53 protein-coding genes and 4 tRNA genes (1 of these 57 only partly in view) are annotated in these 57,671 nt (G+C 40.9%); 12 read left to right on the top strand and 45 right to left on the bottom strand.

Features of this window, described 5'->3' with window-relative positions; genetic code table 11:
• From glyA to HMPREF1551_RS04705, 3 genes are all read left to right on the top strand, one after another.
• On the top strand, window positions 1–666 hold the 3' portion of the coding sequence (gene glyA, locus HMPREF1551_RS04715; protein WP_021627907.1) for a serine hydroxymethyltransferase. It extends 609 nt beyond the left edge of the window; only the last 666 of its 1,275 coding nucleotides appear in the window; its start codon lies beyond the left edge, outside the window; it ends in the stop codon at window positions 664–666.
• Window positions 667–813: 147 nt separating this feature from the next.
• Window positions 814–886, top strand: a tRNA-Pro gene (locus tag HMPREF1551_RS04710).
• A gap of 28 nt (window positions 887–914) precedes the next feature.
• Complete coding sequence (locus HMPREF1551_RS04705) at window positions 915–1,430, top strand: hypothetical protein (RefSeq protein ID WP_021627906.1); 516 nt, start codon at window positions 915–917, stop codon at window positions 1,428–1,430.
• Between the two features lie 29 nt (window positions 1,431–1,459).
• Here HMPREF1551_RS04705 and HMPREF1551_RS04700 read toward each other — a convergent pair whose 3' ends face one another.
• The 5 genes from HMPREF1551_RS04700 to HMPREF1551_RS04680 all read right to left on the bottom strand — a co-directional run bounded on the left by HMPREF1551_RS04700 (window position 1,460) and on the right by HMPREF1551_RS04680 (window position 6,403).
• Window positions 1,460–2,104 carry a rhodanese-like domain-containing protein gene (locus HMPREF1551_RS04700; RefSeq protein ID WP_021627905.1) on the bottom strand — a complete coding sequence of 215 codons (645 nt, stop codon included), beginning with the start codon at window positions 2,102–2,104 and terminating at the stop codon, window positions 1,460–1,462.
• An 18-nt stretch (window positions 2,105–2,122) separates the two neighbouring features.
• Complete coding sequence (galE, locus tag HMPREF1551_RS04695; protein ID WP_021627904.1) at window positions 2,123–3,145, bottom strand: UDP-glucose 4-epimerase GalE; 1,023 nt, start codon at window positions 3,143–3,145, stop codon at window positions 2,123–2,125.
• 19 nt (window positions 3,146–3,164) lie between these two features.
• Window positions 3,165–4,010 carry a mechanosensitive ion channel family protein gene (locus tag HMPREF1551_RS04690; RefSeq protein WP_021627903.1) on the bottom strand — a complete coding sequence of 282 codons (846 nt, stop codon included), beginning with the start codon at window positions 4,008–4,010 and terminating at the stop codon, window positions 3,165–3,167.
• Window positions 4,011–4,156: 146 nt separating this feature from the next.
• Entirely contained in the window at window positions 4,157–5,578 is a 1,422-nt protein-coding gene (ftsA, locus tag HMPREF1551_RS04685) for a cell division protein FtsA (protein ID WP_021627902.1), read from the bottom strand.
• Between the two features lie 66 nt (window positions 5,579–5,644).
• Window positions 5,645–6,403 carry a cell division protein FtsQ/DivIB gene (locus HMPREF1551_RS04680; protein WP_021627901.1) on the bottom strand — a complete coding sequence of 253 codons (759 nt, stop codon included), beginning with the start codon at window positions 6,401–6,403 and terminating at the stop codon, window positions 5,645–5,647.
• Window positions 6,404–6,573: 170 nt separating this feature from the next.
• On the opposite strand from HMPREF1551_RS04680, the gene HMPREF1551_RS04675 reads away from it, so the two are divergent.
• Both HMPREF1551_RS04675 and HMPREF1551_RS04670 read left to right on the top strand, forming a co-directional pair.
• The gene (locus HMPREF1551_RS04675; RefSeq protein WP_021627900.1) at window positions 6,574–7,491 is read left to right on the top strand and encodes a UDP-3-O-(3-hydroxymyristoyl)glucosamine N-acyltransferase; all 918 of its coding nucleotides are present in this window, start codon (window positions 6,574–6,576) and stop codon (window positions 7,489–7,491) included.
• A gap of 22 nt (window positions 7,492–7,513) precedes the next feature.
• Complete coding sequence (locus HMPREF1551_RS04670; RefSeq protein WP_021627899.1) at window positions 7,514–8,800, top strand: glycosyltransferase; 1,287 nt, start codon at window positions 7,514–7,516, stop codon at window positions 8,798–8,800.
• Window positions 8,801–8,802: 2 nt separating this feature from the next.
• On the opposite strand, the gene HMPREF1551_RS04665 is transcribed toward HMPREF1551_RS04670, so the two are convergent.
• From HMPREF1551_RS04665 to HMPREF1551_RS04590, 16 genes are all read right to left on the bottom strand, one after another.
• Window positions 8,803–9,270, bottom strand: coding sequence for a DUF805 domain-containing protein (locus HMPREF1551_RS04665; protein WP_021627898.1), 468 nt, complete (start codon window positions 9,268–9,270; stop codon window positions 8,803–8,805).
• 155 nt (window positions 9,271–9,425) lie between these two features.
• Window positions 9,426–13,898 carry a DNA polymerase III subunit alpha gene (dnaE, locus tag HMPREF1551_RS04660; protein WP_021627896.1) on the bottom strand — a complete coding sequence of 1,491 codons (4,473 nt, stop codon included), beginning with the start codon at window positions 13,896–13,898 and terminating at the stop codon, window positions 9,426–9,428.
• Between the two features lie 146 nt (window positions 13,899–14,044).
• A complete protein-coding gene (gene groL / locus HMPREF1551_RS04655; protein ID WP_021627895.1) occupies window positions 14,045–15,676 on the bottom strand; it encodes a chaperonin GroEL in 1,632 nt (543 codons plus the stop codon).
• A 33-nt stretch (window positions 15,677–15,709) separates the two neighbouring features.
• Complete coding sequence (locus tag HMPREF1551_RS04650; RefSeq protein WP_021627894.1) at window positions 15,710–16,249, bottom strand: hypothetical protein; 540 nt, start codon at window positions 16,247–16,249, stop codon at window positions 15,710–15,712.
• Window positions 16,250–16,266: 17 nt separating this feature from the next.
• Window positions 16,267–16,545, bottom strand: coding sequence for a co-chaperone GroES (gene groES / locus HMPREF1551_RS04645; protein WP_034544309.1), 279 nt, complete (start codon window positions 16,543–16,545; stop codon window positions 16,267–16,269).
• An 82-nt stretch (window positions 16,546–16,627) separates the two neighbouring features.
• Window positions 16,628–17,107: a CYTH domain-containing protein gene (locus tag HMPREF1551_RS04640; protein ID WP_021627892.1), complete on the bottom strand. Its 480-nt coding sequence runs from the start codon at window positions 17,105–17,107 to the stop codon at window positions 16,628–16,630.
• A 99-nt stretch (window positions 17,108–17,206) separates the two neighbouring features.
• Window positions 17,207–20,251: an AAA family ATPase gene (locus tag HMPREF1551_RS04635; RefSeq protein WP_021627891.1), complete on the bottom strand. Its 3,045-nt coding sequence runs from the start codon at window positions 20,249–20,251 to the stop codon at window positions 17,207–17,209.
• Window positions 20,251–21,468 carry an exonuclease SbcCD subunit D gene (locus HMPREF1551_RS04630; RefSeq protein ID WP_021627890.1) on the bottom strand — a complete coding sequence of 406 codons (1,218 nt, stop codon included), beginning with the start codon at window positions 21,466–21,468 and terminating at the stop codon, window positions 20,251–20,253. The genes HMPREF1551_RS04635 and HMPREF1551_RS04630 overlap by 1 nt, the downstream gene beginning before the upstream one ends.
• Window positions 21,469–21,583: 115 nt before the next feature.
• Window positions 21,584–22,066: an ExbD/TolR family protein gene (locus HMPREF1551_RS04625; protein WP_021627889.1), complete on the bottom strand. Its 483-nt coding sequence runs from the start codon at window positions 22,064–22,066 to the stop codon at window positions 21,584–21,586.
• An 8-nt stretch (window positions 22,067–22,074) separates the two neighbouring features.
• Window positions 22,075–22,701, bottom strand: coding sequence for an ExbD/TolR family protein (locus tag HMPREF1551_RS04620; RefSeq protein ID WP_021627888.1), 627 nt, complete (start codon window positions 22,699–22,701; stop codon window positions 22,075–22,077).
• Window positions 22,702–22,704: 3 nt separating this feature from the next.
• Complete coding sequence (locus HMPREF1551_RS04615) at window positions 22,705–23,103, bottom strand: hypothetical protein (RefSeq protein ID WP_021627887.1); 399 nt, start codon at window positions 23,101–23,103, stop codon at window positions 22,705–22,707.
• 25 nt (window positions 23,104–23,128) lie between these two features.
• Window positions 23,129–23,842 (bottom strand): MotA/TolQ/ExbB proton channel family protein, encoded by a 714-nt coding sequence (locus HMPREF1551_RS04610; RefSeq protein ID WP_021627886.1) that lies wholly within the window; start codon window positions 23,840–23,842, stop codon window positions 23,129–23,131.
• 35 nt (window positions 23,843–23,877) lie between these two features.
• Window positions 23,878–23,965: transfer RNA gene (locus HMPREF1551_RS04605), tRNA-Ser, on the bottom strand.
• 71 nt (window positions 23,966–24,036) lie between these two features.
• On the bottom strand, window positions 24,037–25,065 hold the full coding sequence (locus HMPREF1551_RS04600; protein WP_021627885.1) for an asparaginase: 1,029 nt from the start codon (window positions 25,063–25,065) through the stop codon (window positions 24,037–24,039).
• On the bottom strand, window positions 25,062–26,189 hold the full coding sequence (locus tag HMPREF1551_RS04595) for a 1-acyl-sn-glycerol-3-phosphate acyltransferase (protein ID WP_021627884.1): 1,128 nt from the start codon (window positions 26,187–26,189) through the stop codon (window positions 25,062–25,064). The genes HMPREF1551_RS04600 and HMPREF1551_RS04595 overlap by 4 nt, the downstream gene beginning before the upstream one ends.
• Before the next feature lie 59 nt (window positions 26,190–26,248).
• The gene (locus HMPREF1551_RS04590; RefSeq protein ID WP_021627883.1) at window positions 26,249–27,019 is read right to left on the bottom strand and encodes a TatD family hydrolase; all 771 of its coding nucleotides are present in this window, start codon (window positions 27,017–27,019) and stop codon (window positions 26,249–26,251) included.
• A gap of 142 nt (window positions 27,020–27,161) precedes the next feature.
• On the opposite strand from HMPREF1551_RS04590, the gene fbp reads away from it, so the two are divergent.
• The gene (gene fbp, locus HMPREF1551_RS04585; protein ID WP_021627882.1) at window positions 27,162–28,175 is read left to right on the top strand and encodes a class 1 fructose-bisphosphatase; all 1,014 of its coding nucleotides are present in this window, start codon (window positions 27,162–27,164) and stop codon (window positions 28,173–28,175) included.
• 38 nt (window positions 28,176–28,213) lie between these two features.
• Here the strand turns inward: fbp and rsmI are convergent, their stop codons facing one another.
• The 3 genes from rsmI to HMPREF1551_RS04570 all read right to left on the bottom strand — a co-directional run bounded on the left by rsmI (window position 28,214) and on the right by HMPREF1551_RS04570 (window position 30,095).
• Window positions 28,214–28,909 (bottom strand): 16S rRNA (cytidine(1402)-2'-O)-methyltransferase, encoded by a 696-nt coding sequence (gene rsmI, locus HMPREF1551_RS04580; protein ID WP_021627881.1) that lies wholly within the window; start codon window positions 28,907–28,909, stop codon window positions 28,214–28,216.
• The gene (locus HMPREF1551_RS04575; protein ID WP_021627880.1) at window positions 28,909–29,487 is read right to left on the bottom strand and encodes a hypothetical protein; all 579 of its coding nucleotides are present in this window, start codon (window positions 29,485–29,487) and stop codon (window positions 28,909–28,911) included. Before HMPREF1551_RS04575 ends, rsmI begins: the two co-directional genes overlap by 1 nt.
• A 206-nt stretch (window positions 29,488–29,693) precedes the next feature.
• Entirely contained in the window at window positions 29,694–30,095 is a 402-nt protein-coding gene (locus HMPREF1551_RS04570) for an acyl-CoA thioesterase (RefSeq protein ID WP_021627879.1), read from the bottom strand.
• A gap of 155 nt (window positions 30,096–30,250) precedes the next feature.
• Here HMPREF1551_RS04570 and dnaA point away from each other — a divergent pair, with 155 nt between their 5' ends.
• Window positions 30,251–31,687 carry a chromosomal replication initiator protein DnaA gene (gene dnaA, locus HMPREF1551_RS04565; protein ID WP_021627878.1) on the top strand — a complete coding sequence of 479 codons (1,437 nt, stop codon included), beginning with the start codon at window positions 30,251–30,253 and terminating at the stop codon, window positions 31,685–31,687.
• A 78-nt stretch (window positions 31,688–31,765) separates the two neighbouring features.
• On the opposite strand, the gene HMPREF1551_RS04560 is transcribed toward dnaA, so the two are convergent.
• From HMPREF1551_RS04560 to HMPREF1551_RS04540, 5 genes are all read right to left on the bottom strand, one after another.
• Complete coding sequence (locus HMPREF1551_RS04560; RefSeq protein ID WP_021627877.1) at window positions 31,766–32,959, bottom strand: SPOR domain-containing protein; 1,194 nt, start codon at window positions 32,957–32,959, stop codon at window positions 31,766–31,768.
• Window positions 32,960–33,090: 131 nt separating this feature from the next.
• A complete protein-coding gene (gene pdxH / locus HMPREF1551_RS04555) occupies window positions 33,091–33,738 on the bottom strand; it encodes a pyridoxamine 5'-phosphate oxidase (protein WP_021627876.1) in 648 nt (215 codons plus the stop codon).
• 6 nt (window positions 33,739–33,744) lie between these two features.
• Window positions 33,745–34,521 (bottom strand): DUF3108 domain-containing protein, encoded by a 777-nt coding sequence (locus HMPREF1551_RS04550; RefSeq protein ID WP_021627875.1) that lies wholly within the window; start codon window positions 34,519–34,521, stop codon window positions 33,745–33,747.
• Window positions 34,522–34,629: 108 nt separating this feature from the next.
• Window positions 34,630–35,985 carry a magnesium transporter gene (mgtE, locus tag HMPREF1551_RS04545; RefSeq protein WP_021627874.1) on the bottom strand — a complete coding sequence of 452 codons (1,356 nt, stop codon included), beginning with the start codon at window positions 35,983–35,985 and terminating at the stop codon, window positions 34,630–34,632.
• A gap of 170 nt (window positions 35,986–36,155) precedes the next feature.
• A complete protein-coding gene (locus HMPREF1551_RS04540; RefSeq protein WP_021627873.1) occupies window positions 36,156–36,563 on the bottom strand; it encodes a hypothetical protein in 408 nt (135 codons plus the stop codon).
• Between the two features lie 191 nt (window positions 36,564–36,754).
• Between HMPREF1551_RS04540 and HMPREF1551_RS04535 the strand changes: the two genes are divergently transcribed.
• A complete protein-coding gene (locus tag HMPREF1551_RS04535) occupies window positions 36,755–37,114 on the top strand; it encodes a copper resistance protein NlpE (RefSeq protein WP_021627872.1) in 360 nt (119 codons plus the stop codon).
• Window positions 37,115–37,192: 78 nt separating this feature from the next.
• On the opposite strand, the gene odhB is transcribed toward HMPREF1551_RS04535, so the two are convergent.
• From odhB to bioD, 9 genes are all read right to left on the bottom strand, one after another.
• Entirely contained in the window at window positions 37,193–38,410 is a 1,218-nt protein-coding gene (gene odhB / locus HMPREF1551_RS04530) for a 2-oxoglutarate dehydrogenase complex dihydrolipoyllysine-residue succinyltransferase (protein ID WP_021627871.1), read from the bottom strand.
• Between the two features lie 140 nt (window positions 38,411–38,550).
• Complete coding sequence (locus HMPREF1551_RS04525) at window positions 38,551–39,261, bottom strand: RluA family pseudouridine synthase (RefSeq protein ID WP_021627870.1); 711 nt, start codon at window positions 39,259–39,261, stop codon at window positions 38,551–38,553.
• Window positions 39,262–39,264: 3 nt separating this feature from the next.
• The gene (panB, locus tag HMPREF1551_RS04520; protein ID WP_021627869.1) at window positions 39,265–40,083 is read right to left on the bottom strand and encodes a 3-methyl-2-oxobutanoate hydroxymethyltransferase; all 819 of its coding nucleotides are present in this window, start codon (window positions 40,081–40,083) and stop codon (window positions 39,265–39,267) included.
• Between the two features lie 205 nt (window positions 40,084–40,288).
• Entirely contained in the window at window positions 40,289–40,546 is a 258-nt protein-coding gene (gene rpsT / locus HMPREF1551_RS04515) for a 30S ribosomal protein S20 (protein ID WP_021627867.1), read from the bottom strand.
• Window positions 40,547–40,594: 48 nt separating this feature from the next.
• Window positions 40,595–40,666 (bottom strand) — tRNA-Glu (locus HMPREF1551_RS04510).
• A gap of 24 nt (window positions 40,667–40,690) precedes the next feature.
• Window positions 40,691–40,762: transfer RNA gene (locus tag HMPREF1551_RS04505), tRNA-Glu, on the bottom strand.
• A 170-nt stretch (window positions 40,763–40,932) separates the two neighbouring features.
• The gene (locus HMPREF1551_RS04500; protein ID WP_021627866.1) at window positions 40,933–42,597 is read right to left on the bottom strand and encodes an MBOAT family O-acyltransferase; all 1,665 of its coding nucleotides are present in this window, start codon (window positions 42,595–42,597) and stop codon (window positions 40,933–40,935) included.
• A gap of 26 nt (window positions 42,598–42,623) precedes the next feature.
• Window positions 42,624–44,099 (bottom strand): LysM peptidoglycan-binding domain-containing protein, encoded by a 1,476-nt coding sequence (locus HMPREF1551_RS04495; protein ID WP_021627865.1) that lies wholly within the window; start codon window positions 44,097–44,099, stop codon window positions 42,624–42,626.
• Window positions 44,100–44,227: 128 nt separating this feature from the next.
• Entirely contained in the window at window positions 44,228–44,842 is a 615-nt protein-coding gene (gene bioD / locus HMPREF1551_RS04490; protein WP_021627864.1) for a dethiobiotin synthase, read from the bottom strand.
• A gap of 414 nt (window positions 44,843–45,256) precedes the next feature.
• On the opposite strand from bioD, the gene uvrC reads away from it, so the two are divergent.
• Window positions 45,257–47,035, top strand: a complete 1,779-nt coding sequence (gene uvrC / locus HMPREF1551_RS04480) for an excinuclease ABC subunit UvrC (protein WP_021627862.1) — start codon at window positions 45,257–45,259, stop codon at window positions 47,033–47,035.
• On the opposite strand, the gene HMPREF1551_RS04475 is transcribed toward uvrC, so the two are convergent.
• The 4 genes from HMPREF1551_RS04475 to lpdA all read right to left on the bottom strand — a co-directional run bounded on the left by HMPREF1551_RS04475 (window position 47,036) and on the right by lpdA (window position 50,665).
• Window positions 47,036–47,797 (bottom strand): type III pantothenate kinase, encoded by a 762-nt coding sequence (locus HMPREF1551_RS04475; protein ID WP_021627861.1) that lies wholly within the window; start codon window positions 47,795–47,797, stop codon window positions 47,036–47,038. It abuts the gene before it with no gap.
• Between the two features lie 15 nt (window positions 47,798–47,812).
• The gene (locus HMPREF1551_RS04470; protein WP_021627860.1) at window positions 47,813–48,265 is read right to left on the bottom strand and encodes a 6-pyruvoyl trahydropterin synthase family protein; all 453 of its coding nucleotides are present in this window, start codon (window positions 48,263–48,265) and stop codon (window positions 47,813–47,815) included.
• Window positions 48,266–48,268: 3 nt separating this feature from the next.
• Window positions 48,269–49,147: a bifunctional methylenetetrahydrofolate dehydrogenase/methenyltetrahydrofolate cyclohydrolase FolD gene (gene folD / locus HMPREF1551_RS04465; RefSeq protein ID WP_021627859.1), complete on the bottom strand. Its 879-nt coding sequence runs from the start codon at window positions 49,145–49,147 to the stop codon at window positions 48,269–48,271.
• A 120-nt stretch (window positions 49,148–49,267) separates the two neighbouring features.
• Complete coding sequence (gene lpdA, locus HMPREF1551_RS04460) at window positions 49,268–50,665, bottom strand: dihydrolipoyl dehydrogenase (RefSeq protein ID WP_021627858.1); 1,398 nt, start codon at window positions 50,663–50,665, stop codon at window positions 49,268–49,270.
• Window positions 50,666–50,867: 202 nt separating this feature from the next.
• Here lpdA and HMPREF1551_RS04455 point away from each other — a divergent pair, with 202 nt between their 5' ends.
• Window positions 50,868–52,028, top strand: coding sequence for a glycosyltransferase family 4 protein (locus tag HMPREF1551_RS04455; RefSeq protein ID WP_021627857.1), 1,161 nt, complete (start codon window positions 50,868–50,870; stop codon window positions 52,026–52,028).
• Window positions 52,029–52,081: 53 nt separating this feature from the next.
• Here the strand turns inward: HMPREF1551_RS04455 and HMPREF1551_RS04450 are convergent, their stop codons facing one another.
• The 3 genes from HMPREF1551_RS04450 to HMPREF1551_RS04440 are packed head-to-tail and all read right to left on the bottom strand — an operon-like array spanning window position 52,082 to window position 55,217.
• A complete protein-coding gene (locus HMPREF1551_RS04450) occupies window positions 52,082–53,038 on the bottom strand; it encodes a D-2-hydroxyacid dehydrogenase (protein WP_021627856.1) in 957 nt (318 codons plus the stop codon).
• Window positions 53,039–53,055: 17 nt separating this feature from the next.
• Window positions 53,056–54,120 carry a 3-phosphoserine/phosphohydroxythreonine transaminase gene (serC, locus tag HMPREF1551_RS04445; RefSeq protein WP_021627855.1) on the bottom strand — a complete coding sequence of 355 codons (1,065 nt, stop codon included), beginning with the start codon at window positions 54,118–54,120 and terminating at the stop codon, window positions 53,056–53,058.
• 56 nt (window positions 54,121–54,176) lie between these two features.
• Entirely contained in the window at window positions 54,177–55,217 is a 1,041-nt protein-coding gene (locus HMPREF1551_RS04440) for an acyl-CoA reductase (RefSeq protein ID WP_034544304.1), read from the bottom strand.
• A gap of 176 nt (window positions 55,218–55,393) precedes the next feature.
• Here HMPREF1551_RS04440 and HMPREF1551_RS04435 point away from each other — a divergent pair, with 176 nt between their 5' ends.
• Window positions 55,394–55,726 carry a PadR family transcriptional regulator gene (locus tag HMPREF1551_RS04435; protein WP_034544303.1) on the top strand — a complete coding sequence of 111 codons (333 nt, stop codon included), beginning with the start codon at window positions 55,394–55,396 and terminating at the stop codon, window positions 55,724–55,726.
• Window positions 55,727–55,728: 2 nt separating this feature from the next.
• Window positions 55,729–57,198 (top strand): PspC domain-containing protein, encoded by a 1,470-nt coding sequence (locus HMPREF1551_RS04430; protein ID WP_021627852.1) that lies wholly within the window; start codon window positions 55,729–55,731, stop codon window positions 57,196–57,198.
• The last annotated feature ends 473 nt before the right edge of the window (window positions 57,199–57,671 follow it).

Genomic DNA, 57,671 nt, shown 5'->3' with positions numbered 1-57,671 from the left:
GGATTGCTCAATGATCCTATTCCTCATTGCCATTTTGTAACTACCACCACACATAAGACCCTTCGTGGGCCAAGAGGGGGGATGATTATGATGGGGAAGGATTTCGAAAATCCTTTCGGTCTGAAGACTCCTAAGGGGGAAATTCGCTCCATGTCTTCCCTTATCGACCTTTCTGTATTCCCAGGAAACCAAGGAGGGCCTTTGGAACATGTGATAGCAGCCAAAGCCGTATCTTTTGGAGAAGCCCTCTCTGATGAGTTCTTGCACTATGCTATTCAGGTACAGAAGAATGCTAAGAAGTTAGCACAACTCTTAGTAGAAAAAGGCTACAACATTGTTTCAGGTGGTACCGATAATCACTTGATGCTTATTGACCTTAGAAACAAAAACATCAGCGGTAAGGAAGCCGAAACCGCTCTTGTGAAAGCCGATATTACAGCCAATAAAAATATGGTACCTTTCGATGACAAGAGTCCATTTGTAACCAGCGGTATCCGCTTGGGTACAGCGGCTGTTACCACACGAGGCCTTAAAGAAGCTGATATGGAAGTGGTAGCCGGCTATATAGATGAAGTTATTAATAATGCCAAAGACGAAAAACTCTTGGAAGCGGTTGCCCAAAAAGTAAACCAATTCATGAAAGAGCGACCACTCTTTAATTACTAATGACAAGAGATAAATGACAAGTGCTTTATAATCAAGCACTTGTCATTTTTCATTAGTTACTAATATAAGTCATTAGTTATTATAAAAAAAGTTTGTTTGTTTTAAAAAAAAGATGTATCTTTGCACTCGCAAAAATGAAATTTTGTTCGGGATGTAGCGCAGTTGGTAGCGTTCACGTATGGGGTGCGTGAGGTCGCTGGTTCGAGTCCAGTCATCCCGACTATTTTTTTAATCTACTTTATAAAAGAATGTTTCACAGATACATAAAAATAGCGTTAGCAGTGCTGATCTTCGGCTATGCTATTTATCAATTTACCTTGGGAAATATAGGTAATGGAATATTTCTCATACTACTTGCGGGCGTTCCTGTATTATTTTTCTTTAGAAATGAATTTTTGCTTTTAGCTTTCTTGAGGCTGCGTAAGCAGGATATGGCAGGGACAAAAAAATGGCTTGATCGTATCAAAAATCCTGAAACAGCTCTTATTCCTAGGCAAAGAGGCTATTACAATTACTTATATGGAATTATCTCTTCTCAGACCAATCTTACTCAGGCAGAGAAATACTTCAAGACAGCACTCAAATATGGATTGAATATGAGCTATGATGAGGCTATGGCCAGATTGAGTTTAGCAGGAATAGCCCTACAAAAAAGACGTAAACGAGAAGCCCAAGAGTACCTCACCCAAGCTAAAAAGTTAGATAAACAGAATATGCTCAAGGATCAAATCAGAATGATGCAAGAACAACTCAAAAGAATATAAAAAAAGCTGCCCACGGGCAGCTTTTTTGTTTACTCTTGAAAATACTTTGATTTGGTGAGTATAAAAAGGTTTTCATCCTCCACTCCTATAAGCTCATGCTCTACATTGGCAGGGATATTATAGGTGTCCAAGGCCTTTAGTAGTACTTCTTCTCCATTGATTAAAAAGCGTACTTCTCCTTTGACCATCACAAGGAAAGCAGGAACATCGGTAGTATGCTTTCTAAGGACAGCACCCTTGCCTAAAGCGACGGCTACTTGCTTGATACCGTCACCACTTTTGATTACTAAGGCATCATGCTTATCAGTGCGATAGGTAAGCCTATCCATGAGGTTTTCCTTTTGTAAGGTCTTGAGGAAAGCAACTCCTTTTCCATTGACAGCCTGAATGTTGTACTTTGCAAGGAGTTTCCTAGCCGCTTCAGAGCGTTTGCCACTCCTACAGAAGAGGATGATATTCTTCTTTCCTTGGAATTGAGCCAGTTCCTTCTCTATTTTTTCCAAAGGAATATTTACGGCATGTGCGGCACTTCCTTCGTCAAATTCTTTTTCAGAACGTACATCGACCAAGAAGGCATCCTTCTCATTGACAAGGGTGGAGAGGGATTTCTCTTGCGCTAAGGCGAGTCCAGAGAAGGAGAGCGCCATTAGCGAGAGGAGTTTATTTATTTTCATAGGATAAAAAAATTAAGATTATTTCGCTCTTAGTTTCTGCTCCCAATTCCAAGCCGAAAGCAATGCATCCTCAAGAGAATGCTTAGCCTTCCAGCCCAATACTTCATTGACCTTATGCGTATCGGCATAGGCAGCGATGACATCTCCGGCACGGCGGCCTACAATCTTATAAGGAAGGGACTGCCCTCTTACCTTTTCAAAGGCCTTAATAACTTCCAAAACGGAACTTCCCTTACCGGTACCTACATTGAACACTTCATAGTTGCCTTGTATCTTCCCTTCGAGGATGTACTCAAGGGCAGCCAAGTGTGCTTCGGCCAAATCTACCACATGGATATAGTCGCGGATGCAAGTTCCATCCGGGGTAGGGTAGTCGTCTCCATATACAGAGAGGGATTCTCTTAGGCCGATAGCCGTTTGGGTGATATAAGGAATCAGGTTTTGGGGTACTCCATTGGGCAACTCTCCAATAAGGGCAGAGGCATGGGCTCCAATAGGATTGAAGTAACGCAAGGAAATGGCTTTGATGCCAGGCACAACGGCACAGGTATCACGGATAATCTCCTCGTTGACTTGCTTGGTATTGCCATAAGGGCATTCGGCCTGCTTGAAAGGAGCATCTTCAGTTACGGGGAGCTTATCGGCCTGCCCATATACAGTGCAAGAAGAACTGAAGATAAAGGCAGTATTCTCTCTTTTCTGAAGCTCCTGAAGGATATAGATCAGGGAAGCAATGTTATTTTCGTAGTATAAAAGGGGTTTTTCCACGCTTTCTCCTACCGCCTTAGAGGCAGCAAAGTGGATCACCCCATCAATTTTAGGATAACGAGCAAAGAAATCTTGCACTTTATCCTTTTCTCTAAGGTCTAATTGCTCGAAAATAGGCGCTTTTCCGGTGATTTGAGCAATTCTATCCTTAACTTCGATAGACGCATTGGAGAGGTTGTCTATGATGATTACTTCATGACCCGCTTGTAGGAGTACAACGGCGGTGTGAGAGCCAATAAAGCCCAGTCCACCGGTTACTAAAATGGTTGCCATATTCTTGTTTGTTTAGTATTTAAACGTTCTTTTGTGAAATGATATGTACATCTCGCTGAGGGAAAGGAATTTCGATACCTTCCTTGTCGAAGGTTAATTTTATTTGTTCTAATAGATAGAAGTGTGTGTCCCAGTAGTGTTCTGTTTTAGACCATACCCTTAGGGTGAAGTTTACAGAATTATCCGCTAATTCATTTACATAAACCACCGGAGCAGGGTCATCAAGGGCAGTGGGGCAACTTTTGATTAGTGAATAGAGAATATCCTTCGCTTTTTTGAGATCCGAACCATAGCTGATCCCAACAATAATATTGTCACGACGGGTAGGGGTTTGAGAATAGTTGATTACATTGTCCGAAAACAAAGGGCCATTGGGGATAATCACCCGTTCGTTACCGAACTTGATAAGGGTGGTATAGAACATCCCGATGCGCTCTACCGTACCTATATGTCCTTTGGCCTCGATAGAATCGCCTATACGAAAGGGCTTGAGAATGAGGAGCATAATGCCACCAGCAAAGTTGGATAGTGATCCTTGTAAGGCCAAGCCAATCGCTACACCCGCCGCAGCTAAGGCTCCTAAGAAGGAAGAAACAGGCACCCCAACTTTTTGGATAACAGTTAGAAAGAGTATAATATAGAGTATCCAGCGCAGCAGATCATTGACGAAGTTCTGAATGGTCACATCCACCGAACGGGCTACCATAAGGCGTTTGACGAACTTTCGGATGAAGCGACTTACCCATACTCCGATGAATAAAACAATGATAGCCCCTATTAGGCTGGGGACAAAAGAGATAATTTTGTCGATAAACTTCTCTAAAATAGACTGAAAATCAGTCAAATGAAAATCTTTTTGTTCCATAAGGATAGAAAAATAAATTTGTTCGAACTGCCCCCAAGAATAAAAAATGGGGCGATTAAATAAGCTACAAAAATAAGGATTATATTTGTACATAACAAATATAATCCCTCTTTTTTACGTTAATGTAATATAAAAATCAAGATGGCTTATTCCATGGTTTTGAAAAAGTCTGTGAACTTATCGGAGATCGTCCTTATGATGTTCTTTTTTTCAGGCTTCTGCTCTTCCTCTTTTTCAGTTTCTTGAGGTTGTTCTACCACAGGAGGAACAGGTTCAGAAGCAACAGGCTCAATGATCTCGTGCACAGGTTCTTCTACTGTGGGTTCCTCAGGTATGGAAGGCACAGCTCCGGACTGAGGAAAATCCATATGTTGTCCTCCGTTGCGTTCCCTCTCTATCCCATCTATAAGTAAGCCGATAGCGGTGGCAAACTTAGGAGAGGAAAGGTCAGCAGGAGTGTTGCTGGCCAAGTGTTCGTTGGGGTGACCGATGCGGGTAGGTAGGCCGGTGAGGTATTCCACCAATTGGGGAAGGTCTTTCAGCTCACTACCTCCACCGGTGAGTACGATACCTGCGATAAGCTTCTTACGAGGTTGGTCATAGCCATAGTTCTTAATCTCATTGAAGACAGCCTCAATGATCTCCTCCATACGACAGCGAATGATACGCGCCAAATTGGTCACCTGAATCTCTTGTGGCTCACGTCCTTTGAACATTTGGATATTGATAACCTCATTTTCTTTGGTATATTCAGGCCATGCGGAGCCGAAGCGGATTTTGAGTTGTTCGGCCTGTTTGTCGAACACGCCACAGCCTTCCTTAATATCCTTATCAATAATATTTCCACCGAAAGGCACCACTGCGGTATAGCGGATATACCCTTCCTTGAAGATGGCCAAATCGGTAGTACCCCCTCCTATATCCACTAAGGCGACTCCGGCATCCTTCTCTTCCTCACTTAATACAGAGGCAGAGGAGGCTATCGGTTCCAAGGTAAGTCCTTTGAGCAGAAGACCGGCCTTGCTTATACAGCGCTGGATATTTCTGATAGGAGCTACTTGCCCGGTGATAATAAGGAAAGTACCCTCTAGGCGAGAGCCTACCATTCCGATAGGGTCATGTATATCTTCTTGATTGTCAACCTTATATTCTTGAGGAAGTATGTGAATTACCTCTTCGCCAGGGTAGCGATTCTTGCTACTGAGCACACATTGGCAGAGCGTTTCTAAGTCCTTTTCCTCAATAATTTCATCGAGATTCTCACGGGTAATATAGTCAGAGGCTTCATTACTCTTGATATGTTGTCCTGCAATACCTACATAGGCTTCTGAAATGATAACACCAGCCTTGGCCTGTGCCTGAGCTACAGCCTGCTCTATAGAATCAATAGTTTTGCCTATATTTCCTACTATACCACGGAAAATACCTTGACTTTTAGCCATACCATAGCCTAAAATCTCTAACTTACCATATTGGTTTTCGCAACCAATAATGGCAACAATCTTAGTGGTACCTATGTCAATCCCAGCAAAGTACTTTCTTTGGTTGATCTTATTCTCTGTTTTCATTCCTAAATAATATCTGATATGTTATTTTGTGCGTTTTTTTATTCCTTTATGAATATATTTAAATATTTATTCTTGAGTAGGAGCTGTAGGCTCTGGGGTTCTATGACAGACGACCTGATTATTGTATTGCAAATCGACCTTAGTGTATTTGTCCAAGAAATGATCTTTGGATGCTTTCTTGTAAAAAGCTTTCAAGTTGTTGAATTTCAGTGAAATATCCTCTGAATTGCCTATACAAACCAAAAAATCGGCACCTCGGAGTCTTGCATAGAAATTCTTTTTATTATTGATAACTTCTACTATGTTTTCTTTTAGAAATGGATCCGTATAAATATGTTTTAGAATCAGATAGGCATCTTCCCACAACGCCTCATTCAGCCCTCGGACAATAGGTACACGCGCAGAGGTGGCCTTGGAAAGGGGCATATGCACTCCTTGTATATCCATATAGTAGAACTGATTGTGGTCAATGATCCTTGCTATGGGTTCTCGTTGCTTGATAATAACCTTCAGTACTCCATCAATAGTGAGATAAATATCCGCATTCTCGACCATGGGATCTGCATCTAATTTTTTCTCCAACAAATTCATCTTCAACTCCTTAAGAGCGTATTCTTCGGCATTTTTTACAGAAAACAATAGGGTCTCAATAGCATCGTTGGTAATATACTGTATACTATCCAGGGGAGCCTGGCGGGTGATGATGAGTTTCTGTACTTTACGATTATTATTTCGATGATTAGCAAAGGATAAAAAAAGTATTGGCAAGAGAACAATACAGCTGATTTTGAGGATAATAAATAATGGTTTATTTTTATTATTCATCAATGAAATAATATATAATCTGTAGGGCAAAGATAGTAATAAATGCACGCAAATGGTGATTGAAAAAGCGATTTTTATTAACAAATAAGCGCTGATTTTTTTTTAGAAAAAATTCACTATTGAGGTATTTATATTTTTTTTATCTTTGCGACGACTTATTTTTAATCAAGATGAAGTTTCCTCAACCTTATACTTTAGAGCAAATAGCCACCCTTATTAACTGTCCTTTTGTAGGAGATAAGGACTTTCCTGTACTGGGAATGAATGAAATTCATGTGGTAGAAGCGGGCGATATTGTCTTTGTAGACCACCCCAAATACTATGATAAGGCCTTACAGTCCAAAGCTACTATAGTGCTGATTAACAAAGAAGTAGACTGCCCTGAAGGCAAAGCACTTCTCATTTCTGATGATCCTTTTAGGGATTTCAATAAGCTCACTCAGTTCTTCAAACCTTTTGAAAGGGCGACAGCCTTAATAGCTCCTACGGCTAAAATAGGAGTGCATACCATCATACAACCTGGAGCTTTTGTAGGAAATCATGTGGAGATAGGAGCCCATTGTCTTATCCATGCCAATGTAACAATATACGATGGTTGCAAGATAGGGGATCATGTGACCATACATGCAGGCACCACCCTTGGAGCCGATGCTTTTTATTATAAAAAACGTCCTGAAGGCTTCGACAAACTCCTTTCCGGAGGACGTGTAGTGATAGAAGACCATGTGGACTTAGGGGCGCTCTGTACCATAGACCGCGGAGTCACCGGCGATACGACCATAGGGCGTGGCACTAAGATAGACAACCATGTACACATAGGCCACGATACGGTAGTAGGGCAGGAGTGCCTGATTGCCTCCCAAGTGGGAATCGCTGGCTGTGTGGTGATCCAGGATAGGGTAACCCTATGGGGGCAAGTGGGCATCACCAGTGGAGTGACCATAGGCGAAAAGGCCGTAATTCTTGCCCAAAGTGGAGTAACTAAGTCCCTCGAAGGCAACCAAACTTATTTTGGTTCCCCAGCCGAAGAAGCTCGCAAGAAATATAAGGAATTGGCTTCTGTAAGAGGGCTTACTGAAAAGCATTAGTACCCAATTTGTAATAGAGGATATGAAAAAGGTACTCATTATCACCTACTATTGGCCACCGGCAGGAGGGCCGGGGGTACAGCGCTGGGTCAAGTTTGTCAAATACCTACGCGATTTTGGGGTAGAACCGATTATATATACCCCCCAGAATCCCACTTATCCTATGCTTGACCCTCATATGGTAGCTGAAGTACCTGAAGACTTAACCGTACTGAAGACTAAAATTTTTGAACCCTATGCCTTGGCCTCCCTCTTCTCCAAAGAGAAGACCCAAAAGATAAGTGCCGGTATTATTCCTACTAAAAAACCTTCCTTATTAGACAAGTTCCTACTTTGGATACGCGGCAACCTCTTTTTACCCGATGCGAGGGTGCTATGGGTACGCCCTTCTGTCAAGTATTTGTCAAAGTATCTTTCCGAAAATCAGATAGATACCATTATTACTACCGCTCCTCCCCATAGCCTACATTTGATTGGCCTACACCTGAAGGAGCAGTTTCCTGCCCTACGCTGGATCGCTGATTTCAGAGATCCCTGGACGACTATTGGCTATCACTCTCAGCTGAGACTCACTCAGCGTTCGGCTCGCAAGCACTTGGCCTTAGAGCGTGCTGTCCTCCAAGCTGCCGATACCCTGATTGTCACCAGCCCCAGCACTCAAAAGGAGTTCCAAACCAAAACTTCTCGACCTATAGTGTTGATTACCAATGGTTATGATGATGACCTCCCAGCGGAAACACCTTCGCTTTCCCCTTATTTTCTGCTTTCTCATATAGGCTCGCTGCTCTCCGAACGCAATCCTGAACCTCTTTGGCAGGTCTTGAGCGAGATGACTCAGGAGCAGGCCGACTTCAGGCGAGACCTACGCCTCTGCTTGGCAGGAAAGGTAAGTGACGAGGTACTCAACAGCCTCCAAAAGTGGCAGCTTACCGAATTTTTAGATTTAAAGGGTTACATCTCCCACGCTGAGGCACTTGCCCTACAACGGCAGTCCCAATTGTTGCTCCTCTTGGAAATCAACCATCCCAAGACGGAAGGCATTATCCCAGGTAAGCTCTTTGAATACATGGCCTCTCAGCGACCCATCCTTGCCTTAGGCTACCAAAATTGGGATGTGAAGGACATTATCACTCAAACCCACACGGGCCTTACTTTTTCCCTGACCGATACCCAAGGCATTAAGCAAGCCCTTACCCATTACTATACCTTTTACAAGGCGCAACAGCTCCAGACCCAACCTGTTTCCCTCGAAGCTTATCATAGGAAAACACTCACCCAAAGACTTAGTGAAGTGATCTTGGAGAAATAAAATTAGTATTTTCTACTGTAATTTTTTCTATAATCCTTATTGTATTTACTGTGAGAAGACGCTGTTTTCTGATGTTGAGAAGCCTCAGTACCCGAATCAGATGTATTGTCGTAGGAAGGATCCCTTTCAGTGTGCTTATCTTTAGGAGATACCCCGTAGTGATTAAGCTCTTTTGTACCCTCCTTCAAGAGCATAATGAGATAGTAAAAAGGAATCCACTGGAACCAGCCACTATTACCCAAGTCATGACAACGCTTAGCCCCTTGTGCCAAAACCAACCCTATGATAGGGATATATAGAAAGGCTAAAAAGGCCGTATTTCCTTTCGTTTGGAGGATACTTACAAGGATAAGGATACTTAAGAAGACACATACCATCAGGCTTAGGCCGTATGCTTTCCTACCTATACGTCCAGAGAAAGAAAAAAAGCTGCGAAACCAAAGTAGGGAATTCTCTAATTTAGTCCTCATAACCACATAGTTTTCTTCCTATCTCTTTAGCCTCTCTTAGAGTTAATTTTTCCAGTTCGGTAGTGCACTGCTTTAGCCCCCTACAATGAGGATTGTAATGGTAGGCACGACTATAGGTATATAGGCGTGTAAAGGAGTTAAATTTCCAATGGCTGTTAATCAATCTCAATCTCTTCCAATACATCTATCATTTCTTCGGACTCGGTACCAGAGACGGAGGTTTCCTCTGTGTCAAGGTTTAGCCAGCGGGTTTCATTGTTCAGCCGGTAGGTGAAGGAGCTATGGGAAAGACTGTCGAATAGCTCCTTACAGATCTTGACCTTAGATCCGTGATTGTTCATAGGGAGTTCTATCTCTCTTCTTTGGTCTTTCCCTTTTCCTATGATTAGGAAGTTAAGAGGGGTGTTTCCCTTGAACTTATGGGAGAGATCTTTAAAAAAAATTAGGTTTTCGGAGTTTATTTGGGGAAGTTCTACAGCCATTTGTAGCTTATCGATATTCTCTTGTAGGGCATCTTCTAAGAAGCCGATATGGTTAAAGATAATTTTGGGGCCAAAGGTACGTCCATCTGGGGTGGTATAGCCACCCTTGATATGGGCTTTGATGAATACAAACTGTTTTTCAGAGAGGAATGGACGGAATTTTAGGTATTCTTCTCCAAAAATACGAAATTCGGCCGTACCGCTATAGTCTTCTATGGTGAAAGATCCCCAGCCCTTACCATTTTTGCTGGTGAGGTGTTCCATCTTGACGATCATGCCTCCAAAACGTATATCTTGGTTCTCCATACCTTCGAAGTCTTTGGTGAATTCGGCTGCTTTTCGGTTGCACAAATAGTCCAATTGGTACTTGAACATATCTAAAGGGTGTCGGGAGATATAGATCCCGACGACATCCTTTTCCCGACGGAGTTCCTCTAAGGAGTTCCAGGGTTCGGCATCGGGCATTTTGGGCTCAGGGATTTGTACTTCGGGACTATCACCAAAGAGGCTTAGCTGTATGGAGTGGGTACTCTCCTGTGACTTAGCACCATAGCGAATGATCTTCTCTAAGAAGTTCATATTCTCTGAGGGGCTTTGATGGAAGAATTGGGCACGATGCACCCCTGGGAAGGAGTCAAATCCTCCCGCTAAGGCGAGACTCTCGAAGGCTTTCTTATTGGCAGACTTGAGGTCTATACGCTTGGCCATATCGAAAACGGACTTGTAAGGCCCTTTCTCTCGGGTCTTTACGATGGTATCCACTGCCGCCTTGCCCAGTCCCTTGATGGCTCCCATACCAAAGCGAATTGCTCCCTCTTTATTAACGGTAAACTTATACTCGGATTCGTTCACATCGGGGCTGAGTACCTTGATACCCATACGGTTACACTCAGATAGGAAGAAACTGATGGACTTGATGTCGTTCATATTGTTCGAGAGTACCGCAGCCATGTATTCGGCAGGGTAGTTGGCCTTGAGGTAGGCAGTTTGGTAGGCAACCCAGGCGTAGCAGGTGGAGTGTGATTTGTTAAAAGCATAGCTGGCAAAGGCCTCCCAGTCTTTCCAAATCTTCTCCAAGGTATCGGCAGGGTGTCCCTTTTTACCTCCTCCTTCGATAAACTTAGGTTTCATCTCGGCCAAGACATCTTTGAGTTTTTTTCCCATGGCTTTTCTCAGCTTATCGGCTTCACCCTTGGTGAATCCTGCCAATTTCTGGGAAAGGAGCATAACCTGCTCTTGGTATACGGTAATCCCATAGGTATCCTTGAGATATTCCTCCATATCGGGAAGATCGTAGGTAATGGGCTCTATGCCATGCTTGCGATGGATAAAGCTGGGGATATAGTCCATTGGCCCTGGTCGGTAAAGGGCATTCATGGCGATAAGGTCAGCAAAAACGGTAGGCTTGAGATTACGCATATGTTTTTGCATCCCAAGGGACTCGTATTGGAAGACTCCGATAGTCTCTCCTCGCTGGAAAAGGGCATAAGTAGGCTCGTCATCCAAGGGGATATGCTCGATATCCAATTCAAAACCATGTCGTTTTTGGATAAGTGCTACCGTATCCTTGAGGATGGTAAGGGTCTTCAGTCCTAAGAAGTCCATCTTCAACAGGCCAGCACTTTCCACCACAGAGTTGTCGAACTGGGTGATAAAGAGATCGGAGTCCTTGGCCAAGGCCACAGGAACAAAGTTGGTAATATCGTCGGGGGTGATGATAACCCCGCAGGCATGTACCCCTGTGTTGCGCACCGACCCCTCCAGAATACGGGCCTGCTGGACGGTCTTGGCCGAGAGGTCATTGCCTTGGGCTATCTCCTTAAGTTGCTGTACTTTAGGTAAGTCACTACCTACTTTTTCTTTCAGATCGTCATCGCTGAGGCTAAAAATCTTTTTAAGGGAAATATTAGGAATGAGTTTAGCAATTTGGTCGGCTTCCTTCAGAGGCAAGTCCAATACACGAGCTGTATCGCGTACGGAGGACTTAGCGGCCATAGTACCATAGGTGATGATCTGTGCCACTTGGTTTGCCCCATATTTCTCAATCACATAGTCCAAGACACGGCCACGGCCATCATCCTCGAAATCAATATCAATATCGGGCATGCTCACACGATCAGGGTTAAGGAAACGCTCAAAAAGCAAATCGTATTTGATAGGATCTATATTGGTAATTCCCAAGCAATAAGCCACAGCCGAGCCGGCAGCGGAACCACGTCCGGGGCCTACTGATACGTCCATATTGCGTGCGGCAGTAATGAAGTCCTCCACGATAAGAAAGTAGCCAGGGTAGCCGGTTTTCTCAATGATAGAAAGCTCAAAATCAAGACGTTCGCGTACCTCTTCGGTGAGCTCCTCATAGCGCTTTTCGGCTCCTAAATAAGTGAGGTGGCGGAGGTATTTGTTCTCTCCCTTTTTTCCAGTAGGATCATCTTCCACTTGGAACTCCTTGGGAATGTCGAACTTAGGCAAAAGGATATCGCGTGCCAACTCGTAGGGTTCTATTTTGTTTATAATCTCCTCAATAGAGAGAATGGCCTGGGGAATGTCCTGAAACAATTCCTTCATCTGTTGAGCAGACTTGAAGTAATATTGCTCATTGGGCAGTCCATAGCGGAAGCCGCGCCCATGGCCGATAGGGGTGGCTTGCTTTTCTCCGTCTTTTACACAGAGCAAAATATCATGTGCGTTGGCATCTTGAGGACTGATGTAGTAGGTATTGTTGGTTGCGACCAGTTTGACTCCGTGTTTTTGTGCCAATTGGATAAGTATCATATTGGCACGGTCTTCATCTTCTTGGCCATGCCTGTTGAGTTCTATATAAAGATCCTCTTTGAAGCGTTCCTTCCACCATAGGAGTGCCTCTTCAGCTTGTTTTTCACCTTGGTTGAGTACCTTAGAAGGGATTTCACCATATAGGTTTCCTGAAAGAACAATGATATTTTCCTTATACTGCTCGACTACTTTTTTATCAATACGAGGTACGTAGTAGAAGCCCTCTGTATAGGCAATAGAAGCCATTTTGATAAGGTTCTGATAGCCTTTCTTGTCCTTGGCGAGCATGACTACTTGATAGCCATTGTCCTTTTTGCTTCTGTCCAAGTGGTTTTCACAGATATAGAACTCACAACCTATAATAGGTTTGATAATGGGTAGGGGAGTGGGCAAGCCTTCTTCTTGGGCTTTGGCGTTTTTAGCTTTAGCATCTTTGTTATACTTAGACACCTCTTTGACAAATTGGAAAGCTCCCATCATATTACCATGGTCTGTTAGTGCCACAGCGGGCATTTGTCCCTTGGCAGTGGCCTGGATCAAATCAGTAATAGAGGCCGTGGATTGCAAGACTGAAAATTGGGTATGGTTGTGCAGATGAGCAAAAGGAGCTGTCTCGAGTAAGGCAAGGTTTTCTGCCAATTGGGTATCGGTAAGGGCTGCTGTTTGTTCTTTGCTTTTGAGCTTTTCAGAGGCGGCCTTCAGGTTGATATGCTGTAATCCCCAAAGAGCTACGGGAGCGGTATATTTCTCTTGGATAAGTGCCATAGCCTCAGCAGAGAGCTGCGCTGAGGAGAAGCCTTCCCCTCGGCGAATGAGCTCAAAGAAGCAGCGAGCGGTAGCCTCTACGTCGGCCGTAGCATTGTGGGCTTCGGCAAAGGGTACGCCAAAGAGGAAGAGGTGGAGCTCGGTTAGGCTGGGGTATTTGAACTTACCTCCCTTGCCGCCTTCTATACGGCAAAGCTCGGCGGTGATTTCGGTACAAGTGTCCAAGACGGGTAGTTCTCCCAGGCGGGTAGCTACTCCATAGCGGTAGTACTCCGCCCCCATGATGTTGATATCAAAGCCGATATTCTGCCCTACTATATATTGGGTTTTGCTTAGTGCTTTTTCAAATTCTTCGAATACTTTTTGGATACTAACCCCTTGGCTTATAGCTAGTTCAGTAGAAATACCATGGATACGCTCCGCATCGTAGGGGATGGTAAAATCATCCGGAGTGATTAGGAAGTCCTTATGCTCTACTAAAGTACCTTGGGCATCGTGTAGTTGCCAAGCGATTTGTACCGCTCGCGGCCAGTTGGCACTGTCGGAAAGGGGCGCATTATAGTTGCGGGGAAGTCCAGTTGTTTCAGTATCAAAGATTAAATACATAGGAAAAGGGAATAAGATTCAAAAACAAAAGTAGTTTATTTTTTTTGAATCATAGCGTTTGTAATGGCTAATAAATTGTTAAACATACAAGGCAAAAAGACCCGCCTTCTCAGGCGAGTCTTTTTCAAATATTTATGAAATACAGATTACATCATTCCTGGCATACCACCACCCATAGGAGGCATAGCGGCAGGGGTATCTTCTTTGATATCCACTAAAGCACATTCGGTAGTGAGGATCATACCCGCTACAGAAGCAGCATTTTCCAAAGCTACACGAGTTACTTTCTTAGGGTCGATGATACCAGCACGGAACATATCTACATATTGCTCAGTTTTAGCATTGTATCCTGTGGAGTTTCTTCCGTCCAATACCTTGGCGATAACTACAGACCCTTCTCCACCAGCATTTTCTACGATGGTACGCAAAGGAGCTTCTACAGCCTTGAAGACGATTTGGATACCAGTGGCTTCATCTGCATTGACAGGTTTGATCTTAGCCAATACATTTCGAGCGCGCAATAGGGCAACACCTCCACCAGCTACGATACCTTCTTCTACAGCGGCACGAGTAGCATGAAGGGCGTCATCTACACGGTCTTTCTTTTCTTTCATTTCCACTTCAGAAGGAGCTCCTACATAGAGGACAGCCACTCCACCTGCCAATTTGGCCAAGCGTTCTTGGAGTTTTTCTTTGTCATAGTCGGAGGTAGTAACTTCGATTTGGGCTTTGATTTGTCCTACACGAGCTTGGATATCTTCGCTCTTACCAGCTCCATTTACGATAGTGGTATTGTCCTTGTCAATAGCTACACGTTCGGCACGACCAAGCATGTCAATAGTAGCATTTTCAAGGGTAAATCCTCTTTCTTCAGCGATGACAGTACCACCGGTAAGGATAGCGATGTCCTCAAGCATGGCTTTGCGACGATCTCCAAAACCAGGAGCTTTTACCGCAGCAATACGGAGGGCACCACGCAACTTGTTTACAACTAAGGTAGCCAAAGCCTCTCCGTCGATATCTTCGGCAATGATAAGGAGTGATTTACCAGATTGTGCCACAGGCTCCAATATAGGAAGCAGATCCTTCATGGTAGAGATCTTCTTATCGTATAGAAGGATAAAAGGATTATCCAACTCGGCAGTCATTTTCTCAGAGTTGGTTACAAAGTAAGGAGAAAGGTAACCGCGGTCGAACTGCATACCTTCTACGATGTCTACGTAAGTATCAGTACCTTTGGCTTCTTCTACAGTGATAACACCTTCTTTGCCTACTTTGGAGAAGGCATCAGCGATGAGTTCCCCTACAGTCTCGTCATTGTTGGCAGAGATAGCGGCTACTTGGCGGATTTTATCAATAGAATCACCTACCTTTTGGCTTTGTTTGGCCAATTCATTTACGATAGACTTCACAGCTTTGTCAATACCGCGTTTCAAATCCATAGGGTTAGCACCTGCTGCTACGTTTTTAAGGCCTTCGCGTACGATAGCTTGGGCTAATACAGTGGCGGTAGTGGTACCATCACCCGCGAGGTCATTGGTTTTGGAAGCTACTTCCTTAACCATTTGAGCACCCATATTTTCGTGTGCATCAGCAAGTTCTACTTCTTTGGCTACTGTAACCCCGTCTTTGGTAACGGTAGGAGCTCCGAAGGATTTGCTAATAATCACATTGCGACCCTTAGGGCCAAGGGTTACTTTTACAGCATTAGCAAGGGCATCAACTCCTCTTTTGAGGCCGTCACGTGCATCAATATCAAATTTTATATCTTTTGCCATTTTTTTATTTTTTAAATTATTAAGTTTAATTATTTAAGCGATTTGAACAATTCTACACTTTTCACATAAGGGATAGGTTGTTATAAAATCCTTGATTTGTTCTTTGGCTTCTGCAAAATTTCCTTTTATATAGAAATATAAAGCTGTATCTTTACTACCTTCATGATATGAGGTTAGTACCAAAATATCTTTTAAAATTTCACAGACAGTGTCAAAAACTACATTGATATCAGAAGTCTCATATACTTCTTTAGGTAAATCAGTACCATTTACATAAAGTCCTAAACCTTCTAAAGAGCCTATCTCTTGGGAGAAATTCTCATTATATAGCTTAGAGCCTTTTGGAATACCAATATCTTCCAACTTTTGTAGTAATTTCTCCACTGCATTAGCAGTATCATTAAGAGAGATTTCTATATCGCAGTACTCTATTTCTCCCTCTTTGGACATGAGAGTACCACCACCAGAGGTTTCTCCTAGATCTTCTTTGGAGAGAAACTCATCTATGATGTCCTCTAGATCATGTCTGTCAAAAGGTTGCAACTTTGCATTTAGTTGTAAAGTGTAGAACATAATTTGTTATATTTAGATTATCCCAAGATACCTAACAAATCGTTCTCTCTCATGATAAGGTAAGTCTTACCTTCCAATTTTAGTTCTGTACCTGCATATTTCCCATAAAGAACAGTATCACCTACTTTTACAGTAATAGGATTTTCTTTGGTACCTGCTCCTACAGCTACGATTTTTCCTTTTTGAGGTTTTTCTTGAGCAGTATCAGGAATGATAATACCAGAAGCGGTAGTAGTTTCAGCCGGTGCTGGTTCTACAAGCACTCTATCAGCTAACGGTTTTAATTTTACACTCATATTCATTTATTTTTGTAAATCTGTAATTCTCTAAGCATAAAGTGTGCCAATTGGCAAAATATGTCAAATTGTCAGTATTGGACTATTTGTTCCAATGTTTATAAGGGTGTTGGCTCAAAGCACTGTTGTAGTAGCGGACATCAGAGGTAACTTCCGCTCCCAACCAGGTGGGTTTTTCAAAGTCCTGTGTCACATCGGTAAGTTCTATTTCAGCGACGATAAGTCCTTCATTTTCACCGTGGAAGACATCTACTTCGTAGAGCGACTCACCCACCCATACCTCATAGCGAGTTTTCTCAATAGGGGAGGGTTCGCATAGGGGCAATAGGGCATGTACATCAGCAGGGGTTATTTCTTTCTCCCATTCGAATCGGCTGACACCATTCTCTTCACTCTTTCCCTTGACAGTGAGGTAACCTTTTTCTCCTTTAAGGCGTACACGTACGGTTCTTAAAGGGTCTGTATTCAGAAAAGCTTGTACAATAGGGGTACTTCTGTGTGATTGTGCTATAAAATCGGTATTTTTGACTAAGAATTTGCGTTCAATTTCTTTAAAAGCCATGGTTTTTTAATTTTTTGTAAAGATATAACTGACAAAAAGACACTATTTAATTGTCAATGGTTAATTATTAATTGTCAAAAAGGGACTAATAACTAGAAACTAACAACTAATAATACTTCCCTTTTCAGGATCGTTGGTAATAGTCAGGGAGATGGGGATACGTTCCTTGAGTTCTTCTACATGGGAGATGATACCCACGATGCGGTTGTCCTTGAGCAGGTTGGCCATGGTTTCGAATACAATATTTACAGATTCCGTATCTTGGGTACCAAAACCTTCATCAATAAAGAAGAAATTCTTATCAGCACTTGCTTCACTCTGTACACTTTCTGCCAAGGCTAAGGCCAGACTTAGTGATACCTGAAAGGCTTGTCCTCCGGAAAGGGTCTTTACACTTCTGCTTTTTCCTTCATTGAGGTAATCTATAATTTCAAATTCGTTATTCTCTCCTACTTGCAAACATAATTGTCCTCTTGTCATTCTTTGAAACCGTTCGTTGGCATGCTGGCAGAGCTGTTGTAGGTAAATGGAAGAGATATATTCTACGAAACCTTTCCCCTTGAATAGGTTTTCCAAGAGTTTTATATTCTCATTGCGCTTTCTAAGATAGGCTACGGATTTCATCAGCTCCTTTTTGGCTATCAAAGCCTGACTGATACGCTCTAATTCGCTCGAAATTCTAATACAATTTTCATGATTAGCCTTTACTTCCTGCTCTTTAAGGATGTATTGTGTTTCTATCTCGGCGAAGGCTTTAGGATCAAAGGATACATTGGCAAATTTAGCTTCCAATTCCTTGATTTGTTCACAGAGTACTTTGTAGCGAATCCTGAAATCTTGTATTTTTACTCTATTTTCTTCTATAGATAAGGGAGCACCTAATATTTTTGTTACTTCCTCAAGAGTTATCTTTTCTTGAATCAAAGCATTTGTTAGCGTTTTTTCAATAGTTTGGTATTCTGTTTCCCATTTTTCAAGTAATTCACAAGTATTTTTCAGTTGAGTCTCGTATTGTGATTGTAGAGGAACCAAGCGGTTACGCTCCTGGGTAAGGTCAGTATAGGTTTGCTCGATATATTTATTAGTCTTTGCTATAAATTGATATTCTTTTTCAATGAGAGCGAAATCCTTATTTTCATAATCAGAAAAGCTATATTTCTTTAAACTTTCTTTTCGACTAGCTATATTTCCTTCAAGGGTAGCGATTTCTTTATAGATGTTTTCTAATCCCTTCTTATATTTTTCTATTTTTATCTGAAGTTCTTCTATCTCCTTAGTGATTTTTTTTCGTAAGGATTCCTTAGCTTCTATCTGTTGTGCTAAGGTAGTAGCAAATTGGCGTTTCTCATCAAAGACAGTACGATCCTCTTTGGGAAATTCACTCCAAATGAATTTCTCATGATGTGCCAAGCGTTCTTTTTCTATTTGCTGAGCTGTTTCCTTTTCTGATTGTAATTGGTTTTCAAAAAATTGTTTCTTATCTACTGTTTTTTCAATTTGAAAGAGACTTTGTTGTAATTGCTCTTGTTTTGTATCAAGCGCCTTTATTGCTTTTTGAGTAGTGGTGAGTTCAGTGCTGACATCTTCAAAATGGGTGATACTCGGATGCTCAGTGGAACCACAGAGAGGGCAAGGACTTCCCTCGTGGAGTTCTTTCGTATAGTGGGATAATTGTCGCTGTAGCTCAAGTTGGTTGAGCTTTTGTTGGAGTGTGTCTTTTTCTTTTTCGATAGTTTCCTTTTCAATAGTTATTTTTTCTTTGTAATCGGGAACAAATCCATCTTTGAAGATCGCGAAATAACTAAGCTCTTTTACAATCTCTTGTAATTGTGCTGTGGTATCTTTAATTTTTTGCTGTTGTTTATTTTGGTTTTCAGAAATGGAATAGTTCTTCTCATACCAATTACCAACTTCCAAGAGTAATTGACTATCTATACGTTGCTTTTTGAGACTTTCGATTTCACTTTCGATAGTGTTATTATAGTCTTTTTTATCTTTTAGATTCTTTTCTTCTTCTGCTATTTTCTTAGTACCTTCTATAGTTCTACTTTTTTCTTTGGTTAATCTTTCTTGTAAAGGGAATATTACTAATAGCTGTTGTAGATCTTCTTCCATCTGCTTTATATCAGGAAGTTTTTCATAAGATTCTTGTAACGCGTCTATATTATCAGAGATATGAGTTAGCTTATTCTGTACCTGATTGAGTGCTTCAACTTCTGTAACTCTTTTATTTGTATAGAATTGTAATTCCTTTGTTAGGCGTGTTCTGTTATCTAACAAATTCTTAAATAGCTTTTCTATCTTTTCATACCTATTTACCTTTTCCTCTAATTCATCAAAAGAATACTTTTGAGAATGGAGTAGAGAAAACTCTTTTCTCTTACGTTCTAAAAGTTCAAAGTCTGATTTCAAGCTCTTGAGATGTTCGTAATGTGTCTTTAGTTGATCAAGTATTACTTCTAAAGATTTTTGTTTGTCTGTCTCTTCCTTGAGTTTGTCCTTTTGTATTTGTATGGCCTCCTCATGGATTTCTTCATACCCTTTGAGTTCGCCCTCTTTGAAACTAAGTTTTTCGCTATTTTCCTTTTTAAGTTTGGAGATGTTATCGGAAAGGTCAAACTTTCGTAAGTTGAAGATTTCCTTCATCATCTCATTACGATCCTTAGCACCGAGTTCTAAAAACTCTTTGAATTGCCCCTGTGGGATGATAATGGTACGCTTGAAGTTATGATAGCTCAGCCCGATAAGCTCCTGGGGATTGGCCTGCTCCAAAGGAATCCATTGGGTATCTTTTTTCTCATAGAATTGTACGGTAGGTGTTCTTACATCCTCAAATTTTTTGGAGTTTCGCTTGAATTCCCTTACGACTCGCAGCTGTCTATTTTCGAAGTTTAGAAACTCAAATTCGATATAGATACGGTTGGACTTGAGGTTCATCATGTTATACCCTCTTTTATCAGCCTTATTCAGGCGTTCAGTCTCTCCATAGAGGGCAAAGGTAATAGCTTCTAAGATAGATGATTTACCAGAGCCTACCGATCCGAAGATGCCAAATAAGCCAGCATTGGTAAGGTGAGAAAAATCAATATGTTGTCGCTGTTGATAGGAATAAATTCCTTCGATAGTAAGGTATAGTGGTAGCATTATTCTATATTTATAGCTTCGTGGAACAAATCTAAAATTTCCTTATTGGGGGCTATGCCTCCATTTCTGTATTTGAAATAGCTTTCAAATAGGGGAGTGATATTCTCAAAGTTGATATCTTGCAGGGATAACTCTGCGGTAAGAGTATGTTCGGTGGAGAATAGCAGCTTAGGAATAAGGAAAACAATCCCTTGGTGGGTATTATACAGAAGTTTTCTATCTTCTGCCCGAAGGTATTCCTTAAGTTCGAGGGTTAGTTCTACCCAAACATGGGGATTTTCCTCAAGCCAGGCAGTGGCCTCTTCTATGGAGGTAAAGTGTTTTCTTACTAAAGGCTTTCCCTGAGTAAGAGGGATTTTGCGAAGGCTTACAGCCTTGTTGGGTTCTGCTTCTATGATGGCTACATACTTTTGTTGTCCAGCCTCACTGAAGCTATAGCATAGGGGAGAAGAGGCGTATACAATCGGTTTTTCTTCACTACCGATGTTCTTGAAGCCATGTAGGTGCCCTAAGGCGGTATATTGTATTTGTGAGGGGACAATATCTGTATAGATCATATCTGCATTACCGATTCGGATAGGACGCTCTCCATCGGGTTCTTCTAAGGGGGCTCCCTGTTTGGGATTCATGAAGAGATGGGTCATAAGGATATTGACTCCCTTTGGATCACAATAAGTGTTGGCTAAGTGTTGCCACCTATCCGATAGGAATTGGTTGATAGAAAGCTGTTTGTCTCCTTCGAGCTCCTGTTTTAGGCGTGGTTCATTGGCATAGGCCGTATGGATAATTCTAAGAGGATAAGGGTATTGGGCGAACGAGAGTTCTATAAAGCCTTCAGAGGAATGAGAGATACTAAAATTTTCAGTTTCGATGGGAGTTACTTGGGCGAAGGGTTGTCCTATGAGAAAGATACCACATTCGCGAGCCAAGGGGTCGGGGGCATCGATGAGCTTAGGAGCATCGTGATTGCCGGAGATGGCTATCACGGGTCGTTTCCCTTGGAGGGAAAGTCGCTTTAGAGTCTTATAGAATAGCTCTATAGCATCGGTATTAGGGGTAAAATTGTCAAAAAGGTCTCCAGCAATAACAACGACATCTATCTTTTGAGTATCGGCTATTTGGACAATTTCTTCCATTACAGCACGTTGCTCTTCTATACGGGAGAAGCGATCTAATTTTTTTCCTAAGTGCCAGTCGGCAGTGTGGAGGATTTTCATGGTCAGTGAAATAGGGTTTTACAGAGTAGTGGTTATAAAAAAATCCGTAAAATGGATATTTCACGGATTTCTTATAAAATAATATAAACTATAAAAACTACAATTTTATTTGGGATTAATCACCTAACACAGCAGGTTTTCCTTCTTTGGTTATGTAATTAATTTTCAAAGCATTGATTTCTCTCAATTGTTCTTTCAAGTCACCAATAATTCCCATTTTGGTATGTTTATCAATCTTTAAGGAGGTAATAAATACTTCCTTATATCTTTCTTGTAGTCCTTCTTTGTACTTAAGGATAGGGGTTCCTACCTGATCTACATCTACAAAAACATCATTAATCTGAAGTTTTGCATTTTTTCCAAATTTATCTTGGTATCTTTGCAGAGGTTCACCAGCATATACATATATAACTGGGTCTTTTTTGTCTAATTTTTGTACTTGATTGGCCGATGGAATATCATTGGCTACTTTTATTTCCCCATCCTTCGTTTGGGTCACAGTCATAAAAAAGAACAAAAGCATGAAGATAATATCAGGCAGAGATGCAGTTGAGATAGGAGGTACCTCGTCACTTTTTTTCTTGTTGAACTTTGCCATAATTTAATTTATTTATCTTTTTTTACACTTGCTTCAACCAACTTTTTAGGAAATAGTTCTTGCAATTTCTCTATTTTTGGTTTTAGTTCACTTTTTCTTTTTTCAGAAGTTTTAGCAGCGTTGAACTCTGCATCCATTTCCAAATAAGTAACTTCACTAGGGTACAATCTTTGGCGCTCTCTCTCTCGTAACTCATTATAAGCAGCGACTAACTCATTTTGCACGGCTATATAAGTTTCGTAATTGGTTTCTCGATCGTTTTGTAAAGAGATAACCGCTTTATTAGGATTGTCTGATGAAGTGGGGTCATGTTTTCCTTGGCAATAGCTACAAGCATCTTCTGCTTTTCCTCCTCCATTGTCCAAAAACTTAACAGCTTCTTTTCTTAAGTCCTTTATATCCAATATTTGGTCTTCTACCAAAAGTTGATTATTCTTATTGACTAATACCACGAACAAGTTACGTTGGTTGATAGGAGGTTCTTGCTGTTCTTGTTTGGGAACTTTAGGAGGCAATTTTGCAGCTATTCCCGCATTAGAGGTGATGTCGGTCGTTACAAGGAAGAATATAAGCAAAAGAAACGCTATATCTGCCATGGATCCGGCATTTACTTCGGGTACTGAACGTCTTGCCATTTTTTAAGTTCTTTTGATAACTGAGAAAATTACAGAAACTAATGAAATTAGTATGAGCAGATAAGTAGCCATGATACCAGCGCTTATCCATTGGAATTGACTATCTGAACCAAACAATGCGTAGGAGAGGGGATAGGATACAATAAGAATACCTAAGAAAGCTCCAGCATAGACCAGTGTCTTTTTAATTGATTTGGGTGAAGATAGTATATTCTTTGTAGCGGATGAAATAACTACCACTAATCCAATTAGCAATAGTAGATAAGCCACAAAAAACATTCCTGTCATCGGGAAATTATTGATACTATTCTTGGTCTCATCAGAACTGACCATAAGCCAACCACAGAGAGCAAGCCCCAATACGCCGAAAATGAGCGCTATGATTCTTGTTATTTTGTGCATGAATATAGATTTTAGGGGTTAGTAATTATTTTTTGTAAGCTACCAATAGGTCAACAAGTGAAATAGAGGCATCCTCCATATCATTGACAATACTATCTACTTTAGCTACGATATAGTTATAGAATACTTGAAGAATCATCGCAACGATAAGCCCAAATACAGTAGTAAGCAACGCTACTTGGATATCACCAGCAATCAGTGAAGCGTCTAGACCTCCTGCTAAGCTAATCTTTTCAAACGCCTGAATCATACCAATTACGGTTCCCATGAATCCTAACATAGGAGCAATAGAGATAAATAGAGAGATCCAAGAGACATTCTTCTCCAAAAGTCCCATCTGTACACCTCCGTAAGATACTACAGATTTCTCTACGATATCAATACCTTCATCTGCACGATCAAGTCCTTGGTAGAAAATAGAAGCCACAGGCCCCGCTGTATTTCTACATACCTCTTTGGCCGCTTCTGTACCTCCATTTTTAAGGGCATCTTCTACATTCTCTAATAGTTTTTTTGTATTAGTAGTGGACATAGTTAGGTAGATAATACGTTCAATAGCTACCGCAAGACCAATGATAAGGCATAAAAGAATAGGAGCCATATAAGCTGGCCCTCCTTTGATAAAATATTCTTTAAAACTTTCATTTACACTTTTCTCTGTTGCTTCTTGAGCTAAAGCAGTACTAACATTTATAAAAAGCAATGCAAATAACGCTAATTTTGAATACATTTTTTTCATTTTTTTTCAATTTTTATTAAGTGGATATTAAAAAGCAGAGAGGAAGGGATTCGAACCCTCGATACGCTTTTGGCGTATACACACTTTCCAGGCGTGCTCCTTCGACCACTCGGACACCTCTCTAAATAAGTATCACCTTACAAGCCGCTAAATTACGATAAAAAAATGATACAGCAATCTTTATTAGTAAAAAATTATGATATATCTCCTTGTATTTCTTTTTCGTATTTGATTTTCAGTGTTTTACTATCAAGATTTTTTCCTAGCAAATACATTAGTTTAGTAATAGCTGCCTCACTGGTGAGGTCTTTTCCATTGATGACACCTATATTTTCAAAGTGAGATCCTGCCTCATATTTGTTAGGAAGCACAAATCCACGCATACATTGGGTAATATTGACTACAGCTACCCCTCTTTGGATGGCCTTTTCTATAGAGTGTAAGAACCAATCAGCTGTAGGGGCATTTCCAGATCCAAAACTTTCCATTACCACCCCCCTGAGTGAAGGAATGCTAAAAATTCCTTCTAATATAGATTGGGTGATATTAGGAAAAATCTTTAAAAAAACCACATTAGGATCAAATTCAGTAAAGAGCTGTAGCTTTTCTTGTGTTTCTCTTGGGTATAGATATTCGTGATGTATCTTTAGATGTACGCCACTTTCGGCTAATATATGATAGTTGGGCGAGTCAAATGCTTGGAAATTTTCGGCATCAATCTTGGTAGTCCTGTTACCACGATAGAGCTTATATTCAAAATACAAACATACTTCTTCAATAACAGGTTTATCATTTTCCTTTAGGCTAGCTAGGCGGATAGAGGTGATGAGGTTCTCTCTTGCATCGGTACGAAGGTCTCCTATTGGTAGCTGGGAACCTGTGAATATGACTGGCTTGCTTAGGTTTTCCAACATGAAGCTTAGGGCGGAGGCCGAATAGCTCATGGTATCACTTCCATGCAGTACCACGAATCCATCATAGGAATCGTAGTTTTCCTCAATACTTTGTGCAATTCTCCTCCAGTGGGCTATATTCATATCGGAGGAATCAATAGGAGGGTCGAAAGAGACGTGACTTATATCACTGTCCAGCTGAGAGAGTTCAGGTAACCGTTCTTTGATCTTCTCAAATCGAAAAGGACGTAATACTCCTGTTTCATAATCCTTTATCATTCCGATGGTTCCTCCTGTATAGATAAGGAGAATTTTTGTTCTACTAGTCATAATTTTAATTTATTAATGACAGGGTTGGCATACATTTCTAAGAATTTTTTGCGTGAAATGTTTCCTTCCGAAGTACTTCTATTCTCTAATCGTCTCTCAAATTGTCTTAGTTCTTTCTCGGTATATTTGTCGGAAAATCTTTGAATATCATTAAGTATATCATAAGCAATATAGTTACTTGCAAATAGCTTATATTGAGAATGGATTTTGGTGTCCATCAATTCCACTAATGCTTGAATTTGCCGATTGACATGTTCTTCTTGTGCGGCAATTTGGTCTAATTCCTCATCTAAGGAGCGTCCTACCGATATATGTACACAGCCTTTCTGTCCTACTAAGCCTTGTACAATATTATGATAGTCTTCATTTTCTTTCTTGATATATTCTACTCCATGATGTTGAGCCAAAAGAGCGGGTATTTTTAGGATATCAGTAGGGTCAAACTCATAGGAAATAGCCATCGGGACTATATGCAATTGCTTAAAATATTCCATCAGCGGAACCTCTTTAGGGCAATTCATTGAGAGCATTTTGAAAACACCCTGCTGCGTACGGTCATCACCATCTTTAGTGCGTCCTTCTCGCTGTGCGATCCATACAGAACGATTTTTCTCAATCACACAGCGTGCAATGAATTTCGATACCAATTGGGATTTTTGTAAAGTCTCTCTTGGTGAAAGCCCTCTGTGGATGATAAAATTGCGATTGAGCTTGGCAAAGGCTAATAAAAATGGAGTATTTACCAAATTACTTCCTATGGCGGAGGCTGTCATTTTAAAACCTTTTTCATGTAAGGCTACATTGAGAAAGGATGTATCTAAAATAATATCTCGATGATTGGAAATAAACAAATAAGACTGAGAAGGGTTGAGGTACTCAAAGCCCTCGTCAGAGAGTTGTGTCACACTTTTATTAATAGCACTCTTAATAATGGGATACATAATCCTTGACTGAAAATCTCTTATTTTCTTACACGAGAGAAGTAGCTTCATCTGCTCGGCCTCATCAAGTTTTGGAAAACCAAATTGTAGAAGCTGACCAATAGTGGGGTTATCTTTGATATAGCCTAATATCTCGGAAACCTCACTGTCGTGAAAGGGGCGTATTTGAGAAAAATCTGTCAAAATATTAAGGGTTGAATTAACCGTGCAAAGTTACACAAAAATTATCAAAAAAAGAAGGATTAAGCTTTGAAAATTTCAAGAGCATTTTGGGTTGTCTTTGTAATAATTTCATTTTCAGATACTTTGTATAATTCAGCAAGTTTTTTTATGATATAAGTAAGATAACTACTTTCATTGCGTTTGCCTCGGAAGGGAACAGGAGCTAAGTAAGGGGAGTCTGTTTCTAACACTATGTTTTCCAAAGCAATAGAGGAAAGAAAAGTGTCTATTTTTCCATTCTTGAAGGTGACCACACCTCCGATGCCTAATTTTAATCCATATGAGATAGCTCTTTGGGCTTGTGCTTGATTTCCTGAAAAGCAATGAAATATACCGAATAATTGTTCATCTTTTTCACTTTCCAATACTTCAAAGACCTCATCGAAGGCTTCTCTACAATGGATAACAATAGGAAGGTGATAGGCTTTTGCTAAGCGAATTTGCTGGCTAAAGGCTTCTCTCTGCGCCTCTAAGAAGGTACGGTCCCAATAAAGGTCAATCCCAATTTCTCCAATAGCATAGAAGGTATTGGGATGTGTTTGCATAAGAGCGATTACATGAGCGAGTTCTCTCTCCCAATCGGCTTTCACACTACAGGGGTGCAAACCATTCATGAGAAACACCTCTTTGGGATAGGCTTTTTGTAGGCGAAACATCCGCTCGGTATAGGTAGAGTCAATGGCAGGAAGGAGGAATTTACCAACCCCGACTTCCTTTGCTCTCTGTATAACTTCCTTATAATCTGTATCAAACTCCTCCACATATAAGTGGGTATGGGTGTCTATAATCATGAGTAAAAACTGTTTTTAGCTCTTGCAAAGATAGGTGTTTTATAGGTATGAAAACGTTAAATTTATTACAATCTAATTAAAAGGGATGGTTATATGGAAAAAAAATTGTAAATTCGCAGTACCAATATAAAGAGATATTAACATGAAAGAAGAAAAAAGTCTGCCCACTTTAGGGGAGTTTATCATCGAGAAACAGCGTGATTTCAAATACTCAACCGGAGAATTATCACGACTTATTAGTTGTTTGCAAATTGCTTCAAAAATGGTCAATAGGGCTATTAACAAAGCTGGAATTGCCAATGTATTGGGTGCCGCAGGGAACCAAAATGTACAGGGAGAGGAACAACAGAAATTAGATGTTATTGCCAATGAAACCTTCATCAAGTCCCTCTCTCAAAGAGAGGTTGTCTGTGGAATAGCTTCAGAGGAAAATGATACTTTTATTGAAATTAAGAACGGAGAAAATTCAGAACTAAGCAAATATGTAGTACTGATAGACCCACTTGATGGTTCTTCTAATATTGATGTAAATGTTTCTGTAGGTACTATTTTCTCCATTTACAGACGAATAACTCCAGAAGGAACTCCCGTACAAATAGAAGATTTTTTACAGAAGGGGGTTAATCAAGTTGCTGCAGGATATATTGTATATGGTTCCTCTACAATGCTAGTATATACTACAGGTAAAGGAGTCAATGGCTTTACTTTGGATCCTTCCTTGGGCAGCTATTATCTTTCTCATCCGGATATGAAATTCCCAGAAAAAGGGAAAATATATTCTATCAACGAAGGGAATTATATAAAATTCCCTCAGGGAGTGAAGGATTATATAAAGTATTGTCAGGAGGAAAAAGACGATCGTCCTTATACTTCTCGTTATATAGGTTCTTTGGTATCGGATTTCCATAGGAATATGATCAAAGGAGGTATCTATATGTATCCTTCTACTTCCCAATCTCCTAATGGAAAATTACGCTTGCTCTATGAGTGCAATCCTATGGCATTCCTTACTGAACAGGCAGGTGGAAAAGCATCGAATGGTTTCCAACGTATATTGGAAATAGAACCTACGGAGCTACACCAGCGTACTCCCTTCTTCTGTGGAAGCAGTTCCATGGTCGATACTATAGAGGAGTTCATGCGCATGGCAAAATAATTAACGCACAATAGAAACACATTTGCTTGAGGGGGAGGCTATAAGCCTTCCCCTTTTTGTTTGCTCTCTTTGCCAGCGAGAATCAGTACAAATTCTCCTTTGGGTTGTTGCTTTTGAAAATGAGCTAAAAGCTCAGCTAAGCTCCCTCGAAGGGTCTCCTCGTGTATTTTGCTAAGCTCTCGGCTGATACTTACCCTTCTGTCTGCTCCAAAAAAAGATATAAAATCCTCCAAGGTCTTTACTATTTTATGAGGAGAGACATAGAAAATCATGGTTTTGGTTTCTTCTACTAGGTTTTGCAGTCGTGTCTGTCGTCCCTTTTTATCGGGAAGGAATCCCTCGAATACAAAGCGATCGTTAGGCAGCCCACTATTGACCAAGGCAGGAACAAAGGCCGTCGCTCCAGGGAGGGTCTCCACAGCTATGTCAGCCGCAACACAAGCCCTTACCAAAAGGAAACCAGGATCTGCAATAGCAGGAGTACCCGCATCACTGATAAGCGCCAGTTGCTTGCCTTCTTTGAGCTTTAGGATAAGGCCTTCTATACTTTGGTGTTCATTGAACTTATGATGTGCTAGCATAGGGGTGCTTATACTAAAGTGCTGAAGAAGTTTGTGGCTGGTACGAGTGTCCTCAGCCAAAATAAGATCTACCTCCTTAAGTACTTGTAAGGCTCTTAAGGTGATATCCTGCAGATTGCCAATAGGGGTAGGCACTAAGTATAACTTTCCCATTATCCAAAATGTTTAGTGATAATATGAAAAAAACGTTCCTCGTAGGCTTCTTTTCCTTGCCAATTATTATAGGAGGGCTTTATCTTTTGGAAGATAAATTCCCAACACTCGTCAGGGGAGTGAAGATTATTGATCATAGCAATAGCTTTGTTATAGGCTTGGGTATCTCCATCGAAAAGATGGGTTACAAAGGCAATACGATCATTGAGACCTATTTGTAATTCTTTGGAGCTTATGCGATCATTTAAGGTCTTGGAAGCCTCAGTGTGAATTTTTGTATGAGAATTTTTCTCCTCGAAGACAACCTCATTCTCTGGAGCATGAGATCGGATATTCTCCCAATCATTTTGCCTTGTAGGAGAGGGTTCTTGGTAGGAGGGGGCAGGTTCTTGGTGTATAGAAGTGGGTGTTTTTCTAAGTAATTCGGGGTGGTTTTTTTCTAAAAAATGGAATAATAAGGCCTTCTCATACAGCTTTCTTAACTCATTTACCAAAAGAGTCGAGTTGTCCAAAAAGGTGGGATTGGTGAGGAGCTTTTGGGCAATTTGCACCATATCCATCTGAATCTCTTCTTTCATAAAATAATAGTTTTTCTTGTGTGATGTTCAAATATTTTTTGTATCTTTGTTCCTAATTATGGGTAATAGTTCGTCCTCTTATAAGAGGAAGATACCCAAAGGTTTACCCCAATCATAGCTATAAGTGTAGGGTTATAGGTTCAATAATAGCTCGCAAAGATACGAATTTTGATACAAAATATAGCCTTGAAGATAAAAGAAAGTAGCTAAGCATTGATTTTCTCTAAAATAAATGAGGGGCATTTGATAGGCTTAAAAGTACTTTTATCTACAAAAACAAGTGTGGTATGAGCCTTAGAGAGCAATTCTTGTTTCTCATTGAATAGCTCATACTCAAAAATTATTTTTGAAGTAGGAGGCTCCTTTAGGGTAAGGACAATAGAGAGGACTTCATCGTACAAAGCGGGTTTCTTATAATCAATGTGTAGAGAAACAACTGGAAGCATGACTCCCATATCTTCCAATTCTTTGTAAGAAATACCTAAGCTACGAAGCCATTCTACCCTGGCTATTTCCAAATATTGTGGGTATATACCATAATATATAACTCCCATTTGGTCAGTCTCTCCATAGCGAGTACGCACCTGATAAGTGAATGTATGATTCATGTTTTTATTATTTAATTATTTGATAATTAATGAGATGATAATATTTACAGGAAAAGAGCAAAAAAATTTTTTTTATTCAAAAAAAAGTTGCATTTTTGCCCAATGAATTGATACCCTATTTTTGAAACGCAAATATATAAAATTTCTGATAACTAATGAATACCGATGTACGGAATATTTGGGAAAATTGTTTGTCCTTCATAAAGGATAATGTAACCAAGCAAGCATTTGATGTTTGGTTCAAGCCCATACAACCTGTAGAGCTGACCGCTGATAATACCTTGGTGATTATGGTGCCTAGCATGTTCTTCATGGAATGGCTGGAAGACCATTACATCAATCTGATATGGAGTGCCTTGACTAAGGAGTTGGGTACACGCCCTAAGCTCATCTATAATATTAAGATGGAGAACAATCCTAATAAGACTGAGCAGGCAACAGAACAACTACCAAGTTCCAATCGTAAGGCTACCCATACGGATGCATTGGGATACAAACAAAAACCTCAACAAACCTATAACCCATATATCGCACCAGGATTGATAGAACTGGAGGAAGTAAAGGTCGATTCACAACTAAACCCTAACAAAAACTTTGATACCTTCATTGAGGGTGAAAGCAATCGCTTGGCGCGTTCGGCTGGTAAGGCTATCACCGAAAGGCCAGGGGGAACTTCCTTCAACCCGCTATTTATATTCGGTGGGGTAGGACTCGGGAAAACGCACTTAGCCCATGCCATCGGCAATGAAATACAGGAAAAATATCCTAAAAAGAAAATTTTATATATTGAAGCTGAAGATTTTACAAAGCAATATGCCGTAGCTGCAAAAAATAATAACCGTACAGATTTTATTCATTTCTACCAACAAATAGATGTCCTTATTATAGATAACGTACAATTCTTTGCTTCCAAGCAAGGAACTCAGGATGTTTTCTTTCAGATTTTTAATCATTTGCACCAAAATGGGAAGCAGCTCATCCTTACCTCTGATAAGGCGCCTGTGGATATACAGGATGTAGAACAACGATTGCTCTCCCGATTCAAGTGGGGACTCTCTGCCGAGTTGCAGGCTCCTGATTATCAAATGAGAAAAAATATCCTCAAGGCGATTCTCTATCGTGATGGACTTGAAATGACTGACGATATTATAGACTATATTGCCCAAAACGTAAAAACCAATATCCGTGAATTGGAAGGGGTGAATACTTCTTTGGTAGCCGAAGCACTCTTTAATAAAAAGGAAATTACCCTTGATTTGGCTAAAAAAGCAGTCGATAAGATCGTAAAAAATATCAAAAAAGAGGTTACTATAGAATATATTCAAGAAATAGTTTCTGAATATTTCCAACTTTCTCTAGAGGAACTACAATCTAAGACTAGAAAGCGACATGTGGTACAGGCACGTCAATTAGCTATGTTCTTTGCTAAGAAATATACCAAACTTTCTTTGGCAAGTATCGGAAAACTAATAGGGAAAAGGGATCATGCGACTGTACTGCATGCTTGTAAAACGGTGGATAATCTTAATGAGACAGATAAGCAGTTCCGCAAATTCCTTACAGACCTTACTACCAAAATAAATAACCGATAATAGGTAAATAAGCCTAAATAAAAAAGCTATCCTATAGGGGGATAGCTTTTTTACTTTATAAATAAATACAACAAATTTCTATTTTGCGGGAGGATAAACCCAAGTGCTTAGTCCTTTGCTTTTTATCTCAGGCATATAGCTTTCTGCTTGGGAACGAGAGCTGAATCCTTTGTAAGCAACTAGGTAATATCCTTTCTCGTTTTGACCTACGACTCCAGCACTACTATAACCACTATTTTTAAGCTGTTTTACTCGATTGCGAGCATTAGCTTCGGAGCTAAAGGCTCCTGCAATAAGGAAGAAACTTCCAGAAGCCTTCGCACTGGAGCTGCTTCCACTAGAAGTATTAGTGGAGGTAGCGGTACTGGCTGTACTTTGTTTTGCAGCTTCTTTAGCTGCTTTTTCGGCTTCCTTAGCAGCAAGGGCTGCTTGCTTTTCTGCTTCTTTGGCTGCCTGGGCTGCTTCTTTTTCTGCTCGTTTTTGCTCTTCCTTTCGCTTTTTCACCAAGGCAGGATCCTTGGTAACTTCTATAGTGGTGGCACTTAGTTGAATATCTGGTACATAAGTGGCTTTGGCTACTTCTTCATTGACAAGTTCTTCTACCTTGGCAGGATCGGTCTGGACTTCTACCACTGTAGGATTTTGCTCCACTGTCAGAAAAGAATAGATAGCGTAACCAAGGGCAGAAAGCCCTACAATACCTACCGCTGCAAATTTTATAGCATTGGACATCTTAGGCTTAGGTTTTCCTGCAGCGGCCTCCTCAGGAGTGACACTGGGATTTTCTACTAAGCCTGGTTTGTTATTTTGATTGTTATTCGAAGTATTGGCAAGTTCTATCCCTGTTTCATTCTTATTGATTTCCTTGGCAGCTACATTGGACATGCCAAAAGAGTCTGTAAGATAGTTTTCTTTAGACAAGGAGGTGAAAATGATATTGTTATCCGTTCCTTTGGTGAACTTCCCTATATTCTCAAGTCTTACTTCTTTTCCGGTACCCAAATCCTGTTTCCAGCGAACTACAGTGGATTTGATATAGCTTTGTGCCTCTTCATATGAGGAACGTTCTACCTCGGAGATATGTTTGGCCAGTAGACCATCATTATAAGTAAGTCGAGCATTGAAAGTCAATTCTTTTTGTGGAGGAGAGAAGGTCTTGTCAGCAGCCAATTCGGCAGCTTTCCTGTTGGAAACAAAAGCTCCAAACTCAGGAATGATAACACATTGGTGCTTAAATAACAAATCCTCTATATAGGCATCTAAATTCTTCATATGTCAAAGTTATAAATCATAGATTTTTTCGGTACAAAATTACACATTTTTCATTATACGAAAAAGAAAAAATGGATGTTTGTTAATAAAAAAATATTTTTCGCCCATTTTTAGCGTTAGTTAATATTTATTTAAGGGCTTAAGCGTTCTATTTTCCAGTCATAATCTTCTTGTAGGGTGTAGCGGATCCGATCATGAAGTCGGTTGGGACGTCCCTGCCAAAACTCAATAGAGTACGGACGTACCAAAAAACCACCCCAATTTTCAGGACGCTCCAAGGGCTTTCCTTCCATTTCTTTTTCCAAAGAAGAGAGCTTTTCTTCTAGATATTCTCTGGAAGGGATCACTTGGCTTTGATCGGAGACTATAGCTCCTAATTGGCTGCCGCGTGGTCGTGACTGGAAATATCCATCGGAGAGATTGGCTAAAAGTTTCTCTGCCGTTCCTTTGATAATGATTTGCCGCTCTAAGGCTGGCCAAAAGAAAGACAAGCAAATCTTAGGATGTGCCAGGATAGCTTTTCCTTTCTCACTGTCATAATTGGTGTAGAAGATGAATCCCTCATCGGTGAATTTTTTCAGAAGCACCACCCGTGTCTTAGGGAAACCATCCAGCCCAATGGTGGCTACCGACATTGCATTGGCTTCTTCTACAGTGTCGGATTGTTGAGCTTGTAAGAACCATTGTTGGAATTGTTCCATAGGATTCTCCCTGAGGTCTTTCTCTAAGAGAGCACCTAAGGAATATACAAGTCTCCAATCACTTAGATCTTTTTCCATAGCGGATTATTTTTTTAGAGTTGTAGGGTGTTTAAGTCCATTGAAGTTGATAAGTTCCCCAACTAAGGAACCTACCCGAAGGCTGGCCTTTATCTTTACAGGAATCTTGTTGCGGTCATCACTAATCCATAAGGTAAGGCTTTCTTGTTCCTTGAAAACACGTCCATCCTGTACTAAGGGTCTAAAAATAAGGGTGTTGATCTCTCCTAAAGGAGTAGTTATCTTTTCTTTTCCTAAGAATCTTAGTCGGAATTGGTATATCTCATCATCGTCGAAAATCATATCCATGCTTACTTCATCATTCTTTTTAAGTGTTTCCATCTTAGGATTGTTACGCAGATAGTATAGGGTGGTGACCACATCTTTTACAGTAGGCTGTATAGAGATATTTTTCTCTTCGTTGTTCTCCAAATTCTTGATACGGAGTTTGTTGGTATTGAAATTGAAGAAAAAATTGAGTTTCTTAGTGTAGCCTCCTTCGTAGATATCTCGGTTAAAAAAATAAGGTTTGCCGGTGGTCTTATCAAAGTAGCTTTCGTAAGTATCATCCACCTTGAAGAATAATTTGGCCAAACCAGTAGTCTCTCCTTTTCCTAAGGCATGATATACAGTTTTACCTTCATATACCTTATTTTTTAATAGGAGAGAAGCATAGCTGGCATTAAAAATCCCATAACGCACACGGAACTTTAGATATTCACCTTCCTGAAAAGCACTATTATCCTGAGAAAAACAAGGATATAAGCTTAAGAAACTTAAAAAGAGTAAAATATTCTTCAACATATAAAATCTATTTAAAGTGCGGCAAAAATACTATATTTTTTTATATTATATCCGATAAAATAATATTTTCAGCACTATTTAATTTGTAAAGTACTTATTTACAATAGTTTAAAATCCTAAAATAATTTTACCTATCATAAAATAAATAAGAATACCCAAGATATCATTGCTGGTAGTGATAAAGGGGCCGGTGGCCACCGCTGGGTCTATTCCTCTTCTATGTAAGAAGATAGGGATAAAGGTACCTATCACAGCGGCATTGATAATCACTGTTACTAGGGCGATGCATACAGTGGCTGATTCTAAATAGGAGCTACCAAAGATAAAATGGCTCATCATCAGTACCAGGGTAGCCAACGCCAGTCCGTTGATAAGGCCTAAGAGAAATTCCTTAAGCAATCGTCCTAAGAGGGCGCCGTCTATACTATTGTTAGCCAAGCCTTGTACCACGATAGCCGAGGACTGCACCCCTACATTCCCCGCGGTGGATTGGATCAAAGGAATAAAAAGCATTAGGGTGGGGAAGGACTGAAGCCCTTCCTGAAAACCATTGATGATACTGGCTGCACTTATACCTCCTACCATTCCGATAAGTAACCAGGGCAAGCGTGCACGAGTGAGTTTCCAGATGGTATCGTCGGCTTCCACATCCTCGGTAATACCCGCCGCCATTTGGTAGTCATGTTCGGCTTCTTCTTTGATTACATCTACGATATCATCAATGGTAATACGTCCCACAAGGCGATGCATCTTATCTACTACGGGAATAGCTTCCAAGTTATATTTTTGCATTACGCGAGCCACTTCCTCTGGGGTATCGTGAACAAAGACAAAATCCACTTTTGGAATATAGATATCTCTGATATGGGCATTAACAGGAGCTGTGAGCAGATCTTTCAGGGAGAGTCGCCCTTTGAGCACCTCGTTGTCATCCACTACATAGATCGAGTGTACTCGTGTGACATGCTGGCCTTGCTCGCGTATCTCTTTTACACAAGTATCTACTCCCCAGTTTTCATTGACTTTGACCAACTCCTTGGCCATAAGACCTCCCGCTGTATCATCATCATAACGGAGCAAATCCACGATGTCCTGTGCGTGTTCTTTGTCTTCTATATGAGAGAGAATCTGCGTTTGTCGCTCTTCGGGTAGCTCTGCAATCAGGTAAGCGGCATCATCGGTATCCAGCTCCTGCAAGTCGCGAGCGATTTCCTCATTCGAGAGATTTTCCAAGATGTGTTCCAATACCTCTTCATCCACTTCGGTAAGGGTTTCGGAGGCTTTTTCACGGTTGAGAAGGCTAACCAAGTAAGCGGCTTCCTCCAGTTCTAGTTCGCTGGTAATTTCTGCAATATCGGCGAAGTGCAGGCTCTCAAGATAGTCCTTGAGTTCTTGTTTTTGATCGGAGGCAATTAGCTCTCGAATATGTTCGATTATCTCATCGGTGAGTTTGAATACTTGCATCTTTTTTTAGTGAATAGTGAATAGTACATAGTGAAGAACTTTTCACTCTTCACTTTTCGTTATTCATTTATTAGGGGCGCAAAGATACAACATTTGAAGAGGAAAGTCAAGAAAAATAAGAGGGAGAAGTAATAAAAAAACTGCTCGGAGAGGAGCAGTTTTTTAAGGGGTTATTTTTTCTTGGTAAAGGTATATTCTATTTCTCCTGCTAAATCAAGTTTAGCTATTTGATTAGCTGATATTCTTTTAAATGAAACAGGAGTTTTTATAGAACCTTCTACTTCTATTGAAAGGGTATAAATATCTCCCTTTATCTCTTGCTCCACTTTTGTAACAGCTTGTTTCATAGAACCACTTAGATAACAAAGTGTTGGACCTGCTGTAATACAATAATCTTTTTTTGTAAATGAATATCCTGTATTTCCTCCTATATCATTAATCCAAGTCCCAATAATCCAATCAGGAGGATTGTATCCGGCTACACTTCCGCCTCCTCCATTATCAGAGCTTCCACTATCACTTTTACTACAAGCAACAATGCCTACAAGGGCAATCAAAAATAAAAAAATTTTTTTCATATCAGTAATTTTAATTATTAGGGCAAAGGTAGTCTATTTTCGTAAAACAATTTTCTTTTTAAAAATAATTTAACTATAAAAATAAAGCTAAGTAAGAAAAGAGCAATTAGGTTTATAAATTTTCAAAGGTTCCAATAGTTTTGGCATAAAAATTGTAGCACTCACTAAACATAAATAAAATACATTATACGATGAAAAAAATTCTATTGGCCAGCGTGGCCTTAGTGTTGGCTTCTTGTGGTGGCAAGACAGCTTATGAGGGTACTTACGAGGGTACTTTCCCTTGTGCAGACTGTAGCGGTATCAATGTAAGTCTTTCCATTGGAAAAGATACTTATACCTCACAGGAAGTGATGAATGATCTCAAAGAAGAGGACAACGGAAAGGTGAGCTATGATGCCCAAAACAAGGTACTTACTCTTGTCAGCGAGAAAGAAAGCGGAAAGACACAACAATACCGAGTAAAAGAAGATGGTTCTATTGCTTTCTTGGAAGAGGGTAAGGAAGTTACAGGTGAACTTGCTTCCTACTATATCCTTAAAAAGAAATAGGCTCGTAGGTTATTCTGAAAAAATAAAGAGGCTGTCCCTTATTGGCAGCCTCTTTTTGATTATGGTAGAAAACAATTATTAAAGTTCGAGTGCGTTCTTTAAGTCATTGTTCATCAAGAGTTCTACTGGGTTTTCGAGCGCTTTTTTCACTTCTACAAGGAAGCCTACGGACTCACGACCGTCAATGAGACGATGGTCATAAGAAAGGGCAATATACATCACAGGGGCAACCACGATTTGACCATTGCGGACAATGGCACGATCCACTACGTTGTGCATACCCAAGATAGCAGACTGTGGTGGGTTGATGATAGGGGTAGAAAGCATACTTCCGAATACACCACCGTTGGTAATGGTGAAGGTACCACCTGTCATCTCATCTACTGTGATTTGTCCTTCACGGGCACGGATAGCAAGGCGTTTTACTTCAGCTTCTACACCACGGAAAGAAAGGTTTTCGGCATTGCGAATCACTGGTACCATAAGCCCTTTAGGCCCTGATACTGCAATGGAGATGTCACAATAGTCGTAAGTGATTTTTTCTTTGTCATCAATCATGGAATTGACATCGGGGAAGAGCTTGAGGGCGCGTACTACAGCGAGGGTAAAGAAAGACATAAAGCCTAAGCTTACATTGTGGCGTTCCTTGAAGGCATCCTTGTATTCATTGCGAATTTCGTAGATGGCAGACATATCCACTTCGTTGAAGGTGGTAAGCATAGCAGTTTCATTCTTAGCAGCAACCAATCGTTCCGCTACTTTGCGGCGTAGCATAGAGAGTTTAGCGCGTTTTTCTCCTCTTTTGCCTGAGGTGGGAGTTCCCATACTGTGGCGTGCAGGTTGTGCTTTGAGGGCATCTTCCTTAGTGATACGTCCTCCCTTACCTGTACCACTTACTTGGCTGGCTGGAATTTCTCTCTCGGCTAAGATTTTCTTAGCAGCAGGAGAGGGCTCGCCAGTGGCGTAACTTGTAGGGGCAGGGGCTTCTACTTTAGGAGCAGGAGCTGGGGTAGGAGCAGGAGCAGCTGCTTTAGGTGCGGCCGCTTCCGCAGGGGCTGCTGCATCGGTATCAATAAGACATACGACTTGCCCTACAGCCACCGAATCCCCTTCTTTAGCTTTGAGGGTAATAACTCCACTCACCTCAGCAGGAAGTTCTAGAGTGGCTTTATCAGAATCCACTTCTGCAATGGCTTGGTCTTTTTTTACATAATCGCCATCCTTTACAAGCCAAGTGGCGATTTCTACTTCGGTAATTGACTCCCCTGGAGAAGGGACTTTCATTTCTAAAACCATAAATTTTTTTATTTTAGTCCAAAATTAATGATCAATAATTGATGTCTAATGGTCAATCACAGATGACTAATCTGTAACCACTGTAATACATGCACAAAGATAAAAAAAAAAATAGAATAGCCAATAAAAAAGTATTTTTTTTACAAATGGCTTCTCTGAGGAATAGCTTCCACAAGTTTGGCAAAATTTTCAGGCAGAGGAGCTATAAGGCTAAGAGGTTCTTTTTTTACAGGATGCAATAGTTCAAGCACACGTGCATGTAGGCAGATACTTCCATCGGGATTGCTGCGCTTAGCGCCATATTTGAGATCTCCTTTGATAGGACAGCCTAAGGCAGCAAACTGTGCTCGTATTTGGTGATGGCGCCCCGTGAGCAAGGTGATTTCTACCAGTAAGTAATGATCAAGGCTTGCCAATGTCTTATACTTAAGGATTGCTTTTTGAGATTGAGGCCTTTCACTGGGGTAGGCATAGGACTTATTTTGAGTGGTATTGCGTACCAAAAAATGGGTAAGGGTAGCTTCTTGTGGGATCTCCTTTTTCTCTACCAAAGCCCAATATTGCTTGCTCACCTCCTGCTTAGTAGCGAAAGCAGCATTGAGGCGGGGGAGTGCTTTGGAGGTCTTGGCAAAGAGGACAAGACCAGTGGTAGGCCTATCCAATCGATGTACTACACCGAGATAGGCCTCTCCTGGTTTGTGATATTTTTCTACCAAATAGGCCTTGACAATTTCACTTAAGGGAATATCACCGGTCTTATCTCCTTGAACTATATCTCCCGCTCTCTTATTGACTGCTATCAAGTGGTTATCCTCATAGAGTACCTCTAGGTTTTGAGCGTTTGTCTTCATTTCTTAGTACTGTTCGCTCTCATTGGGGAAGGTTTGTGCCTTGACATCGATGATGTATTGGCTTACAGCACCACTCATCAGCTCGTGCAGATTGAGGTACTGGCGTACAAACTTGGGTTTGTAATCTACAAACATACCGAAAAAGTCTTGGGAGACCAGTACTTGCCCGTCTACCTCGTGTCCTGCACCGATTCCTATGGTAGGGATCAAAAGGCTTTGACTAACTTCTTTGGCCAAGGCGGAAGGAATTTTTTCTAAGACAATAGCCGAACAGCCCAATTCTTGCAGGTAGAGTGCATCTTCTTTAAGCTTTTGTGCTTCCGCTTCTCCTTTGGCACGAAGGCCATAGCCTCCGAATTTATTGATGGACTGTGGGGTAAGTCCTAAGTGACCTACCACAGGGATACCGGCCTCTAGAATACGACGAATGCCCTCACCAATTTCTCTACCTCCTTCGAGTTTTACGGCCTGTGCGCCACTCTCTTTCATCATACGGATAGCCGAATCCAAGGCACGTTGTGGGTCGGATTGGTAGGTGCCGAAGGGCAAATCTGCAACTACTAAGGCACGTGAGCAAGCACGTACCACAGCCGAAGCGTGGTATATCATCGCTTCCAAGGTCATAGGAAGGGTGGTCTCATACCCTGCCATCACATTGGCGGCGGAATCTCCTACTAAGATGATGTCAATACCTGCTCCATCAATGATTTTGGCCATGGTATAATCATAGGCTGTGAGCATGGTGATTTTTTCTCCTTTAGCTTTCATAGCCTGTAGCGTTTGTACCGTTACACGCTTGGTTTCTTTTTTTGAAATAGACATTATTTTTAATGATTAATTCTTCACTTTTTATTCTTTTGGGTCGCAAAGATACGATATTTTGGCAAGACAAACAAGATTTTTCCCCCTTCAGATAAGGTGGAATATTTATCATTAGGGAATAATATAAAAAAATAAAGACTATTCTTATTTTGAATAGTCTTTATTAATAGTAATTTTAAATATTTCACTATGAGCAAATGATTTTTTAAGCTACTAATGAATTTACATGTTTCATTAGGTTACTCTTAAGATTACCCGCTTTGTTTTTATGGATAATATTTCTTTTTGCTAATTTGTCAATCATAGAAACTACATTAGGCAATAGTTCTTTAGCTACATTTACGTCAGTAGTAGTACGTAATTTTTTGATAGCATTACGAGTAGTTTTATGTTGATAGCGATTTCTAAGGCGAGCTGCCTCATTTCTTCTAATTCTTTTGATTGCTGACTTATGGTTTGCCATATTCTTATCTCAATTAAAGTGGTATTGTATAAAATTACTAAAAAGATGTAGTCCGTAGGGGAATCGAACCCCTGTTACAAGGATGAAAACCTTGCGTCCTAACCCCTAGACGAACGGACCTGCAAATGAAAAATTTAAGTTTCGTAGTCCGTAGGGGAATCGAACCCCTGTTACAAGGATGAAAACCTTGCGTCCTAACCCCTAGACGAACGGACCTTAAATTTTCTTACACTATGTTTCTCATTTGCGAGTGCAAAGGTACAACTTTTTTTCGAACCTGCAATACTTTTGGTGAATTTTTTTTGTGTTTTTTCAAAATTATTTTTCTACAAACTGATAATCAATGCTTTATATGTAAAAAATTCTTTTCCATTAACTATTGAGCTTTAGAATTGGAAATAGATAAAGGGCTGTGGTCCCGCACTGGCAGTGGCATAGACTAACCAAAAGACAACGGCCAAGACCAAGGCTTTGCCTATCAAAGGGATTTTCCCGAAGAACAGTCTAAGGGCTTCATTCCAGCGATATGGGAAAAAGTGCCATACATAGCCTACAACCAATAGAATAATGATATTCTGATAACCTTCTATGATAACCCACCATTGGTGAGGGTCATAGCTTAGTTGGCCTATTTGTCCAATGAGGGTCATAGCCGTAGAAAAGTCCTTTGAGCGGAAGAATATCCAGCAAAAAGCCACGAAATGGAAGGTAACTACCACAGCGATAAAGGTTACTATTGCGCTTAGGAAGCTATTTTTTCTTTCCTTTTTCTCTGGGAATAGCTCTTTGAACGATTTGTGGAAGGATAAGGCTAACCCATGAAGTGCCCCCCATATGACAAAACGTAGGCTGGCACCATGCCAAAGCCCTCCCAAAAGCATAGTGGTGAGCTGGTTAAAGTGACTTCTTAGCGATTTGGCTTTATCTGGGGATAGTAGGATGGATACTTCGAAGAGAATAATCACACCAAAGGTGATAAGTAGCGGTGTAAGGCTTTCCTTTCCTTGCACAAAAGCCCAAGATAAGGTAGCTGCAAAAAATAGAGTAGGGAAGAAGTAGCCCCAAAAGCTTCCCTTTCGATTTCCTCCTAAGGGGATATACAGATAGTCCTTTAGCCATGTGGAGAGTGATATATGCCAACGATGCCAAAATTCGGTAATGTTTTTTGACTGATAAGGGGTACGAAAGTTTTCCGGTAGGGTAAAGCCCATAAGTAGTGCCAGCCCAATGGCGATATCCGAATATCCTGAAAAATCACAATAGATTTGTATGGAATACCCATATACGGCCAAAAGATTCTCAAAGGAGGTGTAGCTGTTGGGGGCATCGAATACCCTATCCACAAAATTGGTGGAGATATAGTCCGAGATGACTGCTTTTTTGAGTAGCCCTCCTATGATAAGGAATAAGGCCTGTGAGGTTTCTTCTCTCGTAAGGCTTACTTTTTGGTATATTTGTGGAATAAAATCTTTCGCCCGAACGATAGGCCCAGCGACTAACTGTGGAAAGAAGCTCACAAAAAAGGTAAAATCCAAAAAGGACTTTGCCGGAGTGATCTCTTTCCTATATATATCTATGGTATAACTCATCGTCTGAAAGGTGTAGAAGGAGATACCTATAGGAAGGATAATATCCAAAAGGGCAAAGTGACTTTGAAATAATTGATTGAAGCTGTCTATCAAAAAATTGGTGTATTTGTAATAGCCCAAAATTCCCAAATTAACGATACAGCTTAGCCCTAAAAATAGGTTCTGTAGGCGCTTACTACCCCAGTTCTCATGGATCTGTTGGGCTAAAAAATAATTGATAGCCGAGGAGATAAGCAATAGGATAAAGTAATTCCCTCCTGCTTTGTAATAAAAAAAGAGGGAAAAGAGTACCACATATACTGTACGGAAGTAGGTATGCTCCTTGGTAAGTATATATACAAGGTAAAAAACAAGAAAGAGTCCTAAGAATAGACTACTGTTAAATAAGAGTGGCGCTTCAGGATGATAAGCAAACCAGCTCTTGAGTTGTTCCAAAGAGCAGAGGTCAGAGACCCACTGCATCCAATCATTTATTTTCAAAGGTAAGATTATTTTTGCTGATTTTTATATAGTAAATAATTGCTCATAAGGGCATCAAAGAGTTTGCCTCCCTGTTCTACATAGCCCGTATGGGTATAGTGTACGCGATCATGTGCGATGAGTTTTTGGGAGATAAGCCTTTGCATTCCTTCACTACCGCCCAATACTTTATACAAATCAAAGACTCCATAGTTATTCTTTACAGAATGGTCAATAAGGACATGGGCATATTGCTCACAAAAAGGGTTGGGGAGCTTTTTCTTGAACAAAGAGGGAGGGGGAGAGGTCAGTAATATAGGACAATCTCCATAATGCTCCCGAATCTGAGTGATAAAACTCTCCACTTGCTTATCATAATTTTCTGCTGAGAGCTTTCCGAAGGCTTCATTGGTTCCTAAGGAAACGATAATAAGGTCGGGCTGTAAGGCTTGTATTTGGTCAAAAAAGAGGCTACACTTATTATAATCGGAGAAGCGCGCGCCATTCACCCCAATAGAGTGGTAGATGATTCCTTTTTGGTCATTTTCCAATACAATTCCATTGAGTGTAAAATTACTATTTTGGGTATTGGGGGTAAGGTAGATTTTGTCCAGATCATTGAGATTGTTGTAGGTATATCCTAAGGAGGAAGCGGTATCCCCTATTAAGGTCTCAAAGTGGTCTAATGCTACTGGGTGCGCCTCTGTAGCAGCGACTACACGCTCCTCAGTAGGTATTTTCAAAACAGATCCTATGCGGATAGTATTCCCCTTGAGGTGGTTGGCTTTTTGGATTTTGCCCTCCGTAGTCTTATACTTTTTGGATAAGGAATAGAGGGTCTCTCCTTTCTGTACTTTATGGGAAAGGGACTTGTAAGTTACTCGTTTGGCAGAGGGCACGGGCTTGAGTGAAACACCATTCTTACTGGTGGCCAAATCGAACAAATGTTGGTTATTAGGGGTGAGTATCCGCAAGGTGTTGAACGAATAATCCTTGTCTTTCAGGTTGAGTTCTATCACAAAGTTTTTATTATTCGTCAGTAAGGAATAACCGCCAATCCCAATGGAGTTTATATTTTCTCGATTGGTGTTCTTTTGGCTATCCCAAGTGATGTTGGAGGAAAAGCGAACATAGCGTTCTCCATTGGTACCTATTAGGGAATAGGGGAAAACAAACCCCAAGCCACCATTACCAAACTGGGATTGAAATTGCTGGCGTAGTTCTCCAGTCATCGCATTCCCTTGTATATGGGAGTCTCCTATATGAACGATGTTTAGTTTCCTGTCCTTCAGTGTATCCAAGGCATTGAGCTTCTCAAAAAAGGGCGCTAAGGCCTTGGCATTGTACAGATATTCATAGGCTACAGGCTCCTCTGTGGTAGTATGTGAGGAGTCCTTAGTATCAACAGGAAAAGGGAAATGCCTCATCTTAGCATACAGAAACACCGAGGTGATCAAAGCCATAGAAATAGCGATCATTCTTAGTAAGGAAGTCTTTTTTTTCATAATTTAGTGTTGTTGGGTGTAGTCAGGGGAGACACAGCACAAAAATTGTGCAAAAATATAGCGGTTGCTATTTATTTAACAATAAATAACATTTTTATAATTACTTGTCACTCGTCATTTATCACTTGTCACTTGTCACTCGTCACTATTCTGTGGTATTTCTTAATGACTTCCTTATCAAAGAAGGGTTCTTCCTCTATACGGCCTAAGATAGGTACTTTGGAGTAAGAAGCGATCCAAGACTCGGTAGCAGGATTTTCAGTACCGCTGAAGACAATTCCATAGATGGAGAGGCCTCGGCGCTGTAGGGCTTCTACAGAAAGCATCGTGTGGTTGATACTACCTAAGTAGTGACGGGAGACCAAGATCACCCTATCGGTGGGTAAGATCAGATCCATCATGATATCACGATCATTTAGCGGAACAAAAAGCCCTCCGGCAGCCTCTATCACCAACGGACGATCGGTTTCGGGGCGTATGATCTTATCCTTTTCTATAGTAACCCCCTCCATCTGTGCTGAAAGGTGGGGACTGGCAGGATAGTCAAATTCGTAGCTGGACGGGAAAAAGCGAGTACGTGAGTTAGAGATCAAGGATTGTACCTTCATGGTGTCCGAAGCATGCTTATCGCCTGATTGGATAGGTTTCCAATAATCAGCCTCAAGGGCTTCCACTACGATAGCAGAGGTAATGGTTTTACCTACCTCAGTAGAGATACCGGTAATAAAATAAGTGGGTTCCATAGTTATATTTTGGAAGGATTCTTCTAAGGCACAAAATTACAAAAAATATCTTTTGGTTTTTTAATTTTTTTACTAACTTTCCACCTCACAAATAAACTATTTATCGGCAATTATTATCTAAAAACATTGTCACCCGGTCACAGTTTGTCCAGTACAGCTTCTAATTTTGCCTCAAGAAAATAACCATTAAAAGAAAAGAAAAATGAGTACAGAAGTTCAACAAAGCCATACTGGAGATTGGGTATGGGCTGCCTTATCGGTATCATTTGTATTGCTCTTATCCTAGTTTTAGGAACCCTTATTGTAAAGATGTATAGTAAATTATTTTTTGCCATATAAAAAATAATTTATACTTTTGCCCTAATAAAGACAACTATAACTATAAAGAATAGTTGGTCACTTGTCATTAACAAAATGCTCTCTCTCCAATTACAAACGCTTCCCGATAGTCCTGGAGTCTATCAATTCTTTGACAGCTCCGATACCATTATCTATGTAGGGAAAGCAAAAAATCTCAAAAAAAGGGTCTCTTCTTACTTCAATAAGGAGCATGATTCGCCTAAAACAAGGGTACTGGTTAGCAAGATTGTCCGTATCGAACATATAGTGGTAGCTACCGAGAATGATGCCTTGCTACTGGAAAACAACCTGATAAAGAAGTACCAACCGCGTTATAACATCCTACTGAAGGACGGAAAGAGCTATCCATGGATCTGTATCTCCAATGAGCGCTTTCCTCGGGTGTTCTTTACCCGAAAGGTACAAAAGGACGGAAGTACTTACTTTGGCCCTTATACCAATATCAAAGTGGTGCGTACCCTCTTGGATTTGATCAAGGATCTCTATCCCTTGCGCAATTGTAGGTTAGACCTCTCTCAAGAGAATATCGATAAGGGAAAGTATAAGGTATGTCTCGAATACCATATCAAAAACTGCAAAGGCCCCTGCGAGGGCTTACAGAGCGAAGCGGAATATAATCATAATATCCATCAGATCAAGGAGATACTCAAGGGGAATCTCAAGGAGGTCATCGCTTATTTCAAGAAGGAGATGAGCGAACATGCGGCTGCTTTGCGCTTCGAGGAGGCACAGGAGATCAAGCTCAAGTTGGAGAGTTTGGAGAACTATCAGTCCAAATCTACCATTGTAAGCACTAAAATCCACAATGTGGATGTATTTTCCATCGTTTCAGATGAGGAATATGCCTATATCAACTTCCTACAAGTGGCTCATGGGGCGATTGTACGAGGGCATACCTTGGAGGTGAAGAAAAAATTAGAGGAAACCGACCAGGAACTACTCGAATTGGGTATAGTAGAGCTTAGGGAGCGTTTCAGGTCCAATTCTAAGGAGCTAATCGTGCCTTTCCCACTCAGTATGGAATTCACCGAGCAGCTCACTGTCCCCAAAGCGGGGGAGAAGTTTCAGCTCTTACAGCTATCCGAGCGCAATGCACAGGCATATCGTCAGGAGAAATTCAAGCAGGTAAAAATCACCGATCCGGAGCGACATACCAACCGCTTACTTACCCAAATGCAGCGCGATCTTCGTCTGAGTGAGCCTCCAGCTCATATTGAGTGTTTTGACAACTCTAACATTCAGGGTACCAATCCCGTAGCGGCTTGTGTGGTCTTCAAAAATGCCAAGCCTAGCAAAAAGGATTACCGCCATTTTAATATCAAAACAGTAGAAGGTCCTAATGACTTTGCCTCTATGGAGGAGGTGGTCTATCGCCGCTACCGTCGCCTCTTGGACGAAGAGGAGCCACTGCCACAGCTTATTATCATTGATGGAGGAAAAGGCCAATTAGGGGCTGCCCTCAAGTCGTTAGAGCTCTTGGGCTTGCGTGGAAAAATAGCCATAGTGGGGATTGCCAAGCGCTTGGAGGAGATCTTCTATCCAGGGGATTCTATTCCTTTGTATTTAGATAAAAAGTCAGAAACGCTCAAGGTGATCCAGCACCTGCGCAATGAGGCGCACCGCTTCGGAATTACCTTCCATAGGCAGAAGCGCAGTGCCAGTGCCATTCATTCGGAGTTGGAGCAAATCTCTGGGGTGGGTAAGCAGACCCAAGAGACCCTACTCAAGCAATTCAAATCGGTAAAGCGTCTCAAGGAGGCTTCCAAGGAGGAAATTATCGCTGCTATAGGCCAGTCAAGAGCCCAAAAGGTTTGGGATTATTTCCACCCCTGATTATTTTTTGTGCAGTTCATACAACAAAGCCAATCCCTTGATGGTATGATACTTATCATCAATTTGGATTTTCTCCGTCAGCTTGCTGAACACATGACCTACGCCTCCGGTGGAGATAACCAGAAAGTCGCTCTCATAGGTTTGCTTGATGCGTTCTATCAGTCCCTCCACCATAGCGGTATAGCCATAGATGATCCCACTTTGCATACAGGTCTCTGTATCCATACCTAAGACGGATTTGGGTTCATTAAGTTCTATATAAGGGAGTTGGGCAGTACTACTGACCAAGGATTGTAGGGAAGTAATCACCCCTGGGGCAATGATGACCCCAAGCATAGCTCCCGTCTCGGCTACTCCTGTAAGTGTCAGAGCGGTGCCAAAGTCTATGATGATCTTCTTTTGCCCAGGGTAGAGGTAATGTGCCGCTACCGCATTGGCATATAGGTCGGTACCCATTTGATTGGAGTGGTGGGTAACCTCGCTGGGCGTATCTCGATTGACTAAAAAAGGCTTTATAGAAAAAGTCTTTTGCAGCATCTTAGCGATGATTTGGGTTTGCTGGGGAACTACCGAGCCGATTACAATCTTACTGATTTTCCCAAAGGCATTTTTGTATTGTTCCTTATAGGTTTGAAAACTTGTATAGAACTCTCCTGCTGTGCGATAAGGTTTGGTGGCAATCGTCCAAGACAGATGTACCGCTTGGCCTTCTACTACTGCAAAACGAATATTGGAATTACCTATATTAACGGCTAATAACATAATGAGTTTACTAAGTTAAAGATTATCAGAGGCATACCACTCGGCATAGGAACTTTCGGTTTCCTGTAGGCGAAGGCTATGTAGGGCGATATGCATGGGTAGGTGTTTCTGCAGGCGCTGGGCAAAATCTACAATGAGCATCTCACTGGTGGGCTGGTAGGGGAGTGGAACAACCCTATGTCCCTCCGCTTGGAGCTTCTCGGCCAAGGCCTTGTGAGGACTATTGCCATTGAAAAAAATGGTGTGATCGGCTTCTTTGATTATATATTCATTGACCAACTCTTTGATGTCTCCAAAGTCTATCACCATGCCGTTTTTTACATGTGAGGCATCTTCTATAGGACTTCCGATAACGGTAACCCATAGCTTGTAGCTATGTCCATGGATATTTTTACATTTTCCATCATATCCATAGAGGGCATGTCCTGCTTCGAACTCAAACTTTTTGGTAATACGGATTTTCGTCATGTATTATTTTATTTTATGGGTTCTTTTATAGGCGTTAAGGGTATTTTTCATCAGCATAGCGATGGTCATAGGCCCTACCCCTCCAGGTACTGGGGTGATGTAGCTGGCTTTTTCCTTTACTTGCTCAAAATCTACATCCCCTACGATGCGGAAGCCTTTCTTAGCCGAAGCATCTGCTACACGAGTAATACCCACATCTATGATTACAGCGCCTTCCTTGACCATTTCTGACTTTAGGAAGTTGGGTATTCCCAAGGCAGCAACAATGATGTCGGCCTCTTGGGTAAGTTGGGCTAAGTTTTGAGTGCGGCTATGGGTGAGGGTGACTGTAGCATTCCAGGGCTTTTGAGAAAGGAGAATACTGATGGGGCGTCCTACGATGTCGGAGCGACCAATCACTACCACATGTTTTCCGTCAGTAGGTATTTCGTATTGAGTAAGTAGCTCCAAAATACCAAAGGGAGTAGCAGGGATAAAGGCCTCTAAGCCTAAAGCCATACGACCGAAGTTGGTAGGGTGGAAGCCATCTGCATCCTTATCAGGATTGACAGCCAATAGGACTTCCTGCTCGTTGATATGTTTAGGTAAGGGTAATTGTACGATAAAGCCGTCAATATTCTTATCCTCATTGAGTTTCTCTATTTCTTTTAGCAGTTCCTCTTGGGTCACTTCTTGAGGTAGCTTAACCACCGAGGAGGCAAAACCTACACGCTCACAAGCGGTGACTTTGTTGTTGACATAGGTCATACTAGCCCCATTATCACCCACCAAGATAGCTACCAAGTGTGGGGGTCTGTTGCCTTTAGCCACGAGTTCTTGTACTTCTTTGGCAATAGCCTCTTGTACCAAAGCAGCCGTTTTTTTTCCGTCTAATAATTCCATTGTTTTTATTTTTTATTATTTCTAACCACTAACCTCTTTTCACGCTTTACTATAAAAGAGTAGGAGCGAATAGAATAGTGTTCGCTCCTACCTTAAAATACATAACCAAATTTAAATATATTAAATATCAATAGCTTCTCCATAAGCGGCCGCAACGGCTTCTTTCACTCCTTCGCTCATGGTAGGGTGAGGGTGTACTGCTTTGAGGATTTCATGTGCAGTAGTTTCCAATTTACGAGCTACTACAGCTTCTGCGATCATATCGGTAACACCAGCACCGATCATGTGGCAGCCAAGCCATTCGCCATATTTAGCATCAAAGATAACTTTGATAAATCCATCAGTAGTTCCTGCTGCATTGGCCTTACCAGAGGCAGTGAATGGGAACTTACCTACTTTGATTTCATAACCTTTTTCTTTAGCTTGTTTTTCAGTAAGCCCAACAGAGGCGATCTCTGGAGTACAGTAAGTACATCCTGGAATATTGCCATAGTTGATAGGCTCTACATGCAAGCCTTTGATTTTCTCTACACAGAGGATTCCTTCTGCTGATGCTACGTGTGCCAAGGCTTGTCCAGGTACCACGTCGCCAATAGCATAGTAACCAGGAACATTAGTTTGGTAGAACTCATTTACTTGGATCTTATCGCGTTCAGTCTTGATACCTACCGCTTCCAAACCTATGTTTTCTATATTAGTCTTGATACCTACGGCAGAGAGTAGGATGTCTGCTTCGAGGACTTCTTCTCCTTTGGCTGTTTTTACATAGGCTTTTACTCCTTTTCCAGAGGTATCTACCTTAGTTACTTCAGAAGAAGTCATTACATTGATACCGAGTTTCTTGAAGCTCTTTTCAAGTTGTTTGGAGATTTCCTCATCTTCTACAGGTACAATGTTAGGCATGAATTCCACTACAGTAATTTCAGTACCCATAGAGTGGTAGAAGTAAGCGAACTCAATACCTATCGCTCCACTACCTACGATGATCATCTTTTTAGGTTGTTCAGCAAGGGTAAGGGCTTGGCGGTAGCCAATAATTTTCTTACCATCTTGAGGAAGGGCAGGCAATTCGCGTGAGCGTGCACCAGTAGCGATAATGATGTGGTCAGCACTGTATTCAGTCACTTTACCATCTTTATCTTTTACCTCTACTTTTTTGCCTGGTTTTAGGGTACCATAGCCGTTGATAACCTCTATTTTATTCTTTTTCATAAGGAATTGTACCCCTTTGCTCATGGTGCCAGCCACATCGCGGCTGCGCTTTACGATGGCTGAAAAATCCTTATCAAATCCTTTGTCACTTACTTTTATTCCGTAGCTTTCTGCATGCTTTAGGTACTCGAATACCTGAGCAGACTTCAGCAGCGCTTTGGTAGGGATACAACCCCAGTTAAGGCACACCCCTCCAAGGTTTTCTTTCTCAATAACAGCAGTTTTGAAGCCCAATTGGGAGGCTCTAATAGCGGTTACGTATCCTCCAGGACCGCTACCTAATACTATAACATCGTATTTATTCATGATAAAATATTTTATGTTCTGAAAAACGGCACGAAATTACGAAATTTATTTTTTATAGAGAAAATATTTTTGCTAAAATTTTCTCTGTAATTATTCAACTGTTTGATTGTTAGTCAAATAGAAAAAATAAATATTTTTCTCAAAAAATTTTTAAATATCTAACTTATTCCCTATCTTTGCGATTGAAAAAACCAGATGGATTATGCAGTATATATATAACAATCTTTCGTTAGAGTTATTATCTGTATTTGTTATCTTACAATCTTTTGTAGTTTCTTATTTAGTAGTACCCCGAATTATTGCAATTGTTAAGATTAAAAACTTAATGGATGACCCTAACCAGCGGAGTTCTCATAAGGAGAAAACTCCTACGATGGGGGGAGTGGCTTTCTTTGCGAGCTTACTCAGTAGTTTGTATTTCCTGCAAGCTCATGATTCGCAGAGATTAAGTCTTTCATTAGTCATTGGTCTGCTGATTCTCTTTTATATAGGGATAAAAGATGACTTGGTGGGGGTAACACCCAAGACAAAGATTATAGGTCAGATCCTTGCCTTTGTCTTTGTGATGGATAGTGCAGAGTTGTCGATTGATACTTTCAACGGTTTCTTAGGAATTTATGAATTACCACTTTGGTTCTCTTACGCTTTAGGCGTTTTTATCATTATATCGATTGTCAATGCTTACAACCTCATTGATGGGATTAATGGTTCTGCTTCTATGGTGGGGATTATGATTTTTGGTATCTTTGCTTTTGTATTCTATCAAACGGAAGATTATTATTTCCTATTGCTTTCCCTTAGTTGTATAGGATGTTTGGCGGCTTTTCTAAGATATAATATATCTAAAAAGAAAAGTATATTTATGGGTGATACGGGCTCTTTGCTGATAGGTCTTATCATAGGGGTGTGTACACTTCGTTTTTTAAATCTTCCTGTAGATAGGCTTGTAGCAGCTGATATTAAGTATTATAATAAGTTCGTTCTTATATTTATTATTCTCTTTATTCCTTTTGTGGATACTATGAGGGTATTTCTCATACGTATCCTCAAGCACCGAAGTCCTTTTTTTGCGGATAGAAACCACATTCATCATATCATGATTGACTATATGGAGCTTTCTCATGTGCAGGCAAGTCTCCTTTTGGCTTTGTTCAATCTCCTTGCCTTTGTGTTTTTCTATGTAGCCAATCTTTATATATCTACCATTACGCTCTTTGTGATATTAGGACTGTTCATTATCGCAACAACACTTTTAGTCTTCTATTATAATCGTAGTTTTGCCGTACGTAGGAACAAACAGAGAATACAAAAGATATTGGATCAAACTCCTATTGGGAGAAAGAAAAAACGAAAACATAAATAAATATGTAGGGGCGAATTGCAATTCGCCCCTATATTTTTTCTATCTCAAATTTCTCACTTTTCACACATCATTTCTATTATCTGTTCCGCTAGCTCATCACCTACGCGCTCTTGTGCTTCAAGAGTAGCCGCTCCTATATGGGGGGAGAGGGACACACGGGGGTGCATAAGGATACGGATAGAAGGGGTGGGCTCACCTTCAAATACATCCAAACCTGCAAAGGCAACCTTCTCATGTTCCAATGCATGGAGTAGCGCTTCTTCGTCTATTACGCCGCCTCGGGCTATATTGATGATACCTACCCCATCCTTCATCAGTTGAAACTCCTTCTCTCCTATGACAGCTTCCTTTTGAGCAGGAATGTGTAGTGTAATAAAGTCAGCTTGTTTAAGGACTTCCTCCTTGCTTATTGTCTTTATTACAAAGTCAAGACTACGCCCATCAAAGAAGGATAGGGTAATAGAAACTTCTTTTTGTTCAGGATCATAGGCAATTACTTCCATTCCAAGTCCCAAGGCGATGGTAGCTACCGCCTTTCCAATACGTCCTAATCCTATAATACCCAAGGTCTTTCCTTTGAGTTCTTGTCCGTTGGCATAGGCTTTCTTTAGCTCATTGAAGCGGGAATCCCCCTCCAAAGGCATGTTGCGGTTGGCATCATAGAGGAAACGTACCCCTGAAAAGAGGTGAGCAAAGGTAAGTTCTGCAACCGAATGGGAAGAGGCATTGGGGGTATTGATAACCTTAATACCTTTCTCTCGGGCATAGGCTACATCTATATTGTCCATGCCTACCCCTCCGCGACCAATGAGCTTTAGGGACGGACAGGCATCGATAAGGTCTTTCTTGGCTTGAGTGGCCGAGCGTACCAAAAGAATCTCTATCTGTGCTTCATTGATGAAAGAGGCCAATTGGTTTTGAGCGACTTTGGTGGTGAGTACTTCAAAGCCTGCTCCTTCAAGGGTTTTTATAGCTTTTGCGCTAAGGCCATCGTTGGCTAATATCTTCATAAATAATAAATAGGTATTTATACTGTTTTTTCAAAATGTTGCATCACCTCTATAAGGAGTTGTACGCTTTCTATAGGAAGGGCGTTGTAGATAGAGGCACGATAGCCGCCCACACTTCTATGACCTTTGATGCCGCTGATGTTGGCTTCTGTCCATAGGGCATTGAAGCGATCGCTTAGGGATTCATCTACCAAGTTGAAAACCACATTCATACGCGAACGGTCTTTGACATCGGCATAGCCTTTGAAGAGGGGATTGCGATCTACTTCTTCGTAGAGCAGGCGGGCTTTTTCTATGTTCTTCGCTTCTATGGCCTTGATACCTCCTTGTTTTTTGAGCCATTCCATGGTAAGTAAGCAGGTGTATACGGCAAAGGTAGGAGGCGTATTGGTCATACTTTCGTTCTTGATATGTACTTGATAGTTCAGGTGAGTAGGAATCTTATGACTTACCTTGCCCAACACATCTTCGCGTACGATAACCAAGGTGGTACCTACCGCTCCTATATTTTTTTGGGCTCCAGCGTAGATAAGAGCAAAATCCTCAAAGGGCATCTCCTTGGAGAAAATATCTGAACTCATATCGGCTATCAGGGGAATGGAGACTTTGGGATAGGTAAAGTATTCTGTCCCATAGATGGTATTGTTGGTGGTGATATGTAGGTAATCAGCATCCTTGGGAAGGGTGTATTCGGTGGGGATAGAGCGGTAACCATTCTCTTTGGAGGAGGCTATCACTTCGGTAGCACCGACAAATTGGGCTTCTATGGCTGCCTTGTGCGCCCAAGTACCTGTATCTATATAGGCACCTTTACGCTCCAATAGGTTTAGGGCGGAGGCATAGAAGTGCAAGCTGGCACCGCCTTGCAGAAATAAGGCTTGGTAGCCCTTACCGGTAAGCCCTGCCAATTCCAAAGCCAAAGCCCTGGCACGTTCCATAATGGCAACAAACTCTTTGCTTCGGTGGGACATCTCCAAAATGGATAGCCCTGTACCTTCTAATTCTATAACAGCCTGGGAGGCTTTTTCAATCACTTCAGCAGGCAAAATGGAGGGGCCTGCACTAAAATTATGTTTCTTCATGTTCTCTTCTTAATAGTTAGGTGGCAAAATTAGAATTTAAAAATATGTCAACCAAATTAATTAATATTATTTAAGAATACCAAAGTGTCTACTCCATCCGCATAATCAGTAAGCGATGGTACTTGGCTTTGTCCAAATCCGACGGTATGCGGGATAGCGGCTCCACCTACTACACATTGGATCTGTTCTTTATCCGTTTCCAAACGTTGTAAGAGACTGGGTATATTCTTATAGCGTTCATAGAAAAGGGTGGCAATAGGGGAGGCGTATTTTTCGTCTTCCTTTAGAAGTAGAAATCCATTTTCTAAGAGCGGAAATAGGCTCATAAGGTATACCGCCTTGTTGTAGTCGTAGTTATTGACATACTTCTGATGCTCTAAAAGGTGATGATAGGGATAAATAGCCTCAAAAAAAGCAACAAAATCATAGTCTTCGGGAACAAATAGCTTCGATATACTCCTACAACCCAAGCCAAAATACCTGAAGATGTCTTCTCCTAATAGGAATAACTCCTCTGGGGTCTCCGCTCCTGTAAGTACCGCTACCGAATTGCGATTGCGGCGAATAATATGGGGCTTTTTCCCAAAGTAATACTCAAAATAGCGGGCCGTATTATTGCTACCAGTAGCAATCACGGCATCAAAATCGCTAAGTTTTTCCTCGGTGAACGCTACCATACCCTGAAAATTAGGGTTGATTTCGCTCAGTTTACTCATTAAGAAGGGGAGCAATACCCTATCATGTGAGGAGAGTTTTACCAAGGCCTTATGCCCAGAGAGCAGCACACAGAGCAGGTCGTGGAAGCCTACCATAGGGATATTTCCAGCCAAGACAAGGGCTACTTGCTTAGGGGTCTTCTCTGCTATGGTATAGGCGGAAAGCCACTCACGTAAGCGGTTTTCTGTTAAAAGTCCTGCCCAATGTTTTAGCGCAAAAAGACAATTCTCCCTATCAAACCAAGCATTTTGCTGCTCCGCTTTTTCAACAGCGGCTTCCAGCTCCGTATAGATAGCGGCTTCCTTTCCATAGAGGAAATAGTCCCTAAGCATAGCACCTAAGGCAGCTATCCGTTGTATTCTCTGTTCTAAAGTCTGCATCAAAATCATTTTTTCAAACCACAAATATACGAATTATAATTGTTAATTGTTAGTTGTCAATTGTTAATTTCAATCATTAACAATTAATCATTGATAATTAACAATTAAAAAAAAGCTACTTTGTTTTGCATAGTACTAAAATTATTTGTAATTTTGCAGGGTCAAATCAGATGACTATGGAAGCTATTAATTTAGAGAAGATCAAAACCCAAATGCGAAAAGGGGTCTTGGAGATGTGTGTCCTTTCTATCATCCATAAGAAGAAGGAAGCCTACGCATCGGACATCATGGAAGCACTTAAGGAGGCAGATATGATCGTGGTGGAGGGGACACTCTACCCGCTGATGACCCGGCTGAAAAATGCCTCTTTACTGAACTATTCTTGGCGTGAGTCCACCGAAGGACCTCCCAGAAAGTATTACACCCTTACCGACAAGGGGCTTTCTTTCCTCAACGAAGCCCTTGCCTCCTGGAACGAATTACAAACAATGATAACCAAACTTATTTAATCATGGACAAAACACATAACATCAGTTTAGGCGGCTTTTCCTTTATCATAGAAAATGGTGCCGCTTCCCAGCTTTCCGCTTACCTTACCAAGGTGCGCCAATACTTAGGTCAGTCCTCCGATACGGACGAAATTCTCACCGATGTAGAACAACGCATGGCCGAACTCCTCAGAGCACGTATGCAAAATACGGAAGTAGTTACTTCTTCTGATATTAGCTATCTCATTGAGATTATGGGACAGCCCGAACAATATATACAGGATGAGGATACGCTATCTGAGGGTAAGCCAACCACCCTATCCTTTAGAGAGAGAAAACTCTATCGCGATAGGGAAGGGAAAAAATTAGCAGGGGTACTCTCTGGTCTAAGCTATTATTTCAAAATGGAAGTTACCTTACTGAGAATTATCTATGTACTGCTCATTATGGCGCATGGTATGTTTTTTCTTCCAAGTGCTTCTTTTTGGATAGTGCTTTATATCATCCTTTGGATGGTGATTCCTCAAGCCAACACCACTACTGAAAAGCTGGAAATGAAGGGTATAGAAGCTAATCTGGATACGATTTCTGCCTTCAAAGCACAATCTGCACAAGAACCATACCCTAAAAAAGAGCTAGATAGCAGAACAACAGGACTATCAGGGATGCTCTTGCTATTGTTCAAGGCCGTAGGATATTTTATGGCATTCCTATTCTTTATGGGGGTCTTTTCTATATTAGTGGCAGTATTATTGAGTGTATTGGGTATAGGACTGGCCAGCGGTATTACTTCGGTATTCCTCAGGGATTATCTCCCCTTCGTACTCTCTCCAACCGAGCAGGTACTCTTTTACCTTATTTGGGCGATGGTCTTTGCTTTATTCTTTTCCATATTGGTATGGGGGTGTTACAAGATTTTTCATAAAGGACACTATAGCACTCCTAAGACTTGGTTTTTAACCAATATACTCCTTTTTGTACTTCCTCTCTTTGTAGGACTAACCTTGGCTATAAGTGTTTCTAGAAAATTTGTCTCTTACAATAGGATAGAGGAAAAAATAGCGATAAATACAACAGACGATACTCTTTTGTTAAGTGAAAAATACATAGCTCCCTACAATAATATGTATATAGATAGCTTAGGCAATGGAAAAAACGGAGATGTACATTTTGTGGGAATATATCCAACTGAGGAACCGACCCCTTTTTTACAGATAAGTATCTCTTCTCGAGGTAAAAATACCGATGATGCATTAGTACACATCCGAAATATAGATTACCCCTTGGAGATAATTGATAATCATATAAGCATTCCTAATGGGTATTATTTGAAAAAAGAAAAGGCTTTCCGCTTTCAAAAGGTATATATAAGACTTTTCTTACCCAATGGGAAAAAAGTCATAAGTTTCGCCCCACCCTCCAAGCTAAGAGCTCTTTCGCTCCCTAGTGGTATCTATAAGGCCGTCAATGATAGTATTGTAAAAGAGAAATAACAAATACAATTTGCTAATTTTCTAAGACGTAATTTATTGCGTCTTAGAAAATTAGATGTAATTTATTGTTTCTCAACTAATTAAGAATGTAATTTTTAACCTATTGATTTATATTAGCAACTAACTCAAAATTCAAAACTTAAAACTCAAAACTCAGAAAAAAAGTAGTATCTTTGCCCTTGTAATCATTTAACCTGTTTGTCTCCCCTCCGCTGGCGCGAGTCACATACTCGCTTACAAGTATTTAGCGACTTTAGCTCGTGCCTATCATAGGAAGAGCTTATAGCTCCCATAAAGAGCCAAAAGCTCTACTGAGTAGTAGGTAAAAACTGTAAGAAACATACTAACAAGGGAAATTCTGTAGGCTATTTCTATTATACCGAACTCACTTCATTTAGAGTGTTTTATAGGCTTTAAAAACGCTTATCTCTATCATATATAAAGGAAAATAGTAGGGCATTTCTTTTTGTATT

The organism is Capnocytophaga sp. oral taxon 863 str. F0517, from assembly GCF_000466425.1.
Lineage (GTDB): Bacteria > Bacteroidota > Bacteroidia > Flavobacteriales > Flavobacteriaceae > Capnocytophaga.
This window is presented reverse-complemented; position numbering and strand designations above follow the sequence as displayed.

Bases quoted from the DNA above. Each gene is read 5' to 3' on its own strand.
- panB (WP_021627869.1), bottom strand. From the start codon at position 40,083: ATGTCTATTTCAAAAAAAGAAACCAAGCGTGTAACGGTACAAACGCTA.
- groES (WP_034544309.1), bottom strand. From the start codon at position 16,545: ATGAGTGTAAAATTAAAACCGTTAGCTGATAGAGTGCTTGTAGAACCA.
- HMPREF1551_RS04620 (WP_021627888.1), bottom strand. From the start codon at position 22,701: ATGGCAAGACGTTCAGTACCCGAAGTAAATGCCGGATCCATGGCAGAT.
- HMPREF1551_RS04700 (WP_021627905.1), bottom strand. From the start codon at position 2,104: ATGAAAATAAATAAACTCCTCTCGCTAATGGCGCTCTCCTTCTCTGGA.
- groL (WP_021627895.1), bottom strand. From the start codon at position 15,676: ATGGCAAAAGATATAAAATTTGATATTGATGCACGTGACGGCCTCAAA.
- HMPREF1551_RS04705 (WP_021627906.1), top strand. From the start codon at position 915: ATGTTTCACAGATACATAAAAATAGCGTTAGCAGTGCTGATCTTCGGC.
- HMPREF1551_RS04560 (WP_021627877.1), bottom strand. From the start codon at position 32,959: ATGAAGAATTTAGATGCCTATATAGAGGATTTGTTATTTAAGCACCAA.
- odhB (WP_021627871.1), bottom strand. From the start codon at position 38,410: ATGGTTTTAGAAATGAAAGTCCCTTCTCCAGGGGAGTCAATTACCGAA.
- HMPREF1551_RS04470 (WP_021627860.1), bottom strand. From the start codon at position 48,265: ATGACGAAAATCCGTATTACCAAAAAGTTTGAGTTCGAAGCAGGACAT.
- ftsA (WP_021627902.1), bottom strand. From the start codon at position 5,578: ATGAAAACAGAGAATAAGATCAACCAAAGAAAGTACTTTGCTGGGATT.
- lpdA (WP_021627858.1), bottom strand. From the start codon at position 50,665: ATGAATAAATACGATGTTATAGTATTAGGTAGCGGTCCTGGAGGATAC.
- HMPREF1551_RS04450 (WP_021627856.1), bottom strand. From the start codon at position 53,038: ATGAAGATATTAGCCAACGATGGCCTTAGCGCAAAAGCTATAAAAACC.
- HMPREF1551_RS04430 (WP_021627852.1), top strand. From the start codon at position 55,729: ATGGACAAAACACATAACATCAGTTTAGGCGGCTTTTCCTTTATCATA.
- HMPREF1551_RS04670 (WP_021627899.1), top strand. From the start codon at position 7,514: ATGAAAAAGGTACTCATTATCACCTACTATTGGCCACCGGCAGGAGGG.
- dnaA (WP_021627878.1), top strand. From the start codon at position 30,251: ATGAATACCGATGTACGGAATATTTGGGAAAATTGTTTGTCCTTCATA.
- HMPREF1551_RS04590 (WP_021627883.1), bottom strand. From the start codon at position 27,019: ATGATTATAGACACCCATACCCACTTATATGTGGAGGAGTTTGATACA.
- bioD (WP_021627864.1), bottom strand. From the start codon at position 44,842: ATGGAACCCACTTATTTTATTACCGGTATCTCTACTGAGGTAGGTAAA.
- HMPREF1551_RS04630 (WP_021627890.1), bottom strand. From the start codon at position 21,468: ATGAAAATCCTCCACACTGCCGACTGGCACTTAGGAAAAAAATTAGAT.
- HMPREF1551_RS04650 (WP_021627894.1), bottom strand. From the start codon at position 16,249: ATGTTCTACACTTTACAACTAAATGCAAAGTTGCAACCTTTTGACAGA.
- pdxH (WP_021627876.1), bottom strand. From the start codon at position 33,738: ATGGAAAAAGATCTAAGTGATTGGAGACTTGTATATTCCTTAGGTGCT.
- rsmI (WP_021627881.1), bottom strand. From the start codon at position 28,909: ATGGGAAAGTTATACTTAGTGCCTACCCCTATTGGCAATCTGCAGGAT.
- HMPREF1551_RS04550 (WP_021627875.1), bottom strand. From the start codon at position 34,521: ATGTTGAAGAATATTTTACTCTTTTTAAGTTTCTTAAGCTTATATCCT.
- HMPREF1551_RS04540 (WP_021627873.1), bottom strand. From the start codon at position 36,563: ATGAAAAAAATTTTTTTATTTTTGATTGCCCTTGTAGGCATTGTTGCT.
- uvrC (WP_021627862.1), top strand. From the start codon at position 45,257: ATGCTCTCTCTCCAATTACAAACGCTTCCCGATAGTCCTGGAGTCTAT.
- HMPREF1551_RS04455 (WP_021627857.1), top strand. From the start codon at position 50,868: ATGCAGTATATATATAACAATCTTTCGTTAGAGTTATTATCTGTATTT.
- HMPREF1551_RS04635 (WP_021627891.1), bottom strand. From the start codon at position 20,251: ATGCTACCACTATACCTTACTATCGAAGGAATTTATTCCTATCAACAG.
- mgtE (WP_021627874.1), bottom strand. From the start codon at position 35,985: ATGCAAGTATTCAAACTCACCGATGAGATAATCGAACATATTCGAGAG.
- folD (WP_021627859.1), bottom strand. From the start codon at position 49,147: ATGGAATTATTAGACGGAAAAAAAACGGCTGCTTTGGTACAAGAGGCT.
- HMPREF1551_RS04500 (WP_021627866.1), bottom strand. From the start codon at position 42,597: ATGCAGTGGGTCTCTGACCTCTGCTCTTTGGAACAACTCAAGAGCTGG.
- HMPREF1551_RS04535 (WP_021627872.1), top strand. From the start codon at position 36,755: ATGAAAAAAATTCTATTGGCCAGCGTGGCCTTAGTGTTGGCTTCTTGT.
- HMPREF1551_RS04575 (WP_021627880.1), bottom strand. From the start codon at position 29,487: ATGAAAGAAGAGATTCAGATGGATATGGTGCAAATTGCCCAAAAGCTC.
- rpsT (WP_021627867.1), bottom strand. From the start codon at position 40,546: ATGGCAAACCATAAGTCAGCAATCAAAAGAATTAGAAGAAATGAGGCA.
- HMPREF1551_RS04525 (WP_021627870.1), bottom strand. From the start codon at position 39,261: ATGAAGACAAACGCTCAAAACCTAGAGGTACTCTATGAGGATAACCAC.
- dnaE (WP_021627896.1), bottom strand. From the start codon at position 13,898: ATGTATTTAATCTTTGATACTGAAACAACTGGACTTCCCCGCAACTAT.
- HMPREF1551_RS04690 (WP_021627903.1), bottom strand. From the start codon at position 4,010: ATGGAACAAAAAGATTTTCATTTGACTGATTTTCAGTCTATTTTAGAG.
- HMPREF1551_RS04475 (WP_021627861.1), bottom strand. From the start codon at position 47,797: ATGTTATTAGCCGTTAATATAGGTAATTCCAATATTCGTTTTGCAGTA.
- HMPREF1551_RS04570 (WP_021627879.1), bottom strand. From the start codon at position 30,095: ATGAATCATACATTCACTTATCAGGTGCGTACTCGCTATGGAGAGACT.
- HMPREF1551_RS04600 (WP_021627885.1), bottom strand. From the start codon at position 25,065: ATGACTAGTAGAACAAAAATTCTCCTTATCTATACAGGAGGAACCATC.
- HMPREF1551_RS04665 (WP_021627898.1), bottom strand. From the start codon at position 9,270: ATGAGGACTAAATTAGAGAATTCCCTACTTTGGTTTCGCAGCTTTTTT.
- HMPREF1551_RS04625 (WP_021627889.1), bottom strand. From the start codon at position 22,066: ATGGCAAAGTTCAACAAGAAAAAAAGTGACGAGGTACCTCCTATCTCA.
- HMPREF1551_RS04675 (WP_021627900.1), top strand. From the start codon at position 6,574: ATGAAGTTTCCTCAACCTTATACTTTAGAGCAAATAGCCACCCTTATT.
- fbp (WP_021627882.1), top strand. From the start codon at position 27,162: ATGAAAGAAGAAAAAAGTCTGCCCACTTTAGGGGAGTTTATCATCGAG.
- serC (WP_021627855.1), bottom strand. From the start codon at position 54,120: ATGAAGAAACATAATTTTAGTGCAGGCCCCTCCATTTTGCCTGCTGAA.
- HMPREF1551_RS04495 (WP_021627865.1), bottom strand. From the start codon at position 44,099: ATGAAAAAAAAGACTTCCTTACTAAGAATGATCGCTATTTCTATGGCT.
- galE (WP_021627904.1), bottom strand. From the start codon at position 3,145: ATGGCAACCATTTTAGTAACCGGTGGACTGGGCTTTATTGGCTCTCAC.
- HMPREF1551_RS04610 (WP_021627886.1), bottom strand. From the start codon at position 23,842: ATGAAAAAAATGTATTCAAAATTAGCGTTATTTGCATTGCTTTTTATA.
- HMPREF1551_RS04680 (WP_021627901.1), bottom strand. From the start codon at position 6,403: ATGAATAATAAAAATAAACCATTATTTATTATCCTCAAAATCAGCTGT.
- HMPREF1551_RS04640 (WP_021627892.1), bottom strand. From the start codon at position 17,107: ATGGCTTTTAAAGAAATTGAACGCAAATTCTTAGTCAAAAATACCGAT.
- HMPREF1551_RS04615 (WP_021627887.1), bottom strand. From the start codon at position 23,103: ATGCACAAAATAACAAGAATCATAGCGCTCATTTTCGGCGTATTGGGG.
- HMPREF1551_RS04440 (WP_034544304.1), bottom strand. From the start codon at position 55,217: ATGCAGACTTTAGAACAGAGAATACAACGGATAGCTGCCTTAGGTGCT.
- HMPREF1551_RS04435 (WP_034544303.1), top strand. From the start codon at position 55,394: ATGGAAGCTATTAATTTAGAGAAGATCAAAACCCAAATGCGAAAAGGG.